Here is a 57,112-nt window from a genome sequence, read left to right on the forward strand (position 1 = left end):
TCCCGTACACGCCGGACGACCGTCTCGTCGTCCTCTACGCCCCGACGTGGGAAGGCGATCGTCCCAGCGCGCATTACGGCTCCATCGCCTCGCACGGCGAGCGCCTGGTGGCGCGACTGCTCGCGACGGGCGAGCACCGGGTCATCTACCGCCCGCACCCGCGCAGCGGTGTCGTCGACGAGGCCTACGGGGCGGCGCATCGGCGCATCGTCGCGGCCATCGCCGCCGCGAACGCGGCCGACCCGACCGCGCAGCACGTGTACGACGACGGCCCCGAGCTCGGCTGGCAGCTCGCCGCCGCCGACGTCGCCGTCGTGGACATCTCGGCCATGGTGTACGACCGCCTCGCGGCGGGAAAGCCGCTCATGATCACGCGCCCTGTCGACGAAGAGGCCGCCGTCGACACCACCGGCTACCTCTCCGACTGCGAATGGCTGTCCGCGGAGGCGGCGGACGACATCGTCGCCGAGGTCGAGCGCGTGCGGGAGGACGAAGCGGCCGTCGCGCGCCTGCAGATGTGGGTGCGCCACTACTTCGGCGACACGACCCCCGGCGTGGCGACGCAGAAGTTCCACGCCGCCGTCGACCGGCTCATGGGGGAGTGGCAGCGGTGGCGCGACCGGGAGATCGGTGCCGTCCGCGGTGATGCGGACGATGACGACGACGAGGCGGACGACGAGGACGCATGAGCGGCGACTTCTCACGTTCCGCTGCGCTCGTACCGCGTCTCGAGGTCGTCGACGCGACCGGATCGACGAACGCCGACCTGCGGAGAAACGCGGACGACGCCGACGCCTGGCCGCACCTCTCGGTCCTCCTGACCCGGCACCAGACGGCCGGACGGGGGCGGCTGGATCGCCGGTGGGTGGCCCCGGCGGGTTCGGCGCTCGCGGTGAGCGTCCTCCTCCGCGATCTGCCTGCCGAGCCGGCGGCGCGAGGCTGGATCCCGCTCGCCGCCGGGGCGGCCATGTCCGAGGCCGTCGCCGCACAGCTTCCTGATGCCGCCGTCGTCCTCAAGTGGCCGAACGACGTCCTCGTCGACGGCCGGAAGATCTGCGGCATCCTCGCCGAGGTCACGCCGACGGCCGTGATCGTCGGGGCGGGCGTCAACACCGCCATGACCGCGACGCAGCTTCCGGTTCCCACGGCCACCTCCTTCGCGGTGCAGGGGATCGTCGTCGACGAGGACGAGCTGCTCCGTTCCTACGTGTCGGCGCTCGACGGCCACCTCCGCGCGCTCGCCGCGGCGGACGACGCGACCGCGAGCGGTCTGCATGCGGCGGTGACCGCGCGGTGCGCGACGGTCGGACAAGCCGTGCGCGTCTCGCTCCCCGGCGGGTCCCTGCTCGAGGGCGTCGCCGTCGGCATCGACGACGAGGGGCGTCTCCTCGTCGCGGCGGAGGGGACCGTGCACGCGGTCTCCGCGGGTGACGTCGTGCACGTCCGGCCCGCGTGACGCGGGGACACGCCGTCTCGCGGACGGTGTTGTCGGCGATCGCGGGCACAATGGGGGTGTGACCCAGCCCGTGACGCTCGGCGGACGCCCGCTGATGCCGCCGCCCGGCACTCCCGCCGAGGAGTTGCTCATCGCGCGCTTCCGCGGCCACGCTCGCCGGCTCTTCTGGTCGGCGCTCGTGCTCGTCGCCACCTTCGGGGCCACCGCCTACTTCTACGGCAACCTTCCGGCCGGCTTCGAGGACTGGATGCTGCTCGCCGCCGCCGGGGTCGTCGTGCTCGTCGCCGTCGTGATCCCCTTCATCGTCTGGTACTCGCGGACGACGACGATCACGACCCGTCGTGTCATCGCAGCCCAGGGCTTGGGCGCGCGCAACCGCCGCGAGATGTCGCACGCCCGCGGCTACACGATCGGTGTCCGCCGGGGTCCGCTGCAGCGGATGTGGGGCTGCGGCACCATCACGCTCTCGAACGGCGTGGACGCGCCTCTCCGTCTCGTGAACGTCCCGAACGTCACCCTCGTGCACGAGACGCTCGCGGATCAGATCGAGGTCGGGCAGATCCTCGCCCATCGCGACGCCCAGGCGAGCGGCGACGAATTCGCCTGAGCGCGAACTCGCGACCGCCTCCCGGCCCGTTCGCTTCGCCGTTCCCCGGACCAGCGAGCGTGCGGAAGAATGGGCATGACGAATGGAGGCGGCACATGGCGCTGCGTGTGGGCGTGATCGGCGGAGGACAGCTGGCACGGATGATGATCGCTCCGGCGGTCGAGCTCGGTCTCGAACTGCGGGTGCTCGCCGAGGAGGAGGGCATGGCCGCGGGCCTGGCCGCCACAGCGGTCGGCGACTACCGGGACCTCGACACCGTGCGCGCCTTCGCCGCCGACGTCGACGTCCTCACCTTCGATCACGAGCATGTGCCGCAGGAGGTGCTGCGTGCCCTCGTCGCCGAGGGGATCGCGGTGCATCCCGGACCGGATGCCCTCCAGTTCGCGCAGGACAAGCTCGTCATGCGCGCCCGCTTGGCGGAGCTCGACGTGCCGCAGCCGGAGTGGGCCTCGGTCCGTTCCGCCGATGAGCTGCAGCGCTTCCTCGACGAGCACGATGGTGCCGCGGTGGTCAAGACGCCGCGGGGCGGATACGACGGCAAGGGCGTGCGGGTCGTGCGCTCCGGTGTCGAGGCGCAGGACTGGCTCGATGCGCTCGAGGGCTCTGACGCCCTGCTCGCCGAGGAGCTCGTCCCCTTCGTCCGCGAGCTCGCCCAGCAGGTCGCGCGCCGACCCGGAGGCGAGATGATCTCGTATCCGGTCGTCGAGACCGTGCAACGCGATGGCGTCTGCGCCGAGGTGATCGCCCCGGCGCCCGCGGCGACCGAGCGTCTCGCCGAGGTCGCCGAGGACATCGGTCGTCGCATCGCGGAGGGCCTCGGCGTGACCGGGATGCTCGCGGTCGAGCTCTTCGAGACGGACGACGAGCGCATCCTCGTGAACGAGCTCGCGATGCGTCCGCACAACAGCGGGCACTGGAGCCAGGACGGCGCCGTCACCGGACAGTTCGAGCAGCACCTGCGTGCCGTGGCTGATCTGCCTCTGGGCGACACTCGGCCTCGTGCGGCCTGGGCGGTCATGGTGAACATCCTCGGAGGTCCCGTGGAGGGCACGCTGGGGGACCGTTTCGAGGCGGCGATGGCCGCGCACCCGGACGCCAAGATCCACACGTACGGCAAGGCACCGCGTCCCGGTCGGAAGGTGGGTCACGTCAACATCGCAGGGGACGACCTCGACGACGCGGTGTACGTCGCCAGGGCGGCCGCGGCCGCCTTCGTCTGAGGATTCCCGCGGCGGCGCACGGGAAAAGACGTGTGCCGCTCGGGTGTTCTCCCAGCGCGAGACCGTAGCCTGATCTGGTGACCGAGCCACTGCACTCCTCCGCCGTCCCTCTGGTCGGCGTCGTCATGGGATCCGACTCCGATTGGCGCGTCATGAGCGACGCGTCCCAGGCGCTCACCGACTTCGGGATCCCGCACGAGGTCGAGGTCGTCTCGGCCCACCGCACGCCGGACAAGCTGATGTCCTATGCGCGGGAAGCCCGAGCTCGCGGCCTGCGTGTCATCATCGCCGGCGCCGGCGGTGCCGCCCACCTTCCGGGCATGCTCGCGTCGATGACGGCACTTCCCGTCGTCGGGGTCCCCGTGCCGCTCGCGTACCTGGACGGTATGGACTCGCTGCTGTCGATCGTGCAGATGCCCGCGGGCATCCCGGTCGCGACGGTCTCGATCGGCGGTGCGCGCAACGCGGGTCTGCTCGCGGCCCGGATCCTCGGTGCCGCGGACGACGAGCTGGCCGACCGTGTCGAGGCTTATGCCGCCGACCTCGAGGCCCAGGTCGAGGAGAAGAACGATCGGCTGAAGGGCTCGCTGTGACCCTTGCGCCCCCGCGCGCGACGCGACGTCCGCTCATCGAGACGCGGCCGCTGCGACACCCGGATACGGCCGACGCCGGGCTCATGTCGAAACGCGCCTGGTGGCTCGTCGGTCTCAACGTCCTGCTGCCGGGGTCCGCGCAGGTCCTGGCTGGCAATCGACGCCTGGGGAGATTCGGACTCGGCGTCATCCTGACCACGTGGTTCCTGGCCATCGTCACCGTCGCGTTGGTGCTGTTCGCCCGCCCCGTCTTCCTCTGGCTCACGATCGGTGGCGGCTTCGTATCGGCGGCCCTGCTCACGCTCGTGCAGGTGCTGCTCGTGGGAGTCGTGGTCCTCTGGATCGTCCTCACCTTCGACACGCTCCGCCTCGTCCGCCTGGTCAAGGTGCCCGCGCCGTCGCGGTTCCTCGTGCCGGTCGTCGCGCTCGTCCTGCTGGGGCTCGTCGGAGGCGTCTTGGGCTACGCGGCCACCGCGGTGGGCTCCGTGCGCGGCAGCGTCGGGGCGATCTTCGGGCAGAGCGGCCCGAGCCTCCCGCCCAGCGACGGCTACTACAACATCCTGCTGCTCGGCGCGGACAGCGGGGACGGCCGCGACTCGATGCGTTTCGACAGCATCTCCGTCGTCTCGGTCAACGCCGAGACCGGAGCAGTGACCATCACCGGGATCCCGCGTGAGCTCCCGCACGCGCCGTTCAGCGACGGCAGCCCGATGCAAGAGCTCTATCCCGACGGCTTCCAGGGCCACGGGTCGTCCACCTGCGGCTGGAACGGGTGGATGAACCATGTCCGCAACGCCGCGGAGGTCTGCCGGGAGGACAAGGGGACCGGGCTCTATCCGGATGCGGAGGCCACGGGTTCGGCGCCGGGCATCGAGGCGACCAAGGATGCCGCGGAGGGCGTGCTCGGCATCGAGATCCCGTACTACGTCTTCGTCGACATGCACGGCTTCGCCGACCTCGTGGATGCTCTCGGCGGCGTCGACATCACCGTCACGGAGCGCCTGCCCAAGGGCGGCCCGCCGGAAGGCTGGTCCGGCACGGACGTGAACGAATGGGCGATCGGCTGGATCGAGCCCGGGCAGCAGCACATGGACGGCGACACGGCCCAGTGGTACGCCCGCTCGCGCTACACGACCAGCGACTGGGACCGCATGAAGCGGCAGCGTGAGCTGCAGGAGGCGATCCTGGCCCAGTTCACTCCGCAGACCGTCCTCACCCGCTTCAACGAGGTGGCGGCTGCGGGCACGGCGCTCATCAGCACCGATCTTCCGCAGGGCAAGCTGCCGGAGTTCTTCGACCTCATGCTGAAGGCCAAGGAGCAGCCGGTCCAGACCGTCGAACTGACACCCGAGAACGGCGTCGATGAGTTCGACCCGAACTACGGCTTCATCCACGAGCTGCTGCAGCAGAAGCTGCACCCGCCGACGGAGACCCCCGTCCCCGCTCCCTGAGTCCGCAGGGGACGACGCAGCCCACGGGCGATGTTCTCGGGAACATCGCCCGTGGGCCGTCCGGTGCATGACCGGATTCGCCAGACGACGGTGATCGGAGGGGGAGGGATCACCGTCGTCCAGCCGGCCACCGCGCAAGGCGGCGACCTGGCTCAGGCGCGCATGCGGCGCGCGATTCAGGCGCGCTTGCGGCGCGCGGCTCCGACGGCGACGAGGGCGCCACCGGCGACCAGAGCGACTGCTCCGCCGCCGATGATCCACGGCGACACCGATCCACCGGTGAGCGCGAGTTCCGTGCCGCCGGTGAGCGGCAGCTCGGTCCCGGCGGGCGCGGCGGTGCCGGGATCGTGGTCGCAGCTGGAGGCAGCGGCGTTCCCGTGCGACACCGTCACCGTGGCGGTGTAGGCCCGGGAACCGGCGAAGTCGAGCGCGTAGGAGCCCTGACCGTCGGAAGGCGGGCGGAACGTGACCGTCAGGCTGCCGTCGGATGCGGCGGTGTTGCCCGAGATGGCGGCGGCACCGGCGTTCTGCCCCGAGACGGACACGCCGACGGTCTCCGCCGGCTCGAAGTACCCGGCGCCGAAGGCGACGGTCGAGACCTCACAGGTGTCGATGATCGCGTCGCCCACCTTCGCGCCCGGAGGCGAGGGGTAGGAGTCGCTCGGCGCCGCAGAGGCGACGGTCGGCGCGGCCAAGATGAGCGCGCCAGCGGTAAGGCTGATGGCAGCCAGTTTCTTCAGCATGATTTCTCCCCAGAATGTCACGCGGAATCGCCTCCGGACACACCCCTGCGTCCGACTGCGCGAAGTCCTCTGCCCCCACGGCAGGTTCACGGACCCCGGTTATTCCCCAGTGAGTCGACAGTACCTCATCCGTCGGCGATTGTCACGAGCCGCACTGCAGGGTGTCGCGGGTCAGCTTCGGGGCGACGATCAACGGGGTGTGCTGCACCTCGGTGAGGCGCGCTCCGGCGCCGTCGCCCTGGAACTCCACCGTGATCGTGGTGGAGGCGCCGGGGGCGAGGAGCACCTCGTGCTGCACGACGGAGCGACCGCCGATGGTCGTCGTCTGCACGCCCTCCTCCGTGCCGTCCCGGTCGATATGCGACGGCAGGGCACCGTCCGGACCGTAGACGGCGATCAGGGTGCGCACGCTGCCGGCCGGCACGCCGTAGATGCCGTCCCCGGTGACGTACGGAGGCAGAGAAGTGGCGGCGTCGGCGGGGGCCGTGTTCGACCAGGTGACGCGCACCCGGGTCGTCGGCACCCCCGCGCAGGTCCCCACCGCCGTCGCGATCGAGGCGCGGGTGTAGTAGTCCATCTTCCCGCCGGTCCCGTCGTTGATCAGGACGCCGACCACCGCGGCGTCCTCATCGTCCTGCGGCATGGCGCCGCCGAGCGCGCTGGCGGCGAGGAGCGACTCCTCCGACTCGTGCGCGCTCCAGATCCGGATGCGGCCTTCGCCGGCAGCGTCGGCGAGAGCACGGACGAGGGCCTGCGGCTCCGCGTGGGACAGAGCGGCCGAGAACAGCCCGCCGGCGGCCTGGGCAAAGATCGCGTCCTGAGCCGCGGGATCGGGGATCGCCGCGTAGATCTCCGAGAGGAGCAGGTCGGTCACGGTGTCCGCAGTCGCCGTGAAGGGCCCGAAGGAGAGATCCCCGGTGGCTCGCATGAGGTGTGCGGCGACCACGGCGTCCACCGCGATCACCCCGTCGACCTTCCCCCCGTAGCGTCCCTCCCATCGGGCGGCGATGGTCTGCCCCGCTTCACGGAAGTCGGGGATGCTGGTGATGTTCTGCAGATAGCGGCCGGGGCGGTCCTCGAAGAGCGCGACGGTGCTGTCGCTGAGGGGCAGCGCCGTGTCCAGCGGGGGGAAGTCGCGCGTCGACGCCTGCCGTTGCAGCGTGACCTTGCCGTTCTCCGCGCGCAGGAGCGCGATCGAGCCGATGATGCCGCCCGATGACCGCAGCTCTGCGTTGTTCTGCATCGCGAGAACGTACGTGCGCGGGCCCTCGCCGCCGAGCATGGTCGGCAGCAGGACGGAGGCGCCGTGCAGTGCGCCGACCGCCGTGGCGGCCTGGGTGACGGCGCCGCGCATCTCCCGCACCGCGTCAGCGAGCGGCGGAAGGGTGGCGTCGGCGTCGATGCGGCGGGCCCGCTCCTCCGCCACGGTCAATGCCGCGCTCGCAGTGGCGAGCGGCTTCTCGACGGCGGCGAAGGGGGCGAGGTCGATCGCCCCGCCTGCGAAGCCGAGGCTCGTGAGGTCGACGTCGTCGGCGACGTCGAGCAGCGGACCGAGGGCTTCCGTGGAGACGTCGTCGGCGATCTCGGCGACCTCGCTCACCGCGCGGAAGTTCGGGCCGATCCAGGGCAGCACAGCGAACGCCTGCCAGATCGGGTCTCCCGTCAGCGATCGGGCCGACTCCGCGTTGCGCGAGATGCGGGCGGCGACCGGGGCTGCTCCATCGAGATCGCCCTCGGCGATGGACTGCTTGAGCTGACTGGTCGCTTTCGAGATCTGCTGGAGGTTGTCGACCGCGCCGATGCCGCGCACCGTGACCCAGCCCAGTGCGAGGACGAGGAACACGAGGACGAGGCCGACGGTCCACCCGACCCATCGGCGGCGGACGGGAAGGCGACCATCGCTCACCCTGGCATTCAAGCACGGCGACGCTGCCTGCCGCGCTCCCGATGCTGTGGGAACGCTGAGTAGCGGTGTGGACGGGTGATGCGCTCCCGGGGTCGTCGGCGTCCCGCGGTTAGCCTGATCGCATGGGTGCTCGACTGCGTGTTGTTCTGGATCAGCTCGTCCATGTCGTCGACCCCGATCAGGCGGCGGCATCACGGGATCTCGCAGCCGGGCTCGTCCAGACGGCCCCGCCGAACTGCACGGTCGACGCGATCGTGCCGTCGGGGGTGGACGTCGACCTGCGCGGTATCGGAGAGGTGCGCACCCTGGCGGTCGGACGCCGTGAGCTCGCCGCGTCCTGGCAGCTCGGTATCGCCCCGGGAGTCGGCGGCGGCCTCATCCACGCACCCACGCTGCTCGCTCCGCTGGTGCGTCATGACCGCGTGCACGACAACGACCAGACGACCGTCACCCTGTGGGATCTGCGGGCCTGGGAGGCGCCGTCCCACCTGTCCAGGGGCGCCGTCGCCTGGCAACGCGGGATGCTCCGCCGTGCCGTGAAGCACGCGGACGCCGTGGTCGTCCCCTCGCATTCCATGGCGCAGCGGCTGTCCGGCCTCGTGAAGCTCGGCGACCGCATCCGCGTCATCGCGGGCGCTCCGCCCCAGGGTCTCGTCGTCCCGGAGGACGCCACGTCGCGCCGCGACGCACTCGGCCTGCCGTCGGAGTACCTCGTCCTGTCCGGCCCGCAGGACACCCTGGCCGCCGGGTTCCGCGGGGCGGTCGCGGCCGGTCTCGACGCCGTGGTGATCGGGGCGGCGGAAGGCGCGGAACCGCGCATCGCCGAGATCGCCGCCGCTGCCGGACTGCCCGAGCGTCGCGCGCACATCCGAGGGTCCCTCGAGGTGTCGGACCGCGCCGCCGTCGTCGCCGGGGCCCGCGTCTTCGTCTCCACCGACGCCGTCACCGGATGGCCCTGGCGCGCCGTGGAAGCGATGTCGCTGGGTGTCCCCGTCGTGGCCGTGGAGTCCGGGTGTCATCACGACGTCCTCGCCGACGGGGGAGTGGTGGTCGCCGAAGAGGCACTGCCGGAGGCGATCGAGGACGCGGCGGGCGTCGGAAGGGAGCGCCTGCGCGTGCTCGCCGCCGACCGGTCGCGGGCCTTCTCCTGGGCGAGCGCCGCGGAGCGGGTGTGGAGTCTGCACGCAGACCTCTGAGCACCTGAACGCCAGCTTCGCATCCACGCGACACGCCGGAAGCTGATCGCGTTTCCGTGGCAACAGTGGCATCATCCCGCAACTTCCGTCACACTGGTCACATGTCTCGACGTGCCCCACGCTCTCGAAACACCACGAAGGTCACCCGCCTTCTCACCTGTTTCCTCGCTGCCTCCGCTCTGGTGATCGGCACGGTGGTCCCCGCCACCGCCGCCTCCGCCGCGACCTCGGTCGCACCGACCATCGCGCGCACCGCCGTCGATCCCGCGCAGACGGGGCTGGCCAAGACGTCCCTCGTCGGGTTCACCCCCGGCAACATCATCAGCGACGCCACCTTCACGAACTCGGGCACCATGACCGAGGCGCAGATTCAGACCTTCTTCAACAGCAAGGTCTCGCGGTGCCTCGGTGGGCGTGATGAGAACAACGAGGCGATCGTGTGCCTCAAGGACTTCCGGATGGATACCGTCACCCGTCCCGGTGACCAGTACTGCAGCGGATACTCGGGCGCGGCGAACGAGTCGGCGGCGCGCATCATCTACCGCGTGGCTCAGGCCTGCGACATCAACCCCCAGGTTCTCATCGTCATGCTCCAGAAGGAGCAGGGGCTCGTGACCCACACCTGGCCGAGCGCCTGGCGGTACCGCATCGCACTCGGGCAGGGCTGCCCGGACACGGCGCCGTGCGATCCGAACTACATCGGGTTCTTCCACCAGATCTATGGCGCGGCGCGCCAGATGCAGATCTACATGGAAGGCAAGTGGTTCCAGTGGTACGCGCCGGGACGGACGTGGAACATCCTCTGGCATCCGAACTCCTCGTGCGGCTCGGCGCCTGTCCGGATCGCGAACAAGGCGACCTCGGCGCTCTACTACTACACCCCCTACCAGCCGAACTCGGCGGCGCTCAAGGCGGGTTACGGCAGCGGAAACAGCTGCTCGTCCTACGGCAACCGGAACTTCTACAACTACTTCACAGATTGGTTCGGATCCACGCAGGCCGTGGATCCCCTGTTCGCGATCAATCAGCTCTACACGAAGCTCGGCGGCGCCGGTGGGGTCTTGGGCGCGGCCGGTGCCAAGCCGTCCTGCACGGCTTCGACGACCCGGTGTACCTGGAACTATGCGAAGGGTCTCATCACCTGGACGCGTGCTCTCGGAGCGCTGACGGTCTACGGCGACGTCTACACCGCGTATGCCGCCCAGGGCGGTCTCGGTGGCAAGCTCGGCTATCCGGCCGTGACTCCCAAGGCGGTCACGGATCCGAACGGGAACGGCATCTCCCAGCAGTTCGACAAGGGATGGATCCATTCCTCGAGCAAGGGGACGTTCGCGTCGTCGTCGACGGTCATGACGGCTTACAGTGCGGCCGGATGGTTGCGCGGCACCCTCGGCTGGCCGACGGGTGCGGAAAGCTGTGCGTCGGGACGATGCCTGCAGACCTTCGCCGGCGGAGTGATCCGGTACGACACCGGGAAGCCTGCCTACGTCGTTCCACCCGTCGATGACTCGAACATCCTCACCGTCTACACCGCGCAAGGTGGATCGACGGGCGCGCTGGGTTACGCCGCGGCGGCCACGCAGACCGTGGTCGATCCGAATGGCAACGGCACGGCGCAGCGCTTCGACGGGGGGTGGATCCATTCCTCCGCAGCCGGGACATTCGCCTCGTCGACGACGATCATGACGGCGTACAGCAAGGCTGGCTGGGTCCGTGGCTCATTCGGCTGGCCCACGGGGCCGGAGAAGTGCTCGGGGGACGTCTGCACGCAGCCGTTCCAGCGTGGCGCGCTGCAGTACACGAAGGGTGGGGCGGCAGGCCCCGCGGCGAGCGTCACCAACTCCGCGATCAAGACGGTGTACGACGCCACCGGCGGCGTGAACGGCCCGCTGGGGTACCCGCTGAAGTCGGTCCAGACGGTGACGGACAAGAACGGCAACGGATTCGCTCAGCAGTTCGCAGGTGGGTGGATTCACTCGAGTGCTCAGGGGACCTTTGCCAGCTCGACGGCGATCATGTCGCTGTACTCGGCCGCAGGGTGGATCCGCGGAAACTTGGGTTGGCCCACCGGGGCGGAGAGGTGCTCCGATCTCGGGTGCTCACAGACCTTCGCGAAGGGTACCCTGACGGTCCCGAGCGCTGGTTCGGACGGGGCCAAGGTGACCGCGGCGATCCGTAGTCTGCACGATGCCATCGGCGGCGCGACAGGGTGGATCGGGGCTCCTGTGGCTCTGGTGCAGCACGTCACGGACCCCCAGGGCAACGGCGACGCGCAGAAGTTCGCCAAGGGATGGATCCACTCGTCGGCGAAGGGGACCTTCTCGTCCTCGGCGACCGTCATGGCAGGGTACAGCGCGGCAGGGTGGCTGCGCGGACCGCTCGGGTGGCCCATCGCGGAGGAGAAGTCCGTGACGGACCCGAACGGCAATGGGCTTGCCCAGCAGTTCGCCGGTGGATGGGTGCATTCCTCGGCGGCCGGATCGTTCGCTTCATCCTCGGCGATCATGTCGGCGTACAGCGCCGCGGGGTGGCTGCGCGGATCCCTCGGATGGCCGACCGGTGCGGAGACAGCCGTGACCGACAAGAACGGGAACGGTCTCTCGCAGAAGTTCGCCGGCGGCTGGATCCACTCGTCTTCACACGGGTCCTTCTCATCCTCCGCAACGGTCATGAAGGCGTACAGCGCTGCCGGCTGGCTCCGCGGCCCGTTGGGCTGGCCGATCGGTCCGGAGACGTGCGTGAACGGTTCGTGCGGGCAACCGTTCATGGGTGGATCGATCCGTTATGAGTCGGGCTCGCCTGCGGTCGCGATCCTGACCAATCAGAACGCGGCGATCCAGAAGGCGTACCAGGCCGCCGGCGGTGCCGACGGACCGATGGGCCATCCACTGGCTGCGCTCCAGACTGTGACCGACAAGAACGGCAACGGCTTCGCCCAGAAGTTCACGGGTGGCTGGATCCACTCGTCCGCGGCGGGCACGTTCACGTCGTCCACGGCGGTGATGGATGCCTACAGCGGCGCCGGCTGGCTCCGGGGCGCGCTCGGGTGGCCGGCGGGCGCGGAGACGTGCGCGGGGGACGTCTGCCAACAGGCTTTCGTCGGTGGCACCATCCGCCTCACGGGAACGAACGACGACGTGTTCCTCACGAACAAGAACGCGGCGATCCAGAACCTCTATACATCCATGGGCGGTGCGAAGAGTTCGCTCGGCTACGCCTCGTCTCACCTGCAGGCCATCTCGGACCCCAACGGCAACGGCTTCGGGCAGGCCTTCACCGGCGGATGGATCCATTCTTCGGATCGCGGCACGTTCGCGACCTCCACGGCGATGATGAAGCTCTACAGCGCTCGAGGATGGATTCGCGGAGACCTCGGATGGCCGACCGGCCCGGAGACCTGCACGGCGACCACCTGCACGCAGACCTTCGCGAACGGCACGCTGTCTTTCACCAGGTGAGGAGGAGGCGGTCCGATAGACTGGCGATATGAAGGTACTGCTCACAGGAGCTGACGGATTCATCGGATCGCACCTGGCGGAGCAGCTCGTCAGGGACGGACATGAGGTGCGGGCACTCGTCCTGTACAACTCGTTCGACTCGCGCGGATGGCTCGACGGGCTCACCCCCGAGGTGGCCGCGGAGATCGAGTTCCTTCCCGGTGATATCCGCGATCCGGCGCTGATGATGTCGGCGGTCCGGGACCGTGACGCGGTGCTCCACCTCGCCGCGCTCATCGCGATCCCGTACTCGTACGCGGCGCCGGACCTCTACGTCCAGACCAACATCCAGGGCACGCTCAATCTGCTCAACGCCGCGCGTGCCGCCGGCGTGAGCCGCTTCATCCACACGTCGACGAGCGAGGTCTACGGCACCGCACGGTACGTGCCGATGGATGAAGGCCATCCGTTGCAGGGCCAGTCGCCGTACTCGGCGTCCAAGATCGCCGCGGATCAGATGGTGAACGCGTACCACGCCTCCTTCGGGCTGCCTGCAGTGACCATCCGCCCCTTCAACACGTTCGGTCCGCGGCAGTCCGCCCGCGCGGTGATCCCCACGATCATCAGCCAACTCGCCGCGGGCAAGCGTGAAGTACAGCTCGGCGCGCTGACCCCGACGAGGGACTTCACGTTCGTGCCCGACACGGTGTCTGGATTCACAGCGGCGCTCACCACGACGGCGGCTGTCGGCGAGGTCGTCAACCTCGGCGTCGGGTTCGAAGTCTCCATCGGTGAGACTTTCGACCTCATCGCCGAGGTCATGGGCGTGGACGCGGTGGCTACGGAAGACCCGGCGCGCCTGCGTCCGGCGAACTCCGAGGTGGAGCGGTTGTTCTCGAACAACGCGAAGGCGAGGGAGCTCCTCGGCTGGACTCCGCACTACGACGGCACGGAGGGCTTCCGTGAAGGCCTGCGTGTGACGGCGGAGTGGTTCACCGACCCGGCGAATCTCGCTCGATACCGCACTGACGCCTACATCGTATGAGTGCCGCCACAGAGATCGTCCACCGGTTGCGCGAGGTCGTCGGCGACGACGAATTCGTCGGTCTGCACATTCCCGACATCACCGATGTGGAGAAGCGGCGAGTGATGGAGTGCCTCGACTCGACCTACGTGTCCAGCGTGGGACGGTTCGTGGGAGAGTTCGAAGGCGCGGTCGCCGACTACACAGGGGCGGCGCACGGCATCGCCGTGTCCAACGGGACTTCAGCGCTGCAGGTCGCGCTGCAACTGGCGGGCGTGCGTCGCGGAGACGACGTGCTCGTCCCGGCCTTGTCCTTCATCGCCACGGCCAACGCCGTCATGCATGCCGGTGGTCAGCCGTACTTCCTCGATAGCGACGAGGGAACGCTCGGGCTTTCGGTCGAGGCGGTGGCGGCGGTGCTCCGCAGTGCGCGGACCAGCTCTGAGGGGCTTCTCAACCCCGTCACCGGCAATCGGATCGGCGCGATCGTTCCGATGCACACTCTCGGACATCCGATGCGCATCGGCGAGCTCGTCGCCCTGGCGGACGAGTACGGAGTGCCGGTCGTGGAGGACGCGGCGGAATCGCTGGGAAGCCGCGTCGGGGAGAAGCACACCGGCACGTTCGGTCGGCTGGGAATCTTGAGTTTCAACGGGAACAAGATCCTCACCACAGGCGGCGGCGGGATGATCCTCACCGACGACGACGAGCTCGCCCACAGAGCGAAGCACCTCACCACGACGGCCAAGCAGCCGCACCGGTGGGAGTTCGAGCATGACGAGGTCGCTTTCAACTATCGGATGCCCAACCTCAACGCCGCCCTCGGCGTCGCTCAGCTCGAACGTCTCCCGGCTTTCGTCGATGCCAAGCGTCGGCTGGCCGCGCAGTACAGCGCGGTGTTCGCGGAGCTCGACGGCGTCACCTTCCTCGAGGAGCCACCCGGCACGAGCAGCAACTACTGGCTCTGCGCGATCCGCCTCGATGACGGGGCTCGAACCCGCGACGATGTGCTGGAGGCGACGAACGCTGCCGGGCTGCAGTGCCGTCCCTTCTGGAACCTGCTCCCGCACCAGGCCCCCTACCGGAATCTGCCGCACGGTGGCTTCCCGGTGGCAGAGGCTCTGCACGCGAGTGTCGTCTGCATCCCCAGCTCCCCGGCACTGGCTGACGCATGAGGAAGGTAGCCGTCCTGACCGGAACCCGCGCAGACTACGGGTTGTTGCGCGGACTGCTGCGGCAGATCGTCCAGGATCCTGAGCTGGAGTTGCAGCTCCTCGTCACGGGTACGCATCTCCGTGACGACTTCGGACGAACCGAGCGTGAGATCGAGAGAGATGGATTCCGGATCGCGGCCTCCGTGCCGATCTGGTCCGGAGACGACACCCGGGCCGCGGTGGCCGCCGACGTCGGCGCCGCACTGCCGGCGTTCGCCCAGGCGCTGACCGCGCTTGCACCGGACGTGCTGGTCGTCCTCGGCGACCGGTTGGAGGCCTTCGCCGCTGCCACGGCCGCGACGATCCTCTCGGTGCCGGTTGCCCACATCCACGGGGGTGAGGTGACCGAGGGAGCGATGGACGAGGCTCTCCGTCACTCCATCACGAAGATGTCGTACCTCCATTTCGCCTCGACCGAGGAGCATCGGCACCGGGTCATCCAACTGGGTGAGGACCCGCAGCGCGTGTACTTCCTCGGAGCGCCGATCGTCGATGCGCTCGCCGGTATGGACCTGCAGTCGCCGTCGGACGTGGAGAAGGAGTTCGGGATCCGGCTGCCCCAGCCGACCGCCCTGGTCACCTTTCATCCGGCGGTGATGGATGTCGCGCCGCCGGACCAGCTCGTCGAGGAGCTGCTCGCGGGCCTCCTCGCGGTGGACGGGCTCCACATCGTGCTCACAGGTTCGAACTCGGACATCGGAACCTCCGATGTCCGCGCCCTCATCGCTGCGTTCGTCGCGGAGAACGGCGACCGCGTGGATTTCGTGGAATCGTTCGGCCAGCGCGGATACCTCAGCGCCATGGCGGCCGCCTCGGTGGTCGCCGGCAACTCCTCCAGCACGGTGCTCGAGGCCCCTGTTCTCGGGATCCCTGCGGTTCTGGTCGGTGATCGGCAGAAGGGACGCCCGCTGTCTCCGAGTACTGCCACGCCGGAGCCGCACAGGGAGGCCATCGCCGCCGCGCTCCGCTCCGCTCTGCAGGGCCGGTCCGGAGCGGCGGAGGCGGCGATCTTCGGGCGTCCAGGATTCGCGCTGCGTGCGGCGGCGGTGCTGCGTGAGAGTGCGCTCCCGCATCCGCCGCGAAAGACTTTCCATGACCTTCCGAAGGAGTCGACCTCATGACCGCACCCGTATTCGTGATCGCCGAGGCCGGCGTGAACCACAACGGATCGATCGAGACGGCGGAGGAACTCGTCGATCTCGCCGCGTCCTCCGGTGCCGATGCGGTGAAGTTCCAGACGTTCTCCGCCGACGATCTTGCGCTCGAGTCGGCGGGACTCGCCGACTACCAGCGCACGTCCGATGACGATCATCGATCGCAACACGACCTGCTGCGGCGGCTCGAACTGACGCATGACGAGTTCCGACGTCTGCGAAACCGCTGCGCGGAGCGTGGCATCCAGTTCCTCTCCACTGCTTTCGACCTGCAGGGGCTGGACTTCCTCGTCGACGAGCTGCGGATCCCGCTCGTCAAGATCGCCTCCGGGGACCTCACCTTCGCTCCGCTCCTCGTCGCCGCCGGCCGCACCGGATTGCCTGTCATCCTGTCCACGGGAATGGCAGACCTCGCGGAGATCGACCGTGCTTTGCGCTTCCTCGCCGCGGGGCTTCAGCAGCATGACGGCACGCTGGAGCGCGGGGCACGGCTGACGCCCGACGTCTTGGACGAGGCGTGGCGACGCCGCGACGAGGTCCGGGACTTCGCCGCGCATGTCACGATCCTGCACTGCACGACCGAGTATCCGGCGGCCGACTCCCACCTCAATCTGCGAGCGATGCAGACGATCGCCGGCGAGTTCGGGCATCGAGTGGGCTACTCCGATCACTCCCTGGGGTCGCTCGCCTCGGTCCTCGCCGTGGGGATGGGGGCGACCGTGCTGGAGAAGCACTTCACCTTCGACGTCGCCGCCGAGGGGCCGGATCACGCCGCCTCCCTGGACCCCGATGGGCTCCGCGACTATGTGGCTGACGTTCGCCGAGTGCCGGTCATGCTCGGATCCGCAGAGAAGCGGTGCCAGCCGGTGGAGGAGGGCAACCGGGCGGTCGTCCGACGCAGCCTCGTGGCGGTGCGGGACCTTGCGGCGGGTGAAGTGATCGGTGAAGACGACGTCGCCTGCTTCCGTCCGGCATCCGGTCGGACCTCCTTCGATTTCTGGGAGGTCGTCGGGACGTCGGCGACACGGTCCTACACGCGTGGTGATCTCATCGATGCATGACCTCCTGCTGCTCGGAGCAGGCGGCCACGCCCGGTCCGTCCTCGCTGCGCTGCGCGGCGGGGAGGCAGTCGTCAGAGGCGCACTCGCACCCTTCGCTCCGGAACGCTCACTCGGTGTGCCCTACCTAGGTGACGACAGTGTGCTGGCTTCCTTCGACCCGGACGATGTGGCGGTCCTCAACGGTCTCGGTCCGGTAGCCGCCCGTGCTCGTCTCCACGAGCTGGCGGTCTCGCTCGGGTTCCGAGTCGAGAGCGTCGTTCACCCCCGCGCGATGGTGGACGCCGCCGCGACCGTGTCGCCCGGCGCGCAGCTCTTCGCCGGCGCCGTTGTCAACACCGGGGCGGTCATCGGCGCCGGGGCGGTGGTGAACTCCGGGGCGGTGGTCGAGCATGACTCCGTGGTCGGAGACCATAGCCATATCGCGCCGGGAGCCGTCGTCGCAGGCGGGGTGCGGATCGGCGACGGCGTCCATGTCGGGCTCGGCTCACGGATCATCGAAGGGGTCACGGTAGGGTCGGGATGTGTGGTTGGGGCGGGAGCCGTGGTGATCCGCGACGTGCCTGCGTGGACGACGGTCGTCGGTGTCCCGGCCCGCCCTATCACCGACAGGAGGGTGTCCCGTGACGGTTGATCGACCTATGCTCGTCGTCTCGCCCGACGTCAGCATCCGGACGGCTCTCGAGCGGATCGACCGGGGGGCGTTGCAGATGGTCTTCGTGGAGGATGCCGACGGTCGGTTGATCGGTGCGTTGAGCGACGGCGATGTCCGCCGCGGTCTCATCGCCGGCTCCGAGCTGGGCGACGCGGTGGCGACGGTCATGAACCGCACTCCGGCGACGGTGGGCCCGCATGCAACGCAGGACGACATCGCCGCGCTCAAGGCGCAACGAGGTATCCGTGTCGTCGCGGTCGTGGACTCGCGAGGGCGCATGATCGACATCGTCGGTGAGAACGAGCGCATCGGGACACCGCTCGACATCCCCGCCGTCTTGATGGCAGGCGGTCGAGGGCAGCGGCTGTATCCGCTCACCAAGGACATCCCCAAGCCCCTCGTGCCGCTCGGTGAGACGCCGATGATCGACATCATCCTGGGACGGTTGCGCAGCCAGGGGTTCCGACGCGTCTACGTTTCGGTGAATCACCTCGGACATCTGATCGAAGAGCACCTCGGTGACGGGACGGCCCACGGCCTCGAGATCAGCTTCCTCCACGAGCCCGCTCCGCTCGGCACCGCTGGCGCGCTCGCGCAGCTTCGGGGACGCATGGGCACTCCGTTCGTGGTGATGAACTCGGATCTGCTCACACAGGTGGATCTCCGGCGCATGCTCTCCTTCCATCGCTCCCTCGGAGCCGCCGCGACCATCGGCGCCCGGGAGTACGGCTTCGAGATCCCCTACGGCGTGATCCGTCGCGACGGCGACAGCGTCGTCGAACTCGCGGAGAAGCCGTATCACAGCGAGTTGGTGAGTGCGGGCATCTACGTCCTGGAACCCGACGCCCTGGAGGCGCTCGGGGAGGACGAGTACTGCGACATGCCCAGCCTGTTGGCGCGCCTGATGGACGGCGGACAGCGGGTCGGAGCGTTCGAGATCCATGAGGAGTGGATCGATGTCGGACGCCCAGAGGATCTCGAGCGCGCCAGGCAGGCGTGGGAACGGAACGGCCGATGAGGATTTGCACGATCACGGTGCGAGCGGGATCGAAGGGTGTCCCGGGGAAGAACTTGCGTGTCGTCGCCGGTCGGCCTCTCTACGGCCACTCCGTCGCGCAGGCGGTGGCGACCGGTCTCTTCGACGAGATCGTCGTCTCCAGCGATTCGGAGGAGATCCTCGCTCAGGCGCCGGCCTTCGGTGCGACGGGCGTGGTCCGCCGGCCTGCGGAGATGGCGACGGATACGGCGGGGAAGGTCCCGGCGATCGCACACGCCGTGCGCACCACAGAGGAGCGCACCGGGGCCCAGTACGACGTCTGCGTCGACCTCGACGCCACCAGCCCCTTGCGGACGATCGATGACATCCGCGACGCGGTCGCGCTGTTCGAGAGTGCACGGCCCGAGTCGCTGATCACCGGTGCCGAAGCGCGCCGCAATCCGTACTTCAATCTCGTCGAGGAGCAGCCGGACGGCACCGTCGCGGTGAGCAAGACCCCGGACGACGCCGTGCTGCGCCGCCAGGACGCGCCCCGCTGTTTCGATATGAACGGCTCCATCTACGTGTGGCGCCGGTCGTCCCTCCTGGACGATCAGGTCGTCTTCTTCCCGTCGACGATTCTCTTCGAGATGCCGGCTGAGCGTTCGATCGACGTCGACAGCGAGTTCGATTTCCGTATCGTGGAATGGCTCATGGGTCAGAGGAGCGACCTGTGAGTCAGGACGCTCGCGACATGGATGTGCGCACCTCTCCGGCTGTCCGCGCCCTGCTCGATCTCGAGGACGCAATGCCGGACAGTCTGCTCGAGGTGCTGCCTGGATCCACGGTGCCCTTCTGGGCGCAGGTGCGAGTGCAGATCGCGTGGGCACTCGCCGAGCAGGACACCGGCAGCGTCGCGGTGACCTCTGCATCCACGTGGTCACGACGTGCCGAAGCGCGGCGGGTGCTCCGCGGGTTCCTGCCGAGCCGTTGGGACGCCGTCCGGCGGGCACGCCCGCACGACGTCCTCTTCTACGTGTCGGGTGCCACCCTCGCTGCCGAGGCGAACCGGGCTCGCAACTGGCTCGTCGACGACTTCGCCGAAGCCACCCCCGGAGCGGTCGTCGTTCAGCTCCGCCCCCTCCCGTCGCCCCTCGGATCGCCCTCGTTCCGGCCGACCCTGAGCATGGAGGCTTCCGTGGCTCGCGCGCGGTGGCGCGAGCGGGGCAATCCCGTCCCGGCCTCCACCGTCTCCAGCGCGATGACGCTTCTCTCGGACTTCGCTCAGCGACTAGGCCGGCCCGCGGACGCCTTCGCCGCCATCGGGGCACGTGCCATGCGCGATGCCCGGCTCCGTCCGTTCCAGCTCGCCGAGCTCGAGCGCATGCTGGACCGCGTGCGTCCGCGTGTCGTCTTCTACGACAACGGCTCGTACACGTACAACGGCGAGTCCGTTGGGCTGATGAAGGACGCAGGCGCGTACGTCGTGGAACCGCAGCACGGCTGGATCGGTCCTTCGCACGCCGCCTACAACTTCGGTCGGGTCTTCGCGCACCCCTCGTTGGCTCGTGCGATCCCGGACGAATTGCTCACCTTCGGTGACTACTGGTCGCGGTCCGTCCGTCACCCTGGAGCGGTGACCGCGATAGGCAAGCCCCACCTCGAACGACAGGTCGCTTCAGCGCCTGCACAACGCCCGAAGCGGATCCTCGTGGTGTCATCGCGCAGCGACCCGGCCGCGAGCGACGCTTTCGTGACGACACTGCGCGCTTCCCTGGATCGCGAGTGGGAGGTGGCTTTCCGACCGCATCCCGGCGAGCGCAGCGGCGTCGAACAGCGTTACCCGAGCATCGCGGCGGATGCCGGGATCGAGATCGACGTCACCCCGGACGTGTATGAGTCTCTGAAGACCACCGCCGTGGTGGTCGGGGAGGCGAGCACCGTGCTGTTCGAGGCGCGCGCTTTCGGCTGCCTTGTGATCGCTCGCGACAGCGCATTCGCAGAGACCGTCATCGGGGACGCCTTTGGTACGCGGATCCGCGGAGTCGAGGAGGCCGTGGAACGCCTGCGGGGACTCACGGACGACGAGGCCCGCCTCGGGGAGGCTGACCCGGACATCTGGGCGCCCGGAGCGGTCGAGACGTATAGGCGCTGGCTCGCGGATCGAACCGCGAAGTGAGGTTCGACGCCAGGACGCGCGTCGCTGGAGGGGGCTTTCAGCGTGTCTGACCTAGAATTGCTTCGTTCCGCGGCGGTATCCGTCGCCGCGTCCTGAATGAGTGGGCCTGTGACCGTAACCCGAGATCTTTTCGCTGCCGTCCCGCGCAACCAGTTCGACACCCCCGGAAAGAGTCGTGGGCTGATCGACGTGGTGCGCTGGCGGTACCTGCTGCGTCTGCTCGTCCGGACCGGCGTCACGACCCGCTATCGCAACTCGGTCCTTGGGTGGACATGGTCGTATGTCCGGCCCGGGGCGCAATTCCTCGTCTTCTGGGTCGTCCTGGGTCTGTTTCTCAGCCTCGACCGTGGCATCCCGAACTATGCGGTGTATCTGTTCTCGGGGATCATCGTCATCAACCTGTTCTCGGAGGCCTTCAAGAACGCGACCACCTCGATCGTCGGCAACGCGCCGCTGGTGCGAAAGGTGTTCCTGCCCCGACAGCTCTTCGCCGTCTCTGCGACGATCGTGGCGCTCGTCCATTTCCTGCCGCAGATGGCTCTCCTGCTGGTGGTGTGCCTGTTCCTCGGCTGGCTGACTCAGATCTCCGTCTTGGGTCTCCTCGCGATGGTCGCGGCCGTGGTGATCGTGATGGTCTTCAGTCTCGGACTCGGACTGCTCTTCGGCGCGCTCAACGTCCGGTACCGTGACGCCGAGAACATCGTCGAGCTCTTCCTCCTCCTCGCGACCTGGGCATCGCCGGTGCTTTACAGCTGGACTCAGGTGCAAGACGCCGTCGTGAACACACTGGGATGGCCGCAGTGGATCGTCGAGATCTATCTCCTGAACCCCATCACCCAGGCGGTGGAGTTGTTCCACTACGCATTCTGGCGCCCCGTGACAGAGGGCGTCGTGACGGCGACGGGGGAGACGATGGCCTCCCTGCCCCCCGGACTCGCGTGGAACACCCTCTTCGCGTTCCTCATCGCCGCCGCAACGCTCCTGATCGGCCAGGCGGTCTTCCGTCGGCTCGAGGGAAGGTTCGCCCAGGATCTATGACAATGCAGACCACGCAGCGCCCGAGCATCATCGTCGACGGCGCCCGCAAACGTTTCACGCTCAACCACGCGTTCTCCCTGAAGGACACGGTGGTGTCCTGGATCAAGCGGCGCAAGCTCACGAGCGCATTCGAAGCCCTCAAGGGTGTGGACCTCGTGATCGACGAGGGCCAATCGGTGGCCATCCTCGGTTTCAACGGGTCAGGGAAGTCGACCCTGCTCAAGCTCATCTCCGGTGTTATGGAACCTGATGAGGGCGAGGTGCTCACCCGAGGACGGGTCGCCGGCCTCATCGAGGTCGGCGCCGGTTTCCACCCGGAGCTCTCGGGGCGGGAGAACGTGTTCCTCAACGCGGCGATCCTCGGGATGAAGAAGCACGAGATCGAGGCGAGATACGACGAGATCGTCGCGTTCAGCGAGATCGAGCAGTTCATCGACCAGGAGGTCAAGCACTACTCGTCGGGCATGTTCATGCGGCTGGCCTTCTCCGTCGCGATCCATGTCGAACTGGATGTGCTGCTGGTCGATGAGATCCTGTCCGTCGGCGACGCACCCTTCCGAGAGAAGTGTCGTCTGAAGTTCGAAGAGCTCATCGCAGCAGGGAAGACGTTGGTGGTGGTCAGCCACGACATGGAGATGGTGCGGGAGCTGTGCACCCGCGGTGTCGTCATCAGCAAGGGGCAGGTCGTCTACGACGGAGATATCGAGGGCGCCATCGCCCTGGTGGACGCGTGAGCGCCTGGCTGGCGCAGACGCCGGCGCTGGTGACTGCGCTCGCTCTGCTCGTGATCCCCGGACTTCCTGCCGGCCTCATGCTCCGCGGCGTCTCGGCCGTCGTTCGTCTCGGTGCCTCGATCGGCGTGTCTCTGGGCATCGTGGCCGCGTCGTCGCTTGTCGCTCCTCTCCTCGGAATGCGCTGGAGCCTGCTTCCGGTCGGGATCGTCAGCGCCGTGGTCTGGGCAGTGGCGGCGATACTGCGTCTGTTCGGTCGCCGGTCGGCAGTCATCGCTCATGTCCGGACGGGCCTCGGTGTGTGGCTCGCGATCGCGGCGGCCTTCATCGGGTGGGTCGTCATCCTCATGGTCGGCATCGGAAGCCCGGACGACCCCTCGCAGCTCTACGACGGTCTGTTCCACCTGAATGCTGTCGAGTTCGTCGCGGCCACGGGGGATGCGTCGCCCCTCCACATGACGATGGTGCTCCCCGGCCACAGCACATCGTTCTATCCGACGCTGTGGCACGCCCTCACGAGTCTGGTGCTCCCCGTCGCGGGAGACGTCGTGGCCGCGACCAACGTCGTGACCATCGCCGTCATCGCTCTCATCTGGCCCGTCGCCCTCGCCGCTGTGACGAGAGTCGTCTTCCCCTCGCGTCCCGACGCGGCGATTTGGGCTCCGCTGGTCGGCTTCGCCTTCAGCGTCTTCCCGCTGGGATTCCTCAACTGGGGCGTCCTCTATCCGAACCTGATCGGCACAGTGCTGATTCCGATCCTGATCGCGGCCGTGCTCCTCGCGTTCGCGCCGGCAGTCTCCTGGCCCGAGCGGACTCTGCGCATCCTCGTCGCTCTCGCCGTTGCCGCGGGAACCGGTCTCGGGCATCCGTCTGCGCTCCTGGGGGGCCTGGTGCTCCTGCTCCCCTTCGCCCTGTGGCGCGCGTGGGAGGTCGCTCGTCGCGGGGGGACGGCGACCCGAGTGGCCGTGGGTGCAGGCGTCGTCGTCGCGTTTGTGGCCTTCGTGGCGCTGTGGAGCAAGGCGAACGTCACCACTCACGAGTGGCTGCCCACCCAGACGATCGCGCAAGCCACGGGGGAGGTGATCTTCCTCAGCCCCGTGGGGCGCAGCACCGGACTCCTCCTGGGCCTCCTGGTCCTTCTCGGCATCTGGCGCGTCTGCAGAGAGCGCCTCTGGTGGGTGCTGTCCTCCTACCTCGTCAGCGTCGTGCTCTACATCGCCTCCGCGTGGCTCCCGGTGCTGCCCCTGCGCAGCTTTCTCGTCGGGATCTGGTACGACGACACGACTCGGGTGGCCGCTCTGCTAGCGATCTGGGGGCTTCCACTGGCCGCTCTCGGGATGACGCTCGTCGTCGACAGGCTGCGTGCGCTCTGGCGTGCGGGGCGACGGGTCACGGCCGTCATCCTCATCGCGGTCGTCGCCGTCCTGGCGGCCACTCATCTGCTCGCCGTGCGCAACGATCTGCGCTACATGCGTGATGTCAGCTATCGCTTCGACAGTGCGTCCCAAGGACTCTCTCCCGACGAGGCAGCTCTGTTCGAGCGCCTGGAGACCGAGCTCCCGGAGGACGCGCTGGTCATCGGCGATCCGCTCACGGGCGCGGGGCTGCTCTTCGCCTACACCGGGCATGATGTCGTCTTCCCGCACGTGACCGGCCGGTACGGCGCGGACGCGGCGCTGCTGGCGCGCACCCTGGTGGAGGGGGACGCGGCCGTCTGCGACGCGATCGAGAACCTCGGGGTCACGCATGCGCTCGACTTCGGCGACACCGTGCTCTTCCAGAACCACTACACCACCTACGACGGTCTGCACCATCTGGGCGAGTCCTCGATCCTCACCGAAGTGGACCGCGTGGGGGACGCGGCGCTCTACGAAGTCACGGGTTGCGACTAGCGTCCTTCTCGTGCTCCTCCGCTTCGAGCAGCGAGATCTTGCGAGCGAGCAGGGTGAGCTGACGCTGCAGAGCGACGTTGCGCCGGTACTGGGAGTACACGAAGGCGAGGAACATCACGATGAGGCCGTACAGAACGAGGTCGGTGCCACGGCCGACCCCGACGAGCTGAGCGAGCCAGCTGAGCCACTGCGGGAACAGCACGGAGAGCACGGCGACGACGACGAAGAGCCCCATGAGCAGGCGCCGGATGGCGAGGTGGCTGTCGGCGCCGGTGCGGCGCATCATGAAGACAGCGAGGATGACGATCGCGGCGATGAGAAGGACCTGGATCCACATGATCAGCGCACCACCAGGTCGACGAGGATGTTCACGGAGTTCAACACGCTCTGGCCCTTCGCCTTCGAGTAGTCGGTGTAGAGGAGTTCCACGGGATACTCCTTCCATGGCAGACGGGTCCGCCCCAATTCGAGCACGATCTCGGTGGCGTGTGCCATGCGGTCCTGCTTGAGCTCGATGCCCTCGGCCGCGTCCCGGCGGATCACGCGCAACCCGTTGTGGGCGTCGGTGAGCTTCAGGCTCGTGGTGAGGTTCGTGACCCACACGGCCGTCTTCAGGATGACCTTCTTCATCCATCCGGGGTTGGTCCGGTCGTCGAGGAAGCGGGAGCCGAACACGATGGCGACATCTTCGTCCCTGGCGAGCTGGAGCATGCCGAGGGCGTCCTCCACTCGGTGCTGGCCGTCCGCGTCGAAGGTCACGATGTAATCGCACTCGGGGTGTGCCAGAGCGAAGTCGATCCCCGTCTGCAGGGCTGCCCCCTGACCGAGATTGACCGGATGCTGCACGAGGTGCGCCCCCGCCGCGGCGGCTTCCGCCGCCGAGCCGTCGCTGGACCCGTCGTCGACGCAGACGATGTGGGTGAAGTGGGGCTTGAGGCTCTCGATCACGCCGCCGATCACGCTGGCTTCGTTGTAGAGGGGGATCACGACCCAGGCGCGAGGATCGGCGGGGGAAGGCGCGGGGACGCTCGAGGACATGGTTCTATTGTGTCAGGTGTCGATTCGGGCGCCGGTCCACCGAACAGCAGGGGCAGGATGTCGAGGAGACGACGCGCCGTCATCGCGACACGGCTCTACACGCCGGAGGTGACCGCCGCCAGCTTCCGGATGGAGGCGCTCGCCCACGCGCTGGCCGCCGACACGGATGTCACCGTCCTGAGCACGAAGCCGCCGCGGGACACGGTGATCGCCGATGCCCCTGGCGTGGTCGTGCGTCGCGCGCCGGTGCTCAGAGACCGCAGCGGAGCCATCCGCGGGTACGTCCCGTACCTGTCGTTCGACGTGCCCCTCTTCTTCCGGCTGCTGGTCCGGCGGAGCGACGTGATCGTCGCCGAGGCGCCGCCGACGACCGGGTTCGCGGCCGCGATCGCCGCCTTCCTCACTCGACGCCCGCTGGTCTACTACCCCGGCGACGTATGGACCGACGCGGTCGCCTCGATGGACGCCCCCGGCCCGGTGGTGGCGGTCATGCGGTTCGTCGAGCGCTTCGTCCTGCGCCGCGCGGCACGGTCGCTGGCGGTCTCCACGGAGGTCGCCGATCGGCTCGCCGCGATCGGCGGGCGACCGGAGCGTGTCGTGACGGTGGGCAACGGGATCGACACCGCGGTCTTCCGTCCCGACGTCGTCCCGCACGAAGCGGAGCGGCCCTACTTCGTCTACACCGGCACGATGTCGGAGTGGCAGCAACCCGACGTCTTCATCCGTGCGCTCGCTCTGCTCCCGGATGAGGACGTCGAGCTCCGGTTCTTCGGACAGGGAGCCGTGGAGGCAGAGCTGAAGGAACTCGCTGCACGGCTCGCACCGGGCCGGGTGCACTTCGGAGGACTCGTCGGCCCCGCGACCTCGGCCTCGTGGATCCGTGGAGCTGTCGGGGCGCTGGTGAGCATCGTCCCCGGGATCGGCTACGACTTCGCCCGACCGACCAAGACGTATGCGGCGGCCGCGGTCGGGACCCCCGTGCTCTTCACGGGCGCGGAGACCGGCGGCGAGGTCGTGCGTGCGGGCGGACTCGGCGAAGCCGTCGGATTCGACCCGGAGGAGGTGGCGGCGGCCATGCGGCGGCTGCTCGGCGAGTGGGCGTCGGGGGAGACCGAGCGCATCCGGGAGGCTCGGGCCGCGTGGGCGGTGGACAACGCCTCGCTCACCACCGTCGGCGCCCGCGCCGCGGAAGTCGTTCGCGGCGCGCGTCGAGGTTCGCGGAGCAACGGCAAGTAGAATCTCGTCAGTGCTGCCTCATCGCGCAGCGTGCAAGGAGCCCCGTGACTGAAACCTCCCGCGTGCGGATCGTCGATTCCGCCGATGTGTCCGCCGACGCCGTCATCGGCGACGGATCCTCCATCTGGCACCTCGCCCAGGTCCGCGAACAGGCCCGCCTCGGCGAGAACTGCATCGTGGGTCGCGGTGCGTACATCGGTACCGGTGTGGAGATGGGCGACAACTGCAAGGTGCAGAACTACGCCCTCGTCTACGAGCCCGCCAAGCTCGGCGACGGCGTGTTCATCGGCCCCGCCGTCGTGCTCACCAACGACACCTACCCCCGCGCGATCAACGCCGACGGGAGCCTGAAGAGCGCCCACGACTGGGAGCCGGTCGGGGTCACCATCGAGCGCGGCGCATCGATCGGCGCCCGTGCCACCTGCGTCGCCCCGGTGACGATCGGCGCCTGGGCGACGGTCGCGGCCGGCGCCGTGGTCGTCAAGGACGTCCCGGCGCACGCCCTCGTCGCCGGCGTCCCGGCCCGGCGCATCGGCTGGGTCGGCGAGGCGGGTGTCCCGCTCACCCGCGGCGACGACGATCACACCTGGGTGTGCCCCGCGACCGGGGCGCGCTTCATCGAGACCGACGGAACACTGACCAAGGAGACCGTGTGAGCGAGTTCATTCCCCCCGCCAAGCCCCTCATCGGCGACGAAGAGCGCGAAGCCGTCGATCGCGTCCTCCGCAGCGGCATGGTCGCGCAGGGCCCCGAGGTCGCCGCCTTCGAGCAGGAGTTCTCGGCGCACTTCGTGCCCGGCCGCCCGTCGGTGGCGGTCAACTCCGGCACCGCAGGCCTGCACCTCGGTCTGCTCGCCGCGGGCGTCGGCCCGGGCGACGAGGTCATCGTGCCGTCCTTCACGTTCGCCGCGACCGGCAACTCGGTGGCGCTCACCGGGGGCACCCCGGTCTTCGTCGACATCGAGCCGGACACGTTCTCCCTGGACCCCGAGGCGGTCGCCGCCGCGATCACGCCGAAGACCAAGGGCATCCTCCCCGTGCACCTCTACGGACACCCGGCCCGCATGCGCGAGCTCGAGGCGCTGGCCGCCGAGCGCGGCGTCGCCCTGTACGAGGACGCGGCGCAGGCGCACGGCGCGTCGCTCGACGGCCGCCCGGTCGGCTCGTTCGGTGAGTTCGCCATGTTCAGCCTCTACCCGACGAAGAACATGACCAGCGGCGAGGGCGGCATGGTGACCACGGCGACCGACGAGATCGCCCGTCAGGTCAAGCTGCTGCGCAACCAGGGCATGGAGCGGCAGTACGAGAACGAGATCGTGGGCTTCAACGCCCGGATGACCGACATCCACGCCGCGATCGGTCGTGTGCAGCTGACCAAGGTGGACGGCTGGACGAAGACCCGTCAGCAGAACGCGGCCTTCCTCGATGCGAACCTGCAGGGCGTCGTCGTCCCGCCGGTCGCCGATGGTGCCGTGCACGTGTACCACCAGTACACGATCCGCGTCCCCGAGGACCGGGACGGCTTCGTGGCCGCGCTGAAGAGCGAGCACAACGTCGGCGCCGGCGTGTACTACCCGATCCCGAACCACCGGCTCCCGTCGCTCGCGCACTTCGCTCCCGGGCTCGACCTTCCGGAGACCGAGCGTGCGGCGCGCGAGGTCGCCTCGCTGCCGGTGCACCCGTCACTCAGCCAGGACGACCTCGAGCGCATCGTCGCCGCGGTGAACGCCGTCGCGAAGGCGGGTGCCTGATGGCGGACCTGCGCGCCGGCCTCCTCGGCGTCGGGATGATGGGCCGCCACCACGCCCGCGTGCTCCGCGAGCTCGACGGTGTGGAGCTCGTCGCGATCGCCGACCCCGGTGGCGACCCGCACGGCGTCGCCGGCGACCTGGAGATCCTGCCCGACATCGACGCGCTCATCGGCGCCGGCATCGATATCGCCGTGGTCGCCGTTCCCACGCGATTCCACGAGGACGCGGCGCTCAAGCTCGCGGCCGCCGGCGTGCACACCCTGGTCGAGAAGCCGATCGCGCACACGGTCGACGCCGGCCAGCGCATGGTTGACGCCTTCGCTGCGGCCGGACTGGTCGGGGCGGTCGGGCACATCGAGCGCTTCAACCCCGCCGTGCAGGAGCTGCGTCGCCGGATCGAAGCCGGCGAGCTCGGCGCCGTGTACCAGGTGGTCACCCGCCGGCAGGGTCCGTTCCCGTCGCGGATCGCCGACGTCGGCGTGGCGAAGGACCTCGCCTCGCACGACGTCGACCTCACGGCCTGGGTCGTGCAGAGCGATTACGAGCGGGTGTTCGCCCAGACCGCGTTCAAGAGCGGTCGCGAGCACGAGGACATGATCACGATCACCGGCCGGACGGCCAACGGCGTGATCGTGAACAACATCGTCAACTGGCTGAGCCCGATGAAGGAGCGCGTCACGGTCGTCACGGGGGAGAAGGGCGCCTTCGTCGCCGACACCTCCACCGGCGACCTCACCTTCTACGCCAACGGCACGATCCCCCTCGAATGGGAATCCGTGTCCTCCTTCCGCGGGGTCTCCGAAGGAGACGTCACGCGCTACGCGTTCGCCAAGCGCGAGCCGCTGCGCGTCGAGCATGAGGCCTTCCGCGATGCCGTGCTCGGGCAGCAGACCGACGTCGTCACCATGGAGCAGGGACTGCGGACGCTGACTGTCGTGGAGGCTGCTCTAAGCTCCGCACGCAGCGGTGATGCCGTCGTCATCTGAGTCATGATCCAGCTCGTCCGGACGCTTCGCCGTCTTCTTCCTTTCCTCCCGTCGTCGGCGAAGAAGTTCCTCGGGATCTTCGCCGTGGTGACCTCTGTCCTGGCTCTGGTCGACGTCGTCGCGCTGATGCTGCTCGCGCTCACCCTCGCCGCCAGCGTGACGAGAACCGACATCGTCCTCCCCCTCATCGGCACGGTTCAGGCTGATCAGGTTCTCTGGCTCATTCTGGTGCTCGCGGTGATCGTCGTGGCCAAGTCTGCGGCGAACGTGTGGCTGCAGTGGATCGCGACGCGACGGTTCGCCTCCTACGAGCTCGCTGTCGGTCAAGAGCTGTTCGGCGCCTACATCCGCTCATCATGGACGGATCGGATCTCGCGAAACAGCGCCCAGATCGTGCAGATGTCTGACACCGGCATCGCCAGCGTGATCGCCGGGTTCCTCCTCCCCGCCACCACGCTCCCCGGCCTCATCGTGACTTCGGTGGGCGTGGTGACAGTGATCGTCGTCGCCCAGCCGGTGACGGCCCTCGTCACGATCGTCTATCTCGGAGGGATCGCCGTCCTCCAATACCTCGTCCTGAGCGGTAAGACCCGCCAGGCGGCCCGTGTAGCGCGCAATTCGTCTCTTCGTGTGGCCACGCTAATCTCCGGGATGGTGGCATCGCTGAAAGAGATCACGCTCCGGGGCAAGGCGGATGAAGTGAGCGAGGTGATCCGCGTGAACCGGCAGCGCACCGCGCGGGCTCGCGCGAACGCAGGATTCCTTTCGGCGGTTCCTCGCTTCATCTTCGACGCTGCGATCATCGGTGGTTTCGTGATCGTCGGAGGAGCTGCCTTCCTCGTCGGCGGAATCGATCAGGCGATCTCCGCGGTGGCGCTGTTCGGTATCGCCGGCTTCCGTCTCGTGCCTTCCCTCACGGGCTTCCAGTCCGTCATCACCCGAACGATCACGTCGACCCCCTACGTGGACGCCGTCATCGCCGACGTGGAGGCGTCGAAGAAGTTCCTTGCAGACCGCGAACAGCTGGGTAAAGAACCCTTGCCGGGGGCACCGCGGCTCCTCCAGCTCTCCGGAGTTGGGTTCACGTTCCCGGGCAGCGACGTGGCAGCGGTCCGCGATGTGGGCATCCGCATCCCGATCGGGACGACCGTCGGGATCGCCGGTGCGTCCGGCGCCGGCAAATCGACCCTGGTCGACCTGCTCCTGGGGCTGCTGACCCCCACCGAGGGATCGATCACGATCGACGACAAGCCTCTCGAGGACGTGCTCGAGGCATGGCGATCCCACGTGGGGTATGTGCCTCAGGAAGTCACCTTGTTCGATGGCACGATCGCGCAGAACATCGCGCTCACCTGGGGTGATGACGTCGACCTCGTGCGTGTCGAGGATGCCGCTCGTCGCGCACAGCTCTGGAGCGTGATCGAGCAGCGTGCCGACGGTCTCCAGGCGCGTGTGGGGGAGCGGGGGCTCACGCTATCGGGCGGACAGCGTCAGCGGCTGGGCATCGCGCGCGCACTCTACTGCGATCCCTTGGTCCTCGTCCTCGATGAAGCGACCAGCGCCCTGGACACCAAGACCGAGGCGGACGTCTCCGCAGCCATCCGCGACCTCAGGGGCGATGTCACCGTGATCGCCGTGGCACACCGCCTGAGCACGATCATGGATTCGGATCAGATCCTCTTCATGCAGGACGGGACGGTGGCGGCGCAGGGCACTTTCGCCGAGGTCGTCGCCGCCAGCCCCGCCTTCGCCGATCAGGCGAAGCTGGCGGGGCTCGCCTGAGAGAGGGCGTCATGAGCCTGCGCAACAACGCCGTCGAAGCGGTCCGTGCCGTCACCGGACTCATCCCCGATCCTCTGCTCGCCCGGATCATGCCCGGGACTCTCGGCTGGGATCAGGGAAGGATGCAGGTCGCGTCTGCTCCCGAGGCGGAAGTGCGTCTGCTGATCGCACCCACGAACTCGGCTGGCCAGGCGCACCAGTGGGCGCACGCTGTGGAATCCCATCTCCCGGGTGTGGGCGCAGTGAACTACATGACCTCGAACGAGCGCACGGACAGATTCGGCTTCCCGTCGGACGTCACCGTGCCCGACTCCGGTTACCTCTTCGCGCACGGATGGCAATCGCGCCAGCGGCGCGCCATCGTCGAGGGGTTCACGCACGTCCTCGTGGAGTCGGGACGGCACCTCTTTGGTCCCCGGCCCTGGCGGTCTCCGCTGGACGTCCTGGACGACGTCGCCGCCCGAGGCGTTCACGTCGGCCTGCTGTGGCACGGCAGTGACATCCGGGTACCGAGTGCGCACGCCGCCTGGGAGACCGATTCCCCCTTCGGGGCGCGCGGTCGATATCCCCGTGCGGCGACGGCGACACTCCAGGCCAATGCGGAGCGTCGGCGCCAGATGATCCTCGACTCCGCGTATCCGTCGTTCGTCTCGACGCCGGGGCTGCTCGACGTCCCCAGGTCGCAGTGGCTACCCGTCGTCGTGGATCCCTCGCGATGGAGGACCGACTCGGAACCGCTACGCCACGACGTCCCGGTCGTCGCCTATGTACCGAGCAACTCCGCGATGAAGGGCGACGAGTCCGTCGACAGCCAACTGGAGGAGCTGGCCGCCGAAGGACTCATCCGCTACACGAAGCTCGAGGGCATAGCGTCGGCGGACATGCCAGCGGTGTACGGTTCCGCCGACATCGTCCTGGATCAGTTCCGTCTCGGAGACTACGGGGTGGCGGCCTGTGAGGCCATGGCCGCCGGGCGCGTGGTGATCGGTCATGTGCATGAGGATGTCCGGGCGGCGGTCCGCGTCCACACCGGCATCGACCTGCCCATCGTCGAGTCCCGGTTCGACCGGGTCGGTGAGACGATTCGCGGGATCCTCGCCGACCCGCACTCGGCGCGTCGCCTCGCGGCCGACGGCAGACGCTTTGTGGAGCAGGTACATGACGGCCGGAGATCCGCGGCCGTGCTGGCGACGTTCCTCGGGGTCACCGATCCCGCGGACGGAAAGGAGAACCGTGGCGTCTGAGACCCCCCGCCCTCGCATCCTGTGCATCTCTTTCTCCGAGGTGGTGTCCGACTCCCGCGTCCTCCGGCAACTCGACGTTCTGGCCGAGTTCGGTGACGTCACGACCCTCTGCTACGGAGATCGACCAGCGGGCGCCGTTGCGCACATCGAGATTCCCCGACAGCTGCCGTCGCTCCCGCAGACGCCGTCCGGGGTCCTGAAGCTCGCGTTGCGACGCTACCGTTCGGTAGAGCTCGAAGCACCGGCGCTGAAGGAGGCTCTTCGACTCCTGGGTGACCGTGAGTTCGACATCGTGGTCGCCAATGAAGCGCGGGCGCTTCCCCTGGCGTTCCGCGTTCAGGGTGCACCGCGTATCTGGTGCGACCTCCACGAGTGGGCGCCGGAGGAACGCACTCATGTCCTCTCCTGGCGGCTTCTGATCTCGCCGTTCATGCGTTGGGTGTGCGCGGAGTACCTCCCGCGGGTCGACGCGGCCACCACGATCAACGACTCGATCGCAGAGATGTACGCGGATGCGTTCGCCGTCACTCCGGAGATCGTCCGCAATGCCATCGCCCATCGGCCCGATCTGCAGCCCTCACCGGTTCGCAAGGGTCTCGTGCGCCTCGTCCACAGCGGCGGCGCCGTGCCGGGGAGGAACATCGAGGCGATCATCGATGCTGTCGACGAACTGGGGGACGGCTACTCACTGGACTTGTACCTGATCCCCTCCCGGCAGGGGGATTCCTACTGGAGGGATCTTCAGGCGCGCATCGCCGCCAGCCCTCGTACGACCCTGCATGCCCCCGTGCCACCTGACACGCTGCCGGAGACCCTCAACCCCTTCGACTTGGGTGTCTTCATCCTCCCGCCCCTCACGCCGAACCACCGGTACATGCTCCCCAACAAGTTCTTCGACTTCGTGCAAGCCCGGCTGGGTGTGGTGTTCGGCCCGTCGGTCGAGACGGATCGCCTCATCGAAAATGAGCATCTGGGACTGGTCACCGGGGGGTATTCGGGAAGCGATGTCGCGGCATCGATCCGGAAGGTGACCTCGGACGACATCGAGGCGTTCAAGCGGTCGGCCGACGCGGCGTCACGGACGCTCTCCTCAGAGCGAGATGTCGCGGTCGAGCGGGCGATCCTCTCCCGCTTGGCAGCGCCGCGGGACTGACTCGATCGCCTCAGGGCGTGGTCAGGCTGCCGGACGCCGCGAGGTGAGCAGAGCGCGGGCGGGGGCGAGGCCGAAGACGCCTCGTGTTCCGGCGGGCGCCCACCCGTGCAGGGCCTTCCAAGCTGCAAGCACACTGTCCCTTTCGAGCGCGACGATGAGGTCTGCCTGTGCGACCGCTCGTCGCAGCTCCGCGCTCCGACGAGCGGCGGCCGCGAAACGCCGGCTCCCGTCGAGCGGGCTCAGCCGCTTGATGTTGCGCCCTATCACCGATGACTCCAGCGCTCTGGCGAGCCGACTGCGGGAGGGGAGCGCCGCCGCTCCGAGCCGGATGAGCGGGCTCGCGTCCTGGGCATCGCTCGCGACAGCGGTGACGAGCGTCACACGGTCACCTTCCCGGTCCAGCGGCAGCGATTCCAGGGCCGAGGCGAACGAGCCGCCGGGGGAGAGGAGCAGGATGTTCATCGTCCGACCTCCCCAGCGGCGATCCGCTTCGTCCAGGCCTCGATGCGAGGCGTCAGCTGCGCGGCACGGGAGTACCGCTGAGAATACGTGCGTGCCGTCGTCCGGTCGTCGTCGCTCTGCGTCGCCGCGTGTTCGGCCGTCGCGATGAACGCGTCGGCGATCGCCTCGGCCGTCATCGCGACGGAACCGTACCATCCGGGGTAGTCGGCGAGCGTGCGGGACGTCTCGTTCTCCGGGTCGTGCACGGAGACGATGGGCAGCCCTGTGGAGGCGTACTCGTAGACCTTGCCGCCGGTGATGAAGCGCCCCGCGCCGAACGTCAGGACGAGGGCGTCGAACGTCGCGTACGTCGCGGCGATGTCGGCTCGTCCCACTGGCCCGAGGTACCTGATGTCGTTCTCCTCGAAACGCTCCATCGCCTGCACCATGTTGGCGCCGGGGACACCGAAGTGGTCCAGGTATCCGTAAAGATCCATCCGCGCGTCGCGCACGAGAGTGCTCCGTTCCCGAGCGAGGGCCCAGCCGTCGATGAGTTCCTGCAGAGGGATCGCGCCGGAGATCGTGCCGATGTAGCCGAAGACCAGCCCGTCATCCCGGCCGTCGCGAGGAGGGAAAGCCAGCGGGTTGTCATAGCCGTTCTCTACGACCAGGAAACGGTCGGAGAACTCGGGATACTGCTCGGCATACCAGTCCCGGATCGGAGTGTTGACGAACCAGACTTCCGCGGCGTCCTCGATAAGCGTGCGCTCCCACCGGCCGGCGCGGCTGCGAGGCTCGATCACTCGCCGTCCGGAGTATATGTCGACAGCCCACGCATCCCGGTGGTCCATGACAGCGGGCACGCCGAATTCCGTGCTCAGCACGTGACCAGGGATGAAATCGACGTTCGGGTTCGCTGTACCGATGGTGAGGTCGACGGGGGATTCGTGATGGATCCGCCGAGCTGCCTCTTCCAGGACCGGACGCCACCCGCCGTAATTGCGTTCCGGGAAGGAACGCTGACCGCGCCAGGACTGAATGGTGTTCCAGACCTCGGGAGCATGCGCGCGCAGCCACGACCATTCGCCGAGGTCGTTCGCGAAGGCGCCAGAGGTGAACGGAACTCGGATGATCTCGATGGCCGGGTCTACCTGCGCCTCGAGCGTCAGATCGACGCCTGTGGACATTTCGAACACTTCGCGCGGAACGGTCAGCACCGTGACCTTCCAGCCCGCTCGAGCGAAGGCGTTCGCCGTCGCCCAGGCGCGATAGACACCGCTCCCACGCGAGGGAGGGTATCCCCATGCGACATACAGCAGGTGCGGCGTCTTCGTGGTCACTGGCGCTCCTCGATCACGGGTTCCTCCGTCGGCCGTCGGTCGTTCCGGCGCATCGCGCGCTGCTCGACCTTTTTGTTCTGCCATGCGCGCAGGCGCTTCTCGACCGGGCGCTCGATGAAGGCATGCAGAGCCCATGCCGCGATGATCGAGGACCCGAGAAGGACGAGGATCCAGATCACGCCGGCGACTCCGTGCTGAGGGCCCAGAGAGCCCAGCACGATGTAGATCAGTGTGGCGTGGATCAGGTAGAACGCATAAGACCACTCGCCGAGGAGCACCAGGGGGCGTGAACGCGCGATCCGCGTCTTCCCTGCGAGATCCGCGGCGGCGAAAGCACAGATCAGCAGAGCGAAGAGGGCTGTCATGATCTCACTGACGAACGAGGCGAGCACGTCGTAAACGGGAGCCAGATACGGCACCCTCTGGAAGATCTGGAGCCCAAGGAGGAAAGCGACGAGAAGCGTGATCGGCACGAAAACCGGTATCCGTGGCCGCCACCCCAGGCGGATGGACCAGGCAAGGCACATCCCGATGACGAACTCGTTGAGCCGAAGGATGGGCCAGGGCAAGCCGGCGAGCCACCCGGCGGGATCGAGGATGATCAGCGCACGGGCTCCGACACTGAGGCCGAGGACGCCCACCGCCGCCCACAGCGCAGCGCGGCTCGAGAGGAGCTTGAGGACGCGCGTGATGAAGGGGTGCATCGCGTAGAAGAACATCTCGGCCGTGAGCGTCCACGCAGCGGGATTCCCCGCGAAGAGCACCGCCGGGTCGCGGGACCAGCCTTGCAGCAGCAGCACGCACAGGACCAGGACCGCGATGTCGAAGGGCTTCACCCAGGTCTGTTGCGGGTCAGGGGAGTAGCTGTAGAAGACCGGGATCGCAACGATCAGGGTCACGATGTGCAGCGGATAGATGCGGGCAAAGCGTCGCCAATAGAAGGTTCCGATGCCGACCGTCGGACGCCACGACCAGGTGAGCACGAATCCCGAGAGGATGAAGAAGAACGCCACGCCGAAGTTGCCGTACCTAGCGACGTCGCCGATCACCCCGGGGAGGGGGACGACGTTGCGGACGTGGAAGAAGAAGACGGCGAGCGCGGCCCACCACCGCAGGCTGGTCAGTGAGTCCAGTCGGGGCGTCCGCGCCTCGGTGACGGTAGCGCTGGCCATAGGCTCCCCATTGTAGAGGTGTGGACCGGTCAGAGTGGCAGGTAGAGTCGGCGATCGTGAAGATCGTCAGCGTCGTCGGCGCCCGCCCGCAGTTCGTGAAGCTCGCTCCCATCCACAAGGCGGCGCTCGCCGCCGGAGTGGACCACGTGATCGTGCACACCGGCCAGCACTACGATCCGATGCTGTCCGACGTGTTCTTCGACGATCTCGGGATCGGCGCACCGGACGTGCACCTCGGGGTCGGGAGCGGGTCCCATGGCGTGCAGACGGGCGCGATGCTCGCCGCGCTCGACGCGGTCTTCGACGAGCACCGTCCGGACTGGGTGCTGGTGTACGGCGACACGAACTCCACGGTCGCCGCGGCGCTGAGCGCGGTGAAGATGCACATCCCCGTCGCGCATCTCGAGGCGGGTCTGCGCAGCTTCAACCGCCGGATGCCCGAGGAGCACAACCGGGTGATGACAGACCACGCCGCTGACCTGCTGCTCGCCCCGACGCAGGTCGCCGTCGATCATCTGGAAGCGGAGGGGCTTTCCGCCCGCACTGTGCTCGTCGGCGACGTCATGACCGATGTGCTGTTCGAGGTGCGTGATGAGGTGGCAGGGCGGCCCTCGATGTTGCTGGAGGAGCTGGATCTGGAGGCGGAGGGGTACTACGTCGCCACCATCCATCGCGCCGAGAACACGGACGACCCCGCTCGTCTCGCCGAGGTGGCAGCGGGTCTCGCGGGTCTGGACAAGCCGGTCGTCCTGTTGGCGCACCCTCGGGTGGTTGCCAAGGCGGCGGCGCACGGCATCCCGCTCACGCAGGGGTCCCTGATCGCACACCCGCCGCTCGCCTACCCGGATCTCATCGCCGCCGCGTTGTCGAGCGCGGGCGTCGTGACGGACTCCGGCGGGCTTCAGAAGGAGGCCTTCCTCCTCGGCGTCCCCTGCACGACCGTGCGCACGGAGACGGAATGGGTGGAGACGGTCGAGCTGGGCTGGAACGTGCTCGCGAACACAGCGGAGGAGATCGCAGCCGGCGTGACCCGTCCTCGCCCACAGGAGACCGCGGCGGCGCCGTACGGCGACGGTCACGCAGCCACGCGGGTCATCGAGGCGCTGCAGTCTCACGGCGCCGACATCTGACGGGGACCTCGTCGCTGGGAGTCCGCCCATGCTGCGCCCCATAGACTGGACCCCATGCGTATCGCCGTCGTGGCCCTCGGAAAGATCGGGCTTCCCCTCGCCGTCCAGTTCGCCTCCTCCGGTCACGATGTGATCGGCGTCGATGTCAACCAGAAGGCGGTCGACATCATCAACGCCGGGCAGGAGCCGTTCCCCGGTGAGGCCCACCTGGCGGAGAAGCTGCAGGAGCTCGTTCCGGCCGGCCGGCTCCGCGCGACGACCGATTACGCCGAGGCGATCCCGGGAGCCGACGCCGTCGTCCTCGTCGCCCCCGTGTTCGTGAACGACGAGACGTGGGAGCCGGACTTCCAGTACATGGACTCGGCGACGCGCTCGCTCGCCGAGCACCTCACGCCCGGCACCCTGGTGTCGTACGAGACGACGCTGCCCGTGGGGACGACCCGGAACCGCTGGAAGCCCATGCTCGAGGAGGGTTCCGGCCTGACGGAGGGCACGGACTTCTTCCTCGCGTACTCGCCGGAGCGCGTGCTCACCGGGCGGGTCTTCGCCGACCTGCGCAAGTACCCGAAGCTCATCGGCGCACTGTCCGACGAGGGGAACCGTCGCGCCCGCGAGTTCTATGAGGCGGTCCTGCAGTTCGATGAGCGTCCCGATCTCCCTCGCCCGAACGGCGTGTGGGACCTCGGCACGACCGAGGCCTCCGAGATGGCGAAGCTCGCCGAGACCACGTACCGCGACGTCAACATCGGCCTGGCCAACCAGTTCGGGCTGTTCGCCGCTGCCCACGGGATCGATGTCTACAAGGTGATCGAGGCCTGCAACTCGCAGCCGTACAGCCACATCCACCGCCCGGGCATCGCCGTGGGCGGGCACTGCATCCCGGTCTACCCCCGTCTGTATCTCTCCACCGACCCCGACGCCGACATCGTGCGGGTGGCGCGCCAGCTCAACGCCTCCATGCCGGAGCGCCTGGTGGCGCAGGCAGAAGGCATCCTCGGCGACCTGAGCCGTCTGCGGGCGGTCGTGCTCGGAGCCGCCTATCGCGGCGGCGTCAAGGAGACGGCCTTCTCCGGTGTGTTCCCGACCGTCGAGGCGCTGCGCGCCCGCGGTGCCGAGGTCGTCGTTCACGACCCGCTGTACACCGACGAGGAACTGCGTCGACTCGGGTTCGAGCCGTACGACCTCGGCGGACCGGTTGATCTCGCCATCCTCCAGACCGACCACGCCGACTATCGTGAGCTCAGCCCGGCCCAGCTGCCGGGAGTGAAGCTCCTCGTGGACGGTCGCGCGGCCACGGACGCCGCGCTGTGGTCCGGGACGCCGCGTCTCGTGGTGGGGACGGCAGCCTGATGGATCTTCTCGTCGTCGGGTCGGGTTTCTTCGGCCTCACCATCGCCGAGCGCGCCGCGGAAGCGGGCCGCAAGGTCACCGTCATCGACCGCCGCTCCCACATCGGCGGCAACGCCTACAGCGAGGCGGAACCCGAGACCGGGATCGAGGTGCACCGCTACGGCGCGCACCTGTTCCACACGTCGAATGCGACGGTGTGGGAGTACGTCAACCGCTTCACGTCGTTCACGAACTACGTGCACCGTGTCTACACGACCCACAAGGGCGTCGTGTTCCCGATGCCGGTGAATCTCGGGACGATCAACCAGTTCTTCCAGGCCGCGTACACGCCGGACCAGGCCCGTGCGCTCGTCAGGGAGCAGGCGGGCGAGTTCGATGTGAAGTCCGCGACGAACTTCGAGGAGAAGGGCATCGCGCTCGTCGGGCGCCCGCTGTTCGAGGCGTTCTTCCGCGACTACACGGCGAAGCAGTGGCAGACCGACCCGCAGAAGCTCTCCGGCGACATCATCAGCCGGCTCCCGGTGCGCTACACGTACGACAACCGCTACTTCAACGACACGTGGGAGGGGCTGCCCACCGACGGCTACACCGCGTGGCTGGAGCGCATGGCCGACCACCCCAACATCGAGGTGAAGCTGGACGTCGACTACTTCGACGAGTCCCAGGCCCTGAACAAGAAGGCCACCGTCGGGCAGGTCCCGGTGGTCTACACGGGCCCCGTCGACCGCTACTTCGACTACGCCGAGGGCGCGCTGAGCTGGCGTACGCTCGACTTCGAGCAGGAGGTGCTGGACGTCCGCGACTTCCAGGGCACCAGCGTCATGAACTACCCGGACATGGACGTGCCGTACACGCGCATCCACGAGTTCAAGCACTTCCACCCGGAGCGCAAGGACGTCTACGAGTCCGACAAGACCGTCATCATGCGGGAGTTCTCCCGCTTCGCCGAGCGCACCGACGAGCCCTACTACCCGGTGAACACCCCGACTGACCGCGAGGGCCTGCTGGCCTACCGCGAGCTCGCGAAGGGGGAGAAGGACGTCCACTTCGGCGGTCGCCTGGGCACGTACCAGTACCTCGACATGCACATGGCCATCGGGTCGGCGCTGTCGCTCTGGAACAACACTCTCTCCTAGACTCGGAATCGTGAGTCACGCTGCTGTCGGGGCGCCCGGGACGCCCCGGCGCTATCTGCATTCGCTGTGGCTGCTGTCGGCCCGTGACCTCAAGGTCCGGTACGCGACGAGCTTCCTCGGCTACGTGTGGTCTGTTCTCGACCCGCTGGTGATGAGCGCGATCTACTGGTTCGTGTTCACCCAGGTGTTCCGTCGCGACGTCGGTGAGCAGCCGTACATCATCTTCCTCATCAGCGCGCTGCTGCCGTGGGTGTGGTTCAACAGCTCGGTGTCGGACTTCACGCGGGCGTTCAAGAAGGACGCCCGTCTCGTCCGCTCGACGTCGATCCCGCGCTCCATCTGGGTGAACCGCATCGTGCTCAGCAAGGGCATGGAGTTCCTGTTCTCGCTGCCGGTGCTGGTGCTGTTCATCGTGGTCAATCTCCTGTTCGAGAGCCATCCCGACCAGGTGGTGCAGATCGGCTGGGGCGTGCTCTGGGTGCCGGTGGCGATCCTCATGCAGACGGTACTGCTCGTCGGCCTCGGCCTGCTGGTCGCGCCGCTGTGCGTGCTCTACACGGACCTCGAGCGCACCACGGCGCTCATCCTCCGGGCGATGTTCTACGCCACCCCGATCATCTACAACGTCACGGACCTGCCCGGTGTCTTCCAGACGCTCGGCGCCTTCAACCCGCTCGCCGGGATCTTCATGCTGTATCGCATGCCGTTCTTCCCGGACCAGTGGAACCCGTTCACGCTCACGGTCAGCGCCGTGATGTGCCTGCTCATCCTCGCGCTCGGCGTCTGGGCGTTCCGGCGTCTCGAGCGCCCCGTGTTGAAGGAGCTGTGATGGACGCCGCGATCGACGTGCAGGGCCTCGGTGTGCGCTTCCGCCGCAACCGTCGCGGGCAGCGCAGCTTCAAGGACCTGTTCGCCGGGGCATCCCGGCGGTCGCGTCCCGGGGAGTTCTGGGCGCTCCGCGACGTCTCGTTCACGGTGCAGCCGGGCGAATCGATCGGCGTGGTCGGACGGAACGGGCAAGGCAAGTCGACGCTGCTCCGCCTCGTGGCCGGTGTGCTGCTGCCCGATGAGGGCTCGGTCAGCGTCAATGGCGGCGTCGCTCCGCTCATCGAGATCACCGGCGGTTTCGTCGGCGATCTGACGGTCCGGGAGAACGTCCGGCTGACTGCAGGACTGCACGGCATGTCGAAGGACGAGGTGGCCCGCCGATACGACGACATCATCGCGTTCGCCGAGCTCGCCGGGTTCGAGGAGACGCCGTACAAGCACCTCTCCAACGGAATGAAGGTGCGCCTCGCGTTCTCCGTCGTCTCTCAGCTCGACGAGCCCATCCTGCTCGTCGACGAGGTCCTCGCGGTGGGCGACAAGGCCTTCCGTGAGAAGTGCTACAAGCGCATCGACGAGCTGCTCTCAGACGGTCGTACGCTGTTCTTCGTCAGTCATAACGAGCGCGATCTGCGCCGCTTCTGCACGAGGGGACTCTATCTGGACCGCGGCACGCTCGCCCTGGATGCCCCGATCAACGAGGTGCTCGACCGCTACAACGCGGACTACTCCGTCTGAATCGTGCTCGGACCCCGGGGCGTCAGAGTCCCACGAGGCTGCGCAGGTCTGCCGCCGCAGCGCGCGCGCTGTCGATGGCCGCTGACGCACCCGAGCCGTCCTCGACCGCCGCGCGCAGTGCCGTGAGCCGCTGGGCGTAGGTCTCCACGCCGGAGCGCCAGGAGTCCTGGATGGAGGACGGCGGCAGGGCGTCGCCCAGGCGCTGGGCGTCCTCCTGGAGGGAGTCCACGACGGGAAGCGCATCCTGACCGCTCGCCCCGGCGACGATGTCGAGACCCCGATCGGCGGAGTTCAGCCACCCGGACACCTTGTCGCGGAACACCTCGATCGTCGGATCGCCGATCGGGGGCGCCGTCGTGATCGGCGTCGGCTCCGGGGTCGTCGTCGGAGCGGGAGTGGCGGTGGGCGTCTCGGAGGGGGTGGCCGTCGGAGACGGACTCGTGCTGCCGACGGGCTCGGGGCCACCGTCGCGCGGGAGCAGGAAGAACAGCAGGATACCGACGATCGCGAGCGCAGCGACGCTGAGACCGACGATCAGCCACACCCGACCGGTGCGCTTCGGCGCGGGGGGAAGTGGGGCCCATCGCACCTCGGGCTGGGGCTCGTCCATCTCAGGCCTCCAGGGGGCTCATCGGCTCCCAGGTGCGATCGCGACCGATGCGGCCACCGTCCCTGAGCCCGCGGAACAGGTTGCTCGTGCCGCGGACGGTGCGCTCGACGAAGACGAGCCGGATCAGCTCCTTGAAGAACGTCGCGGTCGTCCCGAGGCCGAACAGCACGGGGTTGTAGACGCCGTGCACGCGGTAGTACTGCTTGATGAAGGCTCGGTTGCGCATGATGTAGTAGCGGTAGGCGTTGCTCGAGGCGTTCATGTGCCGGATGCCCATGTCCCACTGCCGGATCTCGCGCGTGCGGCGCAGCACGAACTCGTCGACGATGACCGCGGTGGTCAGGCGAGACGCCAGCCACCCGTACATCTGGTCGTCCCAGTAGATGAAGAAGCGCGGGTCGGGGAGGCCGATCCGCTGCACGATCGAGCGGTGGATGAACATGCCCTCGAAGCAGCCGCTGTTCATCTCCTTGTACCCCGAGGAGTCGAAACCCGCCGGGGCGAACGGGATCGGGATGCCCATGCGCTCCGCGATGCGGTACTGCCAGTAGAACTCGCTGCCGTCGTAGTCGTAGCGCCGTCCCTGGATGCTCTTGAATCGCGGCGCCCAGGCGCCCATCCGGGCGAGACCGTCCGGGAGCACCTCGACGTCGTCGTCCATCATCCAGATCCACTGGGCGCCGAGATCGTACGCCGTGCGCATGCCCTCGCTGAAACCGCCGGAGCCACCGGTGTTGACGTCGAGACGGCGATAGACGAGGTCGGTTCCGATGTCGTCTCGGAAGGACTCGACGACGTCGGTCGTATCGTCCGAGGAGGCGTTGTCGATCACGATCACGTGGCCCGGCTTCGGGTCCATCGCGGTGATGCTGGTGAGCAGGCCGGTCAGCAGATGCGAGCGGTTGTACGTGACGATGACGATCGCGGCGGAGGAGGGATCGAAGGGACGGGCGTCGGCGGTCATGCCTTCTCCTCGAAGACCTGCTGCCAGGATTCGGCGGAGACCAGGTCCGGCAGAGCGGCGCGGTACTGGCGCTGGAGCTCCGGCCACCGTCGTCGCAGCTCGGCGTGCAGGCGCACGGACTCGCGCAGCATGCGGCGGTACTTGGCGCGGTCGCGCGTGTAGATGTTCTTCCCGGAACCGTCGGCGGCGCTCACGAGAGCGCTGTCATACAGCGGGAGGCGCCACCAGTGCGCGTCGCCCTTGCCGAACTCCACCTCGGGCTGAGCGATGTTCGCGGGGTCAGGGCGGTGCACCCAGTGCGAGAGGAGCGTCTTCAGCGTGAAGATCCGCAGTCGCACGCCGGTCGGGCTGTCGAACTCGTTCTTCGGCAGCCGCTTGTAGACCTGGCGGCCGCGGCGGGAATGGAGCACCCGGGCAGGGTCGCGATGGATCACCGTCTCCGGGTACTCGGCGGCCAGGGCGCGTGCGGCCGGCATCGCCGTGCCTAGGTTTCGGCGCATATGGTCGGGTCCGGAGAGCACGTCGCGCAGAGCCCGGTTGCGCAGCGCCACCGGGTAGTACTGCATCATCATGAGATGCTTCAGGTCCACGCGGCGGCTGTGCACGATGAGGCGGCCGCCCCGGGGTGCTCCGGAATGCAGGAGCCCGGCGACGATCCGGTTGCGGGCGTGGAAGTAGGCCTGCCAGTCGATCGAGTCGTCCTTGTTCACCCAGGAGACGTGCCAGAGCGCCACACCGGGCATCGACACGGTCGGGAAGCCCGCCTCGCCGGCACGGAGGCAGAATTCCGCGTCGTCCCACTTGATGAACGCAGGGAGCGACAGTCCCACCGTGCGGACCGCGTCGAGCGGGATGAGGCACATCCACCACCCGTTGTAGTCGGCGTCCATCCGCATGTGCAGCAGCGGCGACTGGCGCAGATTGGCGACACCGAAGTCGTGCGGCATCTTCTCCTGGTAGAGGTTGCGCCACATGAAGGGGCCCTCGTCGACGACCTCCGCCCAGCCGTGCAGCTTGGGGCGGTCGAGGAGGTCGAACATGTGTCCGCCGACGAGCACGGGCGTGGTGGCGAACTGACCGAAGACGATGGAGCGTCGCAGCGACTCCGGCTCGATGCGGACGTCGTCGTCCAGCAGCTGCACGAAGTCGCTCTCGGGGCGCTGCAGGGACTCGTGCATCGCACGGGCGAAGCCGCCCGATCCGCCGAGGTTGCCCTGGCGGATGACCTGCAGGGTCTCACCCAGACGCTCGGCGACCTCGGCGTAACCGTCCTGGTCCGCGACGAGCTGCGTGCCCTGGTCGACGAGGAAGATGCGGTCGACGAACTCCAGCGCATCCGGAGAGGAGGCGAGCGCCCTCAGGGTCTCGACGCAGTAGTCGGGCTTGTTGTAGGTCGTGATCCCGAGAGAGGCCTTCCCGGTGCGGGCGGGGGACTGCTCGGTGGTCCACTCCGCGCCCTCGAGCACGGCCGGCTTCTCGTCGGCGACGATGTCGAACCAGATCCAGCCGCCGTCGCTGTACTGGGTGAGGTCGAGGTCGAACGACGTGGTGGCCTCGCCGGTCACCTCACGCGTGGCGACGCGCTGGCGCACACCGCCGCCGTTGGAGCGGTAGACGAGGATGGTCGCCGGCCCCGTGGTCCGTACGGTGAGCTGCACCTCGCGGACGCTCGTCCAATGCTGCCAGTATGACGCGGGGAACGCGTTGAAGTAGGTTCCGAGGGAGACACGCCGACCGGCCACGATCCGGGCGCGGTGCCGTCCCAGGATGTTGCCGAGATGCGCGCGACTGGAGACCCGGACCGGTTCCTCCTCGATCACGGACCACGTCTCCGGGTCTGCGTACAGCGGGAGCAGATCGGGGTCGCGATCGAGCGGGAAGACGACGTTCTGAAGGACGTGGGCCACAGGGAGGTTCTCCGTTGTTGATGCCGCGGCCGCTGCCGGAGGGCAGCGCGGGACTCGACGAGCAGTGAGTAGCCTACCGGTGGTCGCCTTCGGATCTGCGGAGAGCCGATCCCCTGCGCTCGGCGTGGCTGGCTAGACTGACCGCGATGAAGGTACTGATCACCGGCGGGGCCGGCTACATCGGATCGACCGTGGCGACGGCGTGCATCGAGGCCGGGATCCAGGTCGTGGTGCTCGACGATCTGTCCACCGGGCTGGCGGCTTTCGGTGAGGGACGCAACCTCTACGTCGGCGACATCGCCGACGTAGACGTCCTCGACCGGCTGCTGGCGGACCACCCCGACATCGATGCCGTCGTGCACTGCGCCGCCCGGATCGTCGTGCCGGAGTCCGTCGCCGATCCGCTCGGCTACTACGACAGCAACGTCGGCAAGACGATCACTCTGCTGCGACGCCTGCGCGACGCCGGCATCGCGCGCATCGTCTTCAGCTCGTCTGCCTCGATCTACGCGGGGGAGACCGGCGACGGCGTGGATGAGGGCGGCCGCCTCGCCCCCTCCAGCCCCTACGCGGCGACGAAGGCCATGGTCGAGCAGATCCTCGCCGACGCCGCAGCAGCCGGCGACTTCCGCGCCATCGCGCTCCGCTACTTCAACCCGATCGGTGCCGACCCGAAGCTGCGGACCGGACTGCAGAATCCCACGCCGTCGCATGCGCTCGGCAAGATCATGCAGGCGCGGGCGGCGGGGGAGCCGTTCCAGATCACCGGCACCGACTGGGCGACCCGCGACGGATCGGGCCTGCGGGACTACATCCACGTCTGGGACCTCGCGCTCGCGCACGTCGCGGCGGTGGCCCGGTTCGACGATGTCGCGACGCCGGAGCAGCCGTATCAGGTGATCAACCTGGGCACCGGCGACGGCGTCACGGTCCGCGAGCTGGTTCAGGCCTTCGAGAGGGTGACCGGGGACCCGCTGCCCGTCGTCGAGACCGATCGCCGACCCGGGGACCAGGCCGGCGCCTTCGCGATCGTGGAGCGGGCGCGCGAGGTGCTGGGGTGGCGCGCGGAGCGCTCCGTCGACGACGGCGTCCGCGACGCCCTCGCCTGGGCGGAGAAGCTCCCCACCGTCCGCTGACGGCGCGCCGTCACTCCTGCGGGCGCAGAGTGGGGATGGCGCCGGTATGCGCGGCGTCGATGTTCTCGCGCCACGAGCGGGACTGCCCGGCGCGCAGGGCGCACAGGGCGAGCATGAACCACCCCGCGCCGACGAGTGTGAAGCTCTCGAACATCGAGTCCACCGCGAGAGTCACGAGCGTGATGGGCGTCCAGGCGTACACGACGGAGCGGCGGACGCTCGCGACCAGCCAGGAGCGGATCAGCGCGATGCCGCCGAGCAGGAGGAACAGCACCAACCCCGCCGCGCCGAGCTGCAGCAGCACGTCGAAGAAGGCGTTTAGCGCGCTCTGATGCCGGTCGTCGAGCTGGAAGTTGATGAACGTGAACGGATACTCTCCTCGGGCCCAGTCGCCGAACCAGCCCCATCCGGTGATGGGCTTGACGGCCACGAAGTCGAGGATCATGTTCCACAGCTCGGCCCGCATGGAGAAGTCGGATCCGGCGTCGAGCAGCGCGATGATCTGGTGACGCAGGGCGAATGCGACGGTGAGTGCGAGGGCGACCAGGACGCCCAACGTCCATTGCACGAGGTTCCGACGGGCCGGGGCGGTATGGCGGACGATGGTGAGCGCGACCGTGACGATTCCGACGGCGACGGCCAGCACGAGCACCGTCGGCGAGGACGACAGGAAGGCCAGCCCGCCGGCGAGGGCGACGGAGACCACCGCGAGAGGCGGATCGACGGATTGGGTGCGCCACTCGATCACGAAGGTGATCAGGGCGAGCACGGCGATGAAGCCGAGCATGTTCCGGCTGCCGAACAGTCCCTGGACCGGGCCGCCGGAGGCGAGATTGCCCTGGATATCCAGGAAGGCGAACGGGAGGTCGAGGAGCACGCCCGAGAGGATCTCCACGCCGAGGGAGATCCCGAGCAGGACGCGGAGGGTGTCGCCCAGCGCGCGGACGGTCTGCAGCGTGTCGCGGATGTGTCCGATGGTGATCGCGAGGAATGCGTAGCCGAAGAGCGAGAGCCAGCCCAGGATCGTGTCGGAGCGGTCGGTCGTCCACACCAGGCTCACGAGAGCCCAGGCGAGGAAGGCCAGCAGCGAGGACGGCGCGATGCGCAGCGGGGACAGCTCCTCTCTCCGCACCCAGAGGATCGCGGCGCCGAGCAGGCACAGGGCCGTGATGATGGTGGCGAGGGTGACGGCCGACGTCATCCGTCCGATCGCGAACGAGCCGAACACGGCGGTCAGTGCCGCCAGCGTGAACGCCCGCGCCATCTCCGCCGAGCCGAGGAGCCGGGCGAGCGGGTGTGCCACCGTCACGGCACCCGCCGCGGCGTCGCGCCGCGTTCGAAGACGAGATCCCGCTCGCCGACGCCTACCAGTGGCACCGACTTGAGCTTGAACGACAGCATCACCAGGAGCAGCCACCCCCACAGCATGATGGGGGTCGACTCGGTGAGCCCCTGCACCAGCAGCACGACGGTGAACAGGCTGGGCAGCAGCGTGAGCGGGGAGTAGGGGCGCCGCGCGTCGAGGTCCCACCGCGGGCGGTCGACGGCGAAGAACCAGGAGCGCCACAGGAGGCTGGCGTAGGCCACGGCCATCAGCACGAGGCCGACGATGCCGAGCTGCAGCAGCACGTCCAACCACATGTTGTGGGCGTGGAACACGGTGATCCCATGGTCGACGATCCAGCCGTCGAAAGCCGGGTCCGTGGGCACCCACGGGCTGGAGAAGCCGTTGCCGATGACGGGGTGCTCGCCGACCCGTTCGAGGACCGCCGCCCAGATCTTGTCGGAGCGGCCGGTGAGGTCGGCGCTGCGGCCGAGGAGGCCGAGGAGGGGCTCGCGCAGCAGCCACACGGCGAGAACGCCGAGGACGGTGGAGCCGATCGCGACGACGTAGATCCGGGTGCGCGCGGTGGGCGAGGCCGCTCGACGCATCAGCAGGGCGACGACGAGGACCACGGCGGCCGCGGCGGCGCACACGAGCGCAGTCGCCGACGCGGTGCGGACGAGGAAGTATGCCGCGAGGAGCATCCACAGCGCGAGCGTGGTCCGCCAGCGGGCTCGCGCGGCGAAGAGCACGCCGAAGGTGATCAGCGCGAACAGCGACACGATGCCGAGCAGGTTCGCGTTGCCCAGGATGCCCTGGATGCGTCCGCCGTCGAAGAGGTTGTCGCGGACCCAGTACCACTGGGGGTCGATCTTCCCGTCGGGGATGTCCGCGAAGTTCGGCAGCAGGGGACCGTGGAGGACCAGCGACACCCACAGCTCGAGGGCGAGGGAGAGGCCGAGGATCCATTTGAAGGCCGACGACAGGGCGCGCACGATCTCATGCCAGGTCAGCACGTGTGCGATGAACAGACCGTTCACCGTGACGGCCGCCAGGAGCACACCCGTGGCGACGGTGGGGACGCGCCACTGCGACCAGGCGACCGAGAGGAGGGCGAGTGCCGTGTAGCCCATGGCCGCCCACGGCAGCCGACGCCAGCGGAATGACTGCGGGCGCTTCCTGGCGAGCATCGGGACGCCGATCGCGAGGGTGGCCGCGCTGAAGAGGGCGAGCACGATCGCGGCCCCGATCTCGCCGACGAGGTTGTACACCGCCGAATGCGCGAAGGCCACGAACAGGACGGCGATGACGTATCCGCGTAGCAGGAGATGCCCCGTGGACTCGCGCTCGGGCGCGGTGGGCGGGGCTGCCACCGGGTGCTTGGTGTACTGGGCCATCGCGACTCAGGCTACCTCGACGGGCCCGGATCCGACCTGTCCGTCGCGCCGGGCTCTACGCTGGGGGCATGCTGCGCAGCCTCACCAACGTGCCCCGCGACTACGCCTGGGGATCGTCCTCCCTCCTCGCCGAGCTCGAAGGCCGCACCCCGACGGGCGTGCCGGAGGCCGAGGTGTGGTTCGGCGATCACCCGGGCGATCCCGCCGACCTCGCGGACGGCGGGACGCTGGACGAGGTGACCGGGGGCACGCTGCCGTACCTGCTGAAGCTCCTCGCCGCCGCGCGGCCGTTGTCGATCCAGGTGCACCCGACCAGGGAGCAGGCGCAGGAGGGGTGGGCACGGGAGAGCTCGCTGCCGCTGGACGACCCGCGGCGGAACTACCGCGACGCCAATCACAAGCCGGAGCTGATCGTCGCCCTGAGCGATCGCTTCGAGTCGCTCAGCGGCCTGCGTCCGGTCGCGGACACCCTGCGACTTCTCGACTCCCTCGACGACGTCCCCGGGGTTCGCTCCCTGCGGGAGCGGCTCTCGGGCGAGGGCGACCCCCTCCGGGGCGCGATCGGCTGGCTGCTCGGAGGGCAGGCGCAGGGCGACGTCGACGAGATCATCTCTGCCGTCGTCAGCGCCGCCTCCGGTGACGCAGGGGAGCGGGAGCCGGCTCTGCGGGCGGTGGCCGCGATCGCCGAGGCCTCGCCGGGCGACCCGGGGGTCGTCGTCGCCCTGCTCATGAACCACGTGGTGCTGCGCCGCGGCGAAGGCGTCTTCCTGCGGGCGGGACTCCTGCACGCCTACCTCTCCGGCCTCGGCGTGGAGATCATGGCGGCGAGCGACAACGTGCTCCGCGGTGGTCTGACCCCCAAGCGCATCGATGTCCCCGAGCTGCTCGCCGTGCTGGACACCACCCCCGGCGAGGTGCCGGTGCTGCGGCCGACGGCCGACGAGGCCGTGACGACGTACTCCGTGCCCGTCCCGGATTTCGCGCTCCAGCGGGTCCGGCTCGATGACGCTCCGGTGACCCTGGACGTCTCCGGCCCGACGATGGTACTGGCCACGGCCGGGGCCGTCCACGTGACCGCGGAGTCCGGCGTCGAGACCGTCGTCCCGGTCGGCACGGTGGCGTTCGCCGACGCCGACGAGCGCTCTCTCATGCTCTCCGGTGCGGGCGAGGCCTTCGTCGCGACCCCCGGCCGCTGAGGCGTCGTCCTCGGGTCGGCGACACGCCGAGCGACGTCCAAGAACCTTCAAGAATCGCTTGAGGGTTTACGATCCGCGACTTGACCGGAGGGAATGACACGGGTGTAATTAGGTGAGCACGGCCCGCCAGGGGGGCGGTTTCTGAAGGGTTGGAGGTCGAGATGACGGGTTACCGTTCCGATGTGCCGGAGAACTGGTTCGTCGATCCGGTCAACCTCGGTGTCCCCGGGGTCCGCCGGTCCGACCAGGATGACGACAACGCCCTCGCCTGGCAGAGCGATGCGCTCTGCTCGCAGACCGACCCTGAGGCGTTCTTCCCGGAGAAGGGCGGCTCGACGCGGGACGCCAAGCGCATCTGCACGGCGTGCGACGTCCGTGGCGAGTGCCTCGAGTACGCGCTGGCCAACGACGAGCGCTTCGGCATCTGGGGCGGTCTCTCCGAGCGCGAGCGGCGCAAGCTCAAGCGTCGCGCCAGCTGACCAGACTTCGCGGCGCGGCTTCCCGGGCGCGCCGGGAGCGGTGCGCATCCCCGCGTGACGCCCCGCATAGGCTGACCACGTCATGCCAGCCCGAGTTCATGCCCTCATCGTCGCGCGCCCCGGCCCCTCCGCCCGCGCCCAGCTCCTCCGCACGCTCGACGCGGTGCGCGCGCAGACGCTCCCGCCCGCGGCCGTCACGCTGATCATCTGCGGCGACGCCACCACCGCACGGGAGAGCGAAGCTGTCGCCGCCACCGTCGAGGGCATCATCGAGGCGCGCGCGTCGACCTCCTTCGCCGAGGCCCTCGATCTGGCGCGCCCCCGCGTCCTCGACGGATCGGCGATCTGGATCCTCGCGCAGGACACCGCCCCGCACCCGCGTGCGCTGGAGCGCCTCACGGGCATGCTGGAGCGCTCGCCGTCCGCCGCGATCATCGCGCCGAAACTCGTCGCCACCGACAATGAGCGCGAGATCGTCTCCTTGGGTGTGAGCATGACCACGTTCGGCCGCTCGGTCGAGCTGGCGGCCGGGGAGTTGGACCAGGGCCAGCACGACCGGATGGACGACGCCCTCGGCGCCGACATCCGCGGCCTGCTCATCCGCGGCGAGGTGCGCGAGGCGTTGCGCCCCGATCCCGCCCTCGGCGGTGCCGACGAGGGTCTCGACCTCGGCGTGCGCGCGCGGCTCGGAGGCGGCCGTGTCGTCCTCGCTCCGGCTGCGCGGGTCTCCGCCGCCCCGGACGGCCCTGCGGCGCTCCCTGCGGGACGAGCACGCCGCGCCTTCGTCACCCGCCTCGCACAGTTGCACCGCCGCCTCGCCTATGCGCCTGCCGCCGCCGTGCCGCTGCACTGGCTGACGTTCCTGCCACTCGCACTGTGGCGTTCCCTCACCCATCTCATCGGCAAGCGGCCGGAGGCCGTGTTCCCGGAGTGGGGGGCGGCTCTCCTCGCGATGGTCCGTTTCGGCGCCGTCGCCCGATCGCGCGCCCGGATCCGTTCGTTCCGTTCCTCCAGCTGGGCGAGCATCGCCCCGCTGCGCGTCACCCCCGCACAACTGCGTCGTCGGCTCGACGACGGGCACGGCAGCGAGCACGGTGCCGTCAGCGAGCTCCGCTTCTTCTCCGGGGGCGGAGCCTGGGCGGTGCTGGCCGCGCTGGTGGTGAGCATCGCCTCCTTCACGAGTCTCCTGGCGTGGCCGGCGCTGGGAGGCGGTGGCCTCCTGCCCTTGCGTGAGACCGTGGGCGCGTTGTGGCAGGACGCGGCATGGGGTCTGCGCGGGGTCGGTGTCGATCTCGTCGGACCGGCCGACCCGTTCGCCGCGATCATCGCCGTCCTGGGGTCGCTGTGGCCGGGCGCGCCGTCCTTCGCGATGGTGCTGCTGTGGATCCTCGCGCTGCCGCTCGCCGTCCTCGGCGGATGGTTCGCCGCGACTCGGGTCACCGATCGGGCCGGACTGCGCATCTTCGCCGGCATCGCGTGGGCGCTCGCGCCGACCTTCCTCACCGCGCTCGTGGACGGGCGTCCTTCTGCCGTGCTCGTCCACCTGCTGCTCCCATGGCTGTTCCATTCGGCGGTGGTCGCCCACCGCTCCTGGGGCGCGGCGGGCAGTGCGTCCCTGCTCCTGGCGGCGGTCGTCGCCTGTGCGCCGGTCCTGGCTCCGGCCCTCGCGCTGCTGTGGGTCGTGGCTCTGGGGATCGTGCTCGGCACGGCGCAGTTCCGAGGGGCGGGCCGCCTGCTCTGGCTTCCCCTGCCCACCGCGGTGCTGTTCGCTCCCCTGATCTTCTGGCAGCTCGCCCACGGCACCGCGCTCGGTCTGCTCGCCGATCCCGGCCTGACGTGGCTCGGGCCGCAGGCGTCGGCTGACGCCGCCGGACGCCTGGCGATCGCCGGGGGCTTCCCGACGAGCGATCTGGCGGGCTGGGCGAGCGTCGTCCCCGGAACCTGGGCAGCGCTGCTGTGCGCACCGCTCGCGCTGCTCGCGCTGGGGTCAGCCGTCTCCCCTCGATGGCGGGCGGGCATCACCCTGCTGGTCGTCGCGCTCAGCGGACTCGCGACCGCCTTTCTCGCCGTCGGGATCAGCGTCGCCGCCGCGGGGAGCGCTCCGGTGCCGATCTGGCCCGGCACCGGTCTGAGCCTCGCCTGGATCGGCGTCGTGGGTGCCGCGACGATCACGCTCGACACGGCGATCACGCTGCCGCGCCTGCGCGTCGCCGCCACAGGGGTGGCCGCCCTCGCTCTCGTGGTGTGCGCCGTCCCCGCTCTCACCGCCTTCCACACCGACCGCTCCGCACTGACGAACGGCCCCGAATCCACCCTTCCCGCATATGTGCGAGCCCAGGCGGCCGGGGATCGGCCGATCTCCACTCTCATCCTCACGCCGCAGAACGACGGCGGTCTCGCTGTCGACGTGGTGCACGGTCCCAGCGAGACCCTCGGCTCGCAGACGACGATGCTCTCGACGGCGGTCGAACCGCAGGGGACCGACATCGCGACTCTCGCCGTCGACCTCATCTCCGCCCGCGACTTCGACGCGCCGGCGGAACTGCTCGCGCAGGGGATCAGCTACGTCCTCCTCGCGGAGGCGCCGGGTGAGGGGGATCGCGCACGCACACTGCGCACGGCGTCCGTCGCCGCGATCGACCAACGGGCCGGCCTCGTGCAGGCAGGGTCGACGGATCGAGGAGTCCTCTGGCGTCTCGAGGGCGAGCCGGCGGCGCCGGCGTCGCTGAGCGCGACCCAGGAGGGCACGGCCCGGATCGTCGTGACGGTGCAGCTCCTGGTCCTGCTCGCCGCGCTGCTCCTGTCCATCCCGACGCGCGCGTCGCGTCGGGCGGCGCGGGCGCAGTCGCGGATCGTCGGCAGGGCGCCGGAGGAGCCGCTGGTGCTCCCGCGCCATGCGGAGGACACCGTGCCAGACGCAGCCGACGTGCCGCCGGTCGGCGCCGTCGAGGATCCGCAGGACGAGCCCGCGCTGGCCGACGAGGCGCTCGCCCCGATCGCCGACGCCCAGCCGACCGACGAAGACCATGACGACGTGCCGGACGGCGATCCCACCGACACCCCTGCGTCCGTCGAGAGCCGAGGAAGCACCGGCACCGAGGAGGACCACCGATGACCGGCAACCGTGCGTTCCGCGTCGCCGCGACCAGTGCGCGCGTCGTCACCGGAGTCGTGGTCGCCGCGGCCTGTGTGCTGGGCGTCGCGACCGCCGTGCACGCCCCTTGGCCGACCGTGACGCACGAGCCGGCACAGCAGCAGGTGACTCCGCTCCCCGGGGACAGCGTCCTGGTGTGCGCGGGCGATTTCCACGCTCTCGGTCGCAACACGGCCGCCCCGTCGGAGATGCGCCGGGCGGCGACTCCTGAACTCACGACAGGGGGCACGAGCGGTGTCCCGTCGCAGGCGGGGCTCGCCGTCCCGGATCTGGTGGACGGGCAGGAGGTGCCCGTGCTCACCGGTGCCGTCGAGGGACGCACGGCGCCGCTCATCGCGGGAGCCGAGTCGTCCACCCTGGCCTCGGACGACCTCGCCGGTTTCGCGGCTTCGCCCTGCGGCATCCCGCGGCTGGAGTCGTGGCTCGTCGGAGGGTCGGTGGGCACCGGAGCCGAGGACGTGGTCCTCCTCGCCAACGCGTCCGACGTCCCCGCGACCGTGACCCTCGCGGTCTACGGATCGGCGCGTGGCGGTCGTACCGTCATCGTCCCGCCGCGCACGCAGACGGCGCTGCCGCTGACCTCCGTCGCCGCAGGGAACGACATCCCCGTCGTCAAGGTGAGCGCGGTCGGGGCACCGGTCCGCGCCGTCCTGCAGTCCGCGCTGATGCAGGTGCTCGACCCGGTGGGGGCCGACCAGCAGGAAGCGGTGCCCGGGCCTCAGCAGCGCGTCGTGCTCCCGGGCGTGCAGGCGTTCGCCGCGACGGGGGACCAGGGGGACATGACGGTGCTGCGACTGCTTGCTCCCGGCGCGGACGCGCTCGCCCAGGTCCGTGTGACCGCCGACGGCGGCGGCCCCGGTCTGGACGAGTTCACGGTGCCGCTGACCGCGGACGAGCCGGCCCAGGTCTCGCTCAGCGGACTCGAGCCCGGGACGTACACCGTGGAGATCGAGGCCGACGCCCCGGTCATCGCGGGAGTCCGTCAGCAGGACGGCTTCGGAGCGGATTCCGACTTCGCGTGGGTCACCCCCGCCCCCGAGATCGATGCGGAGGTCGCGTTCGCGGTGCCGTCCGGTCCGTCTCCGCGACTGCAACTGGCCAACACGTCTGACGAGGACACCACCGTCTCGCTCTCGTCCGTCGACGGCGGCTCGCCGCAGGAGATCGTCATCCCGGCGGGGGAGACCCGTGGCCTCGATGTCGCCGCGGAGACGACCTACCTGCTCCGGCCCTCGGGCGAGGTGCACGCCGCCGTCGCGATGACCGCGCCCGGCGCCGTCGCCGTGCTCCCGGTCCCACCGTCCCCTGGTGTCGAGACGTCGATCACCGTCTACCCCTGACGAGCCGGATCAGTGGTCGTGGCCCAGATCCCACGGCTCCCGGCCCACGTACTCGGCCGCCGCGCGGAAGACAGCGCTCTCGATCGCCATCCGTCGATGCGCGGCGTCGTCGTGACCGGGCGGAAGAAGGCGTTCGATGGGGATGCGGAAGAGGACGATCCTCCGCTGCTCACGGTCGAGATGCCAGCGCGGCACCTCGCCGTCGGCGTCGTATGACGGCAGCGCACCGATCTCGAACCGGACGTCCTGGAGCTCCGGCCACGTCCCGCGGAGGAACTCGACCGCGGTGCCGACGGTGAGATCGAAGCGATCGATGCGCCCGTCCAACGGGGCGAGCGGAGGCTTGACGACCTCGCTGCGCCCGAGGCGGCCGTGTCGGCCGTGCCTGGCACCGCGGCGAGCGGTGGAGGCGGGGACGGAACGGCGACGGGGCATGTCGAAAGTCTAGGCGCAGCGGCCACTTCCGGCGCGGCACCGCCGCCGCGGTCGGATGGAGTCGTACGCTGACGGAGATGGACGGACGACTGTGCTCGAAGGTCGGCTGCGCGCGCGAGGCCGTGGCCACCCTCACGTATGACTACGGCGACCAGATGGCTGCGCTCGGCCCGCTCGGCGCGGCGAACGATCCGCAGGCGCACGACCTCTGCGCGCCGCACGCCGACCGGCTCTCGGTCCCCGCGGGATGGCTCGTCGTCCGCCACGAGGCGCTGCGCGCATGAGCGTCGACCGGCCCTGACCGGCGAGGCCGTCAGACGCTCAGACGACGACCGGTCAGGCGCTCCGCGCGCCGGTCCGCGTTGGCGAGCGCGCGGCGTTCGCGCTCGCGCCGGAGAACGGTGACACCGACCAGGACGAGCTCGGGTGGCGCAGCCGGCAGCGGGGAGATGAAGGGCGCGGCCTCGGCGAGCAGATCACGGGCCACTCGCTCCCGTGCAGCCGGGAGCATGCGAGGAGCGCTCACCAGGAACTGCGAGATGCGCCGGGCGAGTCGGTCCGGAAGGCGCGCCACATCGGCCACCTGCGCCCACGCCGTTAGCTGCGGAGGCAGCACCGGCGCGAGCGTGACCAGCTTCGGAGTGCGCACCCGCTGGCTGTACGTGCCGGCGACGAGGTCGCCGAGGCGCTGGGATCGTGCGGTGAAGGCGCCGACGAGCACGGCGAGGCCGCCGAAGGTGAGGTAGATCTCGAGGACGCCGAGGAGCGCGCGGATGAACGCGTGGCGGAATCCGGCCGCTCCGCCGTCCATCCGCACGATCCTCCCGCCGATGGCCAGCTTTCCGAGGCTGCGTCCCTTGAGCGCCACCTCCATCGTGATCGGCAGGACGACGAAGCTGAGGACGAGGGAGGCCACGAGGGCGATGCGGTCCGTGGCCGGGTCGAGCACGCCGATGTCGAGGAGCCAGATGCGCAGGAGGATCGATCCGATGAAGACGGCATAGCCGAGCAGCATGTCGATGACGGCGCCGGCCGCCCGAAGGAGGAACCCCACGGGCTGGACGTCGATCGCGACCGCCTCCCCGGAGAGCACCTCGTCGGAGACGTCGATCTGCGCGGACATGAGTACAGTAAATCAGGTGGATGCCGATGCCCTCACCGATGCGCGCCGGTCCGAATGGGAACGGCTGGACACCCTCAGCCGCGCCCGTCTGGACGGCGCCGGGGTGGACGAGCTCATCGTGCGGTACCGCGCCGCCTCGGCCGACCTCGCGGAGCTGAAGACCTCCGTCGGGGAGTCGCCGCAGGGCGCCTACCTC

52 protein-coding genes (2 of these 52 cut by a window edge) are annotated in these 57,112 nt (G+C 69.0%); 38 read left to right on the forward strand and 14 right to left on the reverse strand.

All coding sequences use genetic code 11. The annotated features are described in order from the left end of the window. From B2W79_RS06515 to B2W79_RS06540, 6 genes are all read left to right on the forward strand, one after another. Positions 1 to 689: the 3' portion of a CDP-glycerol glycerophosphotransferase family protein gene (locus B2W79_RS06515; RefSeq protein WP_292788030.1), read on the forward strand. 595 nt of this gene lie to the left of the window's left edge; the window shows 689 of its 1,284 coding nt (coding positions 596–1,284); the start codon falls outside the window, past its left edge; its stop codon occupies positions 687 to 689. Further along, a complete protein-coding gene (locus B2W79_RS06520; RefSeq protein ID WP_292788032.1) occupies positions 686 to 1,456 on the forward strand; it encodes a biotin--[acetyl-CoA-carboxylase] ligase in 771 nt (256 codons plus the stop codon). Before B2W79_RS06515 ends, B2W79_RS06520 begins: the two co-directional genes overlap by 4 nt. Before the next feature lie 94 nt (positions 1,457 to 1,550). Further along, complete coding sequence (locus tag B2W79_RS06525; protein ID WP_083391712.1) at positions 1,551 to 2,063, forward strand: PH domain-containing protein; 513 nt, start codon at positions 1,551 to 1,553, stop codon at positions 2,061 to 2,063. 95 nt (positions 2,064 to 2,158) lie between these two features. After that, entirely contained in the window at positions 2,159 to 3,283 is a 1,125-nt protein-coding gene (locus B2W79_RS06530; protein ID WP_292788034.1) for a 5-(carboxyamino)imidazole ribonucleotide synthase, read from the forward strand. 125 nt (positions 3,284 to 3,408) lie between these two features. Beyond that, on the forward strand, positions 3,409 to 3,876 hold the full coding sequence (purE, locus tag B2W79_RS06535; protein WP_060922793.1) for a 5-(carboxyamino)imidazole ribonucleotide mutase: 468 nt from the start codon (positions 3,409 to 3,411) through the stop codon (positions 3,874 to 3,876). Further along, a complete protein-coding gene (locus B2W79_RS06540) occupies positions 3,873 to 5,327 on the forward strand; it encodes an LCP family protein (RefSeq protein WP_292788036.1) in 1,455 nt (484 codons plus the stop codon). Before purE ends, B2W79_RS06540 begins: the two co-directional genes overlap by 4 nt. A gap of 176 nt (positions 5,328 to 5,503) precedes the next feature. Here the strand turns inward: B2W79_RS06540 and B2W79_RS06545 are convergent, their stop codons facing one another. Both B2W79_RS06545 and B2W79_RS06550 read right to left on the reverse strand, forming a co-directional pair. Next, positions 5,504 to 6,070, reverse strand: a complete 567-nt coding sequence (locus B2W79_RS06545; protein ID WP_071328244.1) for a hypothetical protein — start codon at positions 6,068 to 6,070, stop codon at positions 5,504 to 5,506. A gap of 142 nt (positions 6,071 to 6,212) precedes the next feature. Beyond that, a complete protein-coding gene (locus tag B2W79_RS06550) occupies positions 6,213 to 7,976 on the reverse strand; it encodes a DUF4012 domain-containing protein (RefSeq protein WP_292788039.1) in 1,764 nt (587 codons plus the stop codon). 122 nt (positions 7,977 to 8,098) lie between these two features. On the opposite strand from B2W79_RS06550, the gene B2W79_RS06555 reads away from it, so the two are divergent. The 13 genes from B2W79_RS06555 (at position 8,099) to B2W79_RS06615 (ending at position 24,530) form a co-directional block, all read left to right on the forward strand. Beyond that, a complete protein-coding gene (locus B2W79_RS06555; protein ID WP_292788041.1) occupies positions 8,099 to 9,172 on the forward strand; it encodes a glycosyltransferase in 1,074 nt (357 codons plus the stop codon). A 101-nt stretch (positions 9,173 to 9,273) separates the two neighbouring features. Next, a complete protein-coding gene (locus tag B2W79_RS06560; protein WP_292788042.1) occupies positions 9,274 to 12,630 on the forward strand; it encodes an LGFP repeat-containing protein in 3,357 nt (1,118 codons plus the stop codon). Positions 12,631 to 12,658: 28 nt separating this feature from the next. After that, positions 12,659 to 13,654, forward strand: a complete 996-nt coding sequence (locus B2W79_RS06565; RefSeq protein ID WP_071328248.1) for a GDP-mannose 4,6-dehydratase — start codon at positions 12,659 to 12,661, stop codon at positions 13,652 to 13,654. Beyond that, positions 13,651 to 14,808: a LegC family aminotransferase gene (locus B2W79_RS06570; protein ID WP_292788044.1), complete on the forward strand. Its 1,158-nt coding sequence runs from the start codon at positions 13,651 to 13,653 to the stop codon at positions 14,806 to 14,808. The genes B2W79_RS06565 and B2W79_RS06570 overlap by 4 nt, the downstream gene beginning before the upstream one ends. Further along, positions 14,805 to 15,968: a UDP-N-acetylglucosamine 2-epimerase gene (gene neuC / locus B2W79_RS06575; protein ID WP_292788045.1), complete on the forward strand. Its 1,164-nt coding sequence runs from the start codon at positions 14,805 to 14,807 to the stop codon at positions 15,966 to 15,968. The genes B2W79_RS06570 and neuC overlap by 4 nt, the downstream gene beginning before the upstream one ends. Next, positions 15,965 to 17,062 carry an N-acetylneuraminate synthase family protein gene (locus B2W79_RS06580; RefSeq protein ID WP_292788046.1) on the forward strand — a complete coding sequence of 366 codons (1,098 nt, stop codon included), beginning with the start codon at positions 15,965 to 15,967 and terminating at the stop codon, positions 17,060 to 17,062. Before neuC ends, B2W79_RS06580 begins: the two co-directional genes overlap by 4 nt. Next, entirely contained in the window at positions 17,055 to 17,693 is a 639-nt protein-coding gene (locus B2W79_RS06585; RefSeq protein ID WP_071328252.1) for an acetyltransferase, read from the forward strand. The genes B2W79_RS06580 and B2W79_RS06585 overlap by 8 nt, the downstream gene beginning before the upstream one ends. Before the next feature lie 7 nt (positions 17,694 to 17,700). Beyond that, positions 17,701 to 18,732, forward strand: a complete 1,032-nt coding sequence (locus tag B2W79_RS06590; protein ID WP_071328253.1) for a nucleotidyltransferase family protein — start codon at positions 17,701 to 17,703, stop codon at positions 18,730 to 18,732. Next, a complete protein-coding gene (locus tag B2W79_RS06595; RefSeq protein WP_292788049.1) occupies positions 18,729 to 19,427 on the forward strand; it encodes a cytidylyltransferase domain-containing protein in 699 nt (232 codons plus the stop codon). Before B2W79_RS06590 ends, B2W79_RS06595 begins: the two co-directional genes overlap by 4 nt. Next, on the forward strand, positions 19,424 to 20,869 hold the full coding sequence (locus B2W79_RS06600; protein WP_071328255.1) for a hypothetical protein: 1,446 nt from the start codon (positions 19,424 to 19,426) through the stop codon (positions 20,867 to 20,869). The genes B2W79_RS06595 and B2W79_RS06600 overlap by 4 nt, the downstream gene beginning before the upstream one ends. Before the next feature lie 108 nt (positions 20,870 to 20,977). Further along, the gene (locus B2W79_RS06605; protein WP_256209396.1) at positions 20,978 to 21,907 is read left to right on the forward strand and encodes an ABC transporter permease; all 930 of its coding nucleotides are present in this window, start codon (positions 20,978 to 20,980) and stop codon (positions 21,905 to 21,907) included. Further along, positions 21,904 to 22,641, forward strand: coding sequence for an ABC transporter ATP-binding protein (locus B2W79_RS06610; RefSeq protein WP_071328257.1), 738 nt, complete (start codon positions 21,904 to 21,906; stop codon positions 22,639 to 22,641). Before B2W79_RS06605 ends, B2W79_RS06610 begins: the two co-directional genes overlap by 4 nt. After that, complete coding sequence (locus B2W79_RS06615) at positions 22,638 to 24,530, forward strand: DUF6541 family protein (protein ID WP_292788052.1); 1,893 nt, start codon at positions 22,638 to 22,640, stop codon at positions 24,528 to 24,530. Before B2W79_RS06610 ends, B2W79_RS06615 begins: the two co-directional genes overlap by 4 nt. Here the strand turns inward: B2W79_RS06615 and B2W79_RS06620 are convergent. Both B2W79_RS06620 and B2W79_RS06625 read right to left on the reverse strand, forming a co-directional pair. Next, positions 24,514 to 24,867, reverse strand: a complete 354-nt coding sequence (locus tag B2W79_RS06620) for a DUF2304 domain-containing protein (RefSeq protein ID WP_071328259.1) — start codon at positions 24,865 to 24,867, stop codon at positions 24,514 to 24,516. The genes B2W79_RS06615 and B2W79_RS06620 overlap by 17 nt on opposite strands. Before the next feature lie 2 nt (positions 24,868 to 24,869). Further along, complete coding sequence (locus B2W79_RS06625) at positions 24,870 to 25,568, reverse strand: glycosyltransferase family 2 protein (RefSeq protein WP_071328260.1); 699 nt, start codon at positions 25,566 to 25,568, stop codon at positions 24,870 to 24,872. 57 nt (positions 25,569 to 25,625) lie between these two features. Between B2W79_RS06625 and B2W79_RS06630 the strand changes: the two genes are divergently transcribed. From B2W79_RS06630 to B2W79_RS06660, 7 genes are read left to right on the forward strand one after another with little or no spacing between them, the layout of a single operon-like run. Next, the gene (locus B2W79_RS06630) at positions 25,626 to 26,804 is read left to right on the forward strand and encodes a glycosyltransferase family 4 protein (RefSeq protein ID WP_071328261.1); all 1,179 of its coding nucleotides are present in this window, start codon (positions 25,626 to 25,628) and stop codon (positions 26,802 to 26,804) included. Between the two features lie 44 nt (positions 26,805 to 26,848). After that, the gene (locus B2W79_RS06635) at positions 26,849 to 27,460 is read left to right on the forward strand and encodes an acyltransferase (protein ID WP_256209397.1); all 612 of its coding nucleotides are present in this window, start codon (positions 26,849 to 26,851) and stop codon (positions 27,458 to 27,460) included. After that, positions 27,457 to 28,554, forward strand: a complete 1,098-nt coding sequence (locus B2W79_RS06640; RefSeq protein ID WP_071328262.1) for a DegT/DnrJ/EryC1/StrS family aminotransferase — start codon at positions 27,457 to 27,459, stop codon at positions 28,552 to 28,554. Before B2W79_RS06635 ends, B2W79_RS06640 begins: the two co-directional genes overlap by 4 nt. Then, positions 28,554 to 29,540 carry a Gfo/Idh/MocA family protein gene (locus B2W79_RS06645; RefSeq protein ID WP_292788057.1) on the forward strand — a complete coding sequence of 329 codons (987 nt, stop codon included), beginning with the start codon at positions 28,554 to 28,556 and terminating at the stop codon, positions 29,538 to 29,540. The genes B2W79_RS06640 and B2W79_RS06645 overlap by 1 nt, the downstream gene beginning before the upstream one ends. 3 nt (positions 29,541 to 29,543) lie before the next feature. Beyond that, entirely contained in the window at positions 29,544 to 31,322 is a 1,779-nt protein-coding gene (locus B2W79_RS06650; RefSeq protein WP_292788059.1) for an ABC transporter ATP-binding protein, read from the forward strand. An 11-nt stretch (positions 31,323 to 31,333) separates the two neighbouring features. Further along, complete coding sequence (locus B2W79_RS06655; protein ID WP_071328265.1) at positions 31,334 to 32,566, forward strand: glycosyltransferase; 1,233 nt, start codon at positions 31,334 to 31,336, stop codon at positions 32,564 to 32,566. Continuing rightward, positions 32,556 to 33,719 carry a hypothetical protein gene (locus B2W79_RS06660; RefSeq protein ID WP_071328266.1) on the forward strand — a complete coding sequence of 388 codons (1,164 nt, stop codon included), beginning with the start codon at positions 32,556 to 32,558 and terminating at the stop codon, positions 33,717 to 33,719. The genes B2W79_RS06655 and B2W79_RS06660 overlap by 11 nt, the downstream gene beginning before the upstream one ends. Before the next feature lie 21 nt (positions 33,720 to 33,740). Here B2W79_RS06660 and B2W79_RS06665 read toward each other — a convergent pair whose 3' ends face one another. From B2W79_RS06665 to B2W79_RS06675, 3 genes are all read right to left on the reverse strand, one after another. Further along, entirely contained in the window at positions 33,741 to 34,181 is a 441-nt protein-coding gene (locus B2W79_RS06665; RefSeq protein ID WP_071328267.1) for a hypothetical protein, read from the reverse strand. Beyond that, positions 34,178 to 35,347 (reverse strand): glycosyl transferase, encoded by a 1,170-nt coding sequence (locus tag B2W79_RS06670; protein WP_292788063.1) that lies wholly within the window; start codon positions 35,345 to 35,347, stop codon positions 34,178 to 34,180. The genes B2W79_RS06665 and B2W79_RS06670 overlap by 4 nt, the downstream gene beginning before the upstream one ends. Before the next feature lie 149 nt (positions 35,348 to 35,496). Beyond that, complete coding sequence (locus B2W79_RS06675) at positions 35,497 to 36,672, reverse strand: acyltransferase family protein (protein WP_071328268.1); 1,176 nt, start codon at positions 36,670 to 36,672, stop codon at positions 35,497 to 35,499. Positions 36,673 to 36,728: 56 nt separating this feature from the next. Here B2W79_RS06675 and wecB point away from each other — a divergent pair, with 56 nt between their 5' ends. From wecB to B2W79_RS06700, 5 genes are read left to right on the forward strand one after another with little or no spacing between them, the layout of a single operon-like run. Beyond that, the gene (gene wecB / locus B2W79_RS06680) at positions 36,729 to 37,802 is read left to right on the forward strand and encodes a non-hydrolyzing UDP-N-acetylglucosamine 2-epimerase (protein ID WP_071328726.1); all 1,074 of its coding nucleotides are present in this window, start codon (positions 36,729 to 36,731) and stop codon (positions 37,800 to 37,802) included. Positions 37,803 to 37,856: 54 nt separating this feature from the next. Then, positions 37,857 to 39,152 carry a nucleotide sugar dehydrogenase gene (locus tag B2W79_RS06685; protein ID WP_292788068.1) on the forward strand — a complete coding sequence of 432 codons (1,296 nt, stop codon included), beginning with the start codon at positions 37,857 to 37,859 and terminating at the stop codon, positions 39,150 to 39,152. Beyond that, positions 39,152 to 40,288, forward strand: coding sequence for a UDP-galactopyranose mutase (glf, locus tag B2W79_RS06690; RefSeq protein ID WP_071328727.1), 1,137 nt, complete (start codon positions 39,152 to 39,154; stop codon positions 40,286 to 40,288). The genes B2W79_RS06685 and glf overlap by 1 nt, the downstream gene beginning before the upstream one ends. 10 nt (positions 40,289 to 40,298) lie before the next feature. After that, positions 40,299 to 41,117, forward strand: a complete 819-nt coding sequence (locus B2W79_RS06695; RefSeq protein ID WP_060921738.1) for an ABC transporter permease — start codon at positions 40,299 to 40,301, stop codon at positions 41,115 to 41,117. Continuing rightward, positions 41,117 to 41,851, forward strand: coding sequence for an ABC transporter ATP-binding protein (locus tag B2W79_RS06700; RefSeq protein WP_085607131.1), 735 nt, complete (start codon positions 41,117 to 41,119; stop codon positions 41,849 to 41,851). Before B2W79_RS06695 ends, B2W79_RS06700 begins: the two co-directional genes overlap by 1 nt. 22 nt (positions 41,852 to 41,873) lie before the next feature. On the opposite strand, the gene B2W79_RS06705 is transcribed toward B2W79_RS06700, so the two are convergent. The 3 genes from B2W79_RS06705 to B2W79_RS06715 are packed head-to-tail and all read right to left on the reverse strand — an operon-like array spanning position 41,874 to position 45,332. Continuing rightward, positions 41,874 to 42,461 carry a hypothetical protein gene (locus B2W79_RS06705; protein WP_292788074.1) on the reverse strand — a complete coding sequence of 196 codons (588 nt, stop codon included), beginning with the start codon at positions 42,459 to 42,461 and terminating at the stop codon, positions 41,874 to 41,876. 1 nt (position 42,462) lies between these two features. Continuing rightward, entirely contained in the window at positions 42,463 to 43,425 is a 963-nt protein-coding gene (locus tag B2W79_RS06710; protein ID WP_292788077.1) for a glycosyltransferase, read from the reverse strand. Continuing rightward, complete coding sequence (locus B2W79_RS06715; protein ID WP_071328274.1) at positions 43,422 to 45,332, reverse strand: glycosyltransferase; 1,911 nt, start codon at positions 45,330 to 45,332, stop codon at positions 43,422 to 43,424. The genes B2W79_RS06710 and B2W79_RS06715 overlap by 4 nt, the downstream gene beginning before the upstream one ends. Positions 45,333 to 45,478: 146 nt before the next feature. Here B2W79_RS06715 and galE point away from each other — a divergent pair, with 146 nt between their 5' ends. Beyond that, the gene (galE, locus tag B2W79_RS06720; protein ID WP_292788080.1) at positions 45,479 to 46,468 is read left to right on the forward strand and encodes a UDP-glucose 4-epimerase GalE; all 990 of its coding nucleotides are present in this window, start codon (positions 45,479 to 45,481) and stop codon (positions 46,466 to 46,468) included. Positions 46,469 to 46,478: 10 nt separating this feature from the next. On the opposite strand, the gene B2W79_RS06725 is transcribed toward galE, so the two are convergent. Beyond that, positions 46,479 to 47,777, reverse strand: coding sequence for an O-antigen ligase family protein (locus B2W79_RS06725; protein ID WP_071328276.1), 1,299 nt, complete (start codon positions 47,775 to 47,777; stop codon positions 46,479 to 46,481). Then, entirely contained in the window at positions 47,774 to 49,189 is a 1,416-nt protein-coding gene (locus B2W79_RS06730) for an O-antigen ligase family protein (protein ID WP_071328277.1), read from the reverse strand. The genes B2W79_RS06725 and B2W79_RS06730 overlap by 4 nt, the downstream gene beginning before the upstream one ends. Positions 49,190 to 49,257: 68 nt before the next feature. Here B2W79_RS06730 and manA point away from each other — a divergent pair, with 68 nt between their 5' ends. From manA to B2W79_RS06750, 4 genes are all read left to right on the forward strand, one after another. Further along, positions 49,258 to 50,385 carry a mannose-6-phosphate isomerase, class I gene (gene manA / locus B2W79_RS06735; RefSeq protein WP_292788083.1) on the forward strand — a complete coding sequence of 376 codons (1,128 nt, stop codon included), beginning with the start codon at positions 49,258 to 49,260 and terminating at the stop codon, positions 50,383 to 50,385. Positions 50,386 to 50,546: 161 nt separating this feature from the next. Next, positions 50,547 to 50,864, forward strand: a complete 318-nt coding sequence (locus B2W79_RS06740; protein WP_060921730.1) for a WhiB family transcriptional regulator — start codon at positions 50,547 to 50,549, stop codon at positions 50,862 to 50,864. Between the two features lie 82 nt (positions 50,865 to 50,946). After that, positions 50,947 to 53,979: a glycosyltransferase gene (locus tag B2W79_RS06745; RefSeq protein ID WP_292788085.1), complete on the forward strand. Its 3,033-nt coding sequence runs from the start codon at positions 50,947 to 50,949 to the stop codon at positions 53,977 to 53,979. Continuing rightward, the gene (locus tag B2W79_RS06750) at positions 53,976 to 55,358 is read left to right on the forward strand and encodes a DUF5719 family protein (protein ID WP_292788087.1); all 1,383 of its coding nucleotides are present in this window, start codon (positions 53,976 to 53,978) and stop codon (positions 55,356 to 55,358) included. Before B2W79_RS06745 ends, B2W79_RS06750 begins: the two co-directional genes overlap by 4 nt. Before the next feature lie 9 nt (positions 55,359 to 55,367). On the opposite strand, the gene B2W79_RS06755 is transcribed toward B2W79_RS06750, so the two are convergent. After that, positions 55,368 to 55,793, reverse strand: coding sequence for a hypothetical protein (locus tag B2W79_RS06755; RefSeq protein WP_240742964.1), 426 nt, complete (start codon positions 55,791 to 55,793; stop codon positions 55,368 to 55,370). A 77-nt stretch (positions 55,794 to 55,870) separates the two neighbouring features. Between B2W79_RS06755 and B2W79_RS06760 the strand changes: the two genes are divergently transcribed. Then, entirely contained in the window at positions 55,871 to 56,077 is a 207-nt protein-coding gene (locus tag B2W79_RS06760; protein ID WP_025103036.1) for a DUF3499 family protein, read from the forward strand. A gap of 29 nt (positions 56,078 to 56,106) precedes the next feature. Here the strand turns inward: B2W79_RS06760 and B2W79_RS06765 are convergent, their stop codons facing one another. Further along, positions 56,107 to 56,916, reverse strand: a complete 810-nt coding sequence (locus tag B2W79_RS06765; RefSeq protein WP_071328280.1) for an RDD family protein — start codon at positions 56,914 to 56,916, stop codon at positions 56,107 to 56,109. Between the two features lie 16 nt (positions 56,917 to 56,932). Between B2W79_RS06765 and B2W79_RS06770 the strand changes: the two genes are divergently transcribed. After that, positions 56,933 to 57,112, forward strand: partial view of a stage II sporulation protein M gene (locus tag B2W79_RS06770; protein ID WP_071328281.1) — the start only. It continues 813 nt past the right edge of the window; 180 of the gene's 993 nt are visible here — the first part of the coding sequence; the start codon lies at positions 56,933 to 56,935; its stop codon lies beyond the right edge, outside the window.

The organism is Microbacterium sp. UBA7513 (assembly GCF_002478345.1).
GTDB lineage: Bacteria > Actinomycetota > Actinomycetes > Actinomycetales > Microbacteriaceae > Microbacterium.

Excerpts from the sequence above, each read along its gene's own strand:
- B2W79_RS06705 (WP_292788074.1), bottom strand. The coding sequence starts at position 42,461 with ATGGACGAGCCCCAGCCCGAGGTGCGATGGGCCCCACTTCCCCCCGCG.
- B2W79_RS06710 (WP_292788077.1), bottom strand. The coding sequence starts at position 43,425 with ATGACCGCCGACGCCCGTCCCTTCGATCCCTCCTCCGCCGCGATCGTC.
- B2W79_RS06650 (WP_292788059.1), top strand. The coding sequence starts at position 29,544 with ATGATCCAGCTCGTCCGGACGCTTCGCCGTCTTCTTCCTTTCCTCCCG.
- B2W79_RS06755 (WP_240742964.1), bottom strand. The coding sequence starts at position 55,793 with ATGCCCCGTCGCCGTTCCGTCCCCGCCTCCACCGCTCGCCGCGGTGCC.
- B2W79_RS06665 (WP_071328267.1), bottom strand. The coding sequence starts at position 34,181 with ATGAACATCCTGCTCCTCTCCCCCGGCGGCTCGTTCGCCTCGGCCCTG.
- B2W79_RS06585 (WP_071328252.1), top strand. The coding sequence starts at position 17,055 with ATGCATGACCTCCTGCTGCTCGGAGCAGGCGGCCACGCCCGGTCCGTC.
- B2W79_RS06750 (WP_292788087.1), top strand. The coding sequence starts at position 53,976 with ATGACCGGCAACCGTGCGTTCCGCGTCGCCGCGACCAGTGCGCGCGTC.
- B2W79_RS06555 (WP_292788041.1), top strand. The coding sequence starts at position 8,099 with ATGGGTGCTCGACTGCGTGTTGTTCTGGATCAGCTCGTCCATGTCGTC.
- B2W79_RS06625 (WP_071328260.1), bottom strand. The coding sequence starts at position 25,568 with ATGTCCTCGAGCGTCCCCGCGCCTTCCCCCGCCGATCCTCGCGCCTGG.
- B2W79_RS06545 (WP_071328244.1), bottom strand. The coding sequence starts at position 6,070 with ATGCTGAAGAAACTGGCTGCCATCAGCCTTACCGCTGGCGCGCTCATC.
- B2W79_RS06675 (WP_071328268.1), bottom strand. The coding sequence starts at position 36,672 with ATGGCCAGCGCTACCGTCACCGAGGCGCGGACGCCCCGACTGGACTCA.
- B2W79_RS06760 (WP_025103036.1), top strand. The coding sequence starts at position 55,871 with ATGGACGGACGACTGTGCTCGAAGGTCGGCTGCGCGCGCGAGGCCGTG.
- purE (WP_060922793.1), top strand. The coding sequence starts at position 3,409 with ATGGGATCCGACTCCGATTGGCGCGTCATGAGCGACGCGTCCCAGGCG.
- B2W79_RS06740 (WP_060921730.1), top strand. The coding sequence starts at position 50,547 with ATGACGGGTTACCGTTCCGATGTGCCGGAGAACTGGTTCGTCGATCCG.
- B2W79_RS06565 (WP_071328248.1), top strand. The coding sequence starts at position 12,659 with ATGAAGGTACTGCTCACAGGAGCTGACGGATTCATCGGATCGCACCTG.
- glf (WP_071328727.1), top strand. The coding sequence starts at position 39,152 with ATGGATCTTCTCGTCGTCGGGTCGGGTTTCTTCGGCCTCACCATCGCC.
- B2W79_RS06610 (WP_071328257.1), top strand. The coding sequence starts at position 21,904 with ATGACAATGCAGACCACGCAGCGCCCGAGCATCATCGTCGACGGCGCC.
- B2W79_RS06525 (WP_083391712.1), top strand. The coding sequence starts at position 1,551 with ATGCCGCCGCCCGGCACTCCCGCCGAGGAGTTGCTCATCGCGCGCTTC.
- B2W79_RS06745 (WP_292788085.1), top strand. The coding sequence starts at position 50,947 with ATGCCAGCCCGAGTTCATGCCCTCATCGTCGCGCGCCCCGGCCCCTCC.
- B2W79_RS06700 (WP_085607131.1), top strand. The coding sequence starts at position 41,117 with ATGGACGCCGCGATCGACGTGCAGGGCCTCGGTGTGCGCTTCCGCCGC.
- B2W79_RS06595 (WP_292788049.1), top strand. The coding sequence starts at position 18,729 with ATGAGGATTTGCACGATCACGGTGCGAGCGGGATCGAAGGGTGTCCCG.
- B2W79_RS06645 (WP_292788057.1), top strand. The coding sequence starts at position 28,554 with ATGGCGGACCTGCGCGCCGGCCTCCTCGGCGTCGGGATGATGGGCCGC.
- B2W79_RS06670 (WP_292788063.1), bottom strand. The coding sequence starts at position 35,347 with ATGTCCACAGGCGTCGATCTGACGCTCGAGGCGCAGGTAGACCCGGCC.
- B2W79_RS06580 (WP_292788046.1), top strand. The coding sequence starts at position 15,965 with ATGACCGCACCCGTATTCGTGATCGCCGAGGCCGGCGTGAACCACAAC.
- B2W79_RS06530 (WP_292788034.1), top strand. The coding sequence starts at position 2,159 with ATGGCGCTGCGTGTGGGCGTGATCGGCGGAGGACAGCTGGCACGGATG.
- manA (WP_292788083.1), top strand. The coding sequence starts at position 49,258 with ATGCTGCGCAGCCTCACCAACGTGCCCCGCGACTACGCCTGGGGATCG.
- B2W79_RS06590 (WP_071328253.1), top strand. The coding sequence starts at position 17,701 with ATGCTCGTCGTCTCGCCCGACGTCAGCATCCGGACGGCTCTCGAGCGG.
- B2W79_RS06570 (WP_292788044.1), top strand. The coding sequence starts at position 13,651 with ATGAGTGCCGCCACAGAGATCGTCCACCGGTTGCGCGAGGTCGTCGGC.
- B2W79_RS06630 (WP_071328261.1), top strand. The coding sequence starts at position 25,626 with ATGTCGAGGAGACGACGCGCCGTCATCGCGACACGGCTCTACACGCCG.
- B2W79_RS06560 (WP_292788042.1), top strand. The coding sequence starts at position 9,274 with ATGTCTCGACGTGCCCCACGCTCTCGAAACACCACGAAGGTCACCCGC.
- B2W79_RS06620 (WP_071328259.1), bottom strand. The coding sequence starts at position 24,867 with ATGTGGATCCAGGTCCTTCTCATCGCCGCGATCGTCATCCTCGCTGTC.
- B2W79_RS06765 (WP_071328280.1), bottom strand. The coding sequence starts at position 56,916 with ATGTCCGCGCAGATCGACGTCTCCGACGAGGTGCTCTCCGGGGAGGCG.
- B2W79_RS06685 (WP_292788068.1), top strand. The coding sequence starts at position 37,857 with ATGCGTATCGCCGTCGTGGCCCTCGGAAAGATCGGGCTTCCCCTCGCC.
- B2W79_RS06730 (WP_071328277.1), bottom strand. The coding sequence starts at position 49,189 with ATGGCCCAGTACACCAAGCACCCGGTGGCAGCCCCGCCCACCGCGCCC.
- neuC (WP_292788045.1), top strand. The coding sequence starts at position 14,805 with ATGAGGAAGGTAGCCGTCCTGACCGGAACCCGCGCAGACTACGGGTTG.
- B2W79_RS06655 (WP_071328265.1), top strand. The coding sequence starts at position 31,334 with ATGAGCCTGCGCAACAACGCCGTCGAAGCGGTCCGTGCCGTCACCGGA.
- B2W79_RS06520 (WP_292788032.1), top strand. The coding sequence starts at position 686 with ATGAGCGGCGACTTCTCACGTTCCGCTGCGCTCGTACCGCGTCTCGAG.
- galE (WP_292788080.1), top strand. The coding sequence starts at position 45,479 with ATGAAGGTACTGATCACCGGCGGGGCCGGCTACATCGGATCGACCGTG.